At 30.6% G+C, this 45,129-nt stretch carries 50 protein-coding genes and 3 pseudogenes (1 of these 53 cut by a window edge); 36 read left to right on the top strand and 17 right to left on the bottom strand.

All coding sequences use genetic code 11. The annotated features are described in order from the left end of the window. Positions 1-302 precede the first annotated feature (302 nt). On the bottom strand, positions 303-1,379 hold the full coding sequence (locus IO99_RS13045; protein WP_035134104.1) for a DUF4179 domain-containing protein: 1,077 nt from the start codon (positions 1,377-1,379) through the stop codon (positions 303-305). After that, complete coding sequence (locus tag IO99_RS13040) at positions 1,379-1,936, bottom strand: sigma-70 family RNA polymerase sigma factor (protein ID WP_035134103.1); 558 nt, start codon at positions 1,934-1,936, stop codon at positions 1,379-1,381. The genes IO99_RS13045 and IO99_RS13040 overlap by 1 nt, the downstream gene beginning before the upstream one ends. A gap of 498 nt (positions 1,937-2,434) precedes the next feature. Here IO99_RS13040 and IO99_RS13035 point away from each other — a divergent pair, with 498 nt between their 5' ends. The 8 genes and pseudogenes from IO99_RS13035 (at position 2,435) to IO99_RS13010 (ending at position 6,457) form a co-directional block, all read left to right on the top strand. Then, complete coding sequence (locus IO99_RS13035) at positions 2,435-2,656, top strand: hypothetical protein (protein ID WP_035134102.1); 222 nt, start codon at positions 2,435-2,437, stop codon at positions 2,654-2,656. A gap of 22 nt (positions 2,657-2,678) precedes the next feature. Beyond that, a complete protein-coding gene (locus tag IO99_RS13030; protein ID WP_035134101.1) occupies positions 2,679-3,182 on the top strand; it encodes a hypothetical protein in 504 nt (167 codons plus the stop codon). Further along, positions 3,166-3,324: a hypothetical protein gene (locus IO99_RS19135; RefSeq protein WP_156964368.1), complete on the top strand. Its 159-nt coding sequence runs from the start codon at positions 3,166-3,168 to the stop codon at positions 3,322-3,324. The genes IO99_RS13030 and IO99_RS19135 overlap by 17 nt, the downstream gene beginning before the upstream one ends. Positions 3,325-3,369: 45 nt before the next feature. After that, a complete protein-coding gene (locus IO99_RS13025) occupies positions 3,370-3,855 on the top strand; it encodes a hypothetical protein (RefSeq protein ID WP_035134099.1) in 486 nt (161 codons plus the stop codon). 111 nt (positions 3,856-3,966) lie between these two features. Next, a pseudogene (locus IO99_RS19850) lies at positions 3,967-4,032 on the top strand (GNAT family N-acetyltransferase); the annotation flags it as partial. An 89-nt stretch (positions 4,033-4,121) separates the two neighbouring features. Beyond that, positions 4,122-4,442, top strand: a complete 321-nt coding sequence (locus tag IO99_RS13020; protein WP_051824108.1) for a hypothetical protein — start codon at positions 4,122-4,124, stop codon at positions 4,440-4,442. 7 nt (positions 4,443-4,449) lie between these two features. Continuing rightward, a complete protein-coding gene (locus IO99_RS13015) occupies positions 4,450-4,623 on the top strand; it encodes a hypothetical protein (protein WP_198028588.1) in 174 nt (57 codons plus the stop codon). Positions 4,624-4,768: 145 nt separating this feature from the next. Then, positions 4,769-6,457 (top strand): methyl-accepting chemotaxis protein, encoded by a 1,689-nt coding sequence (locus IO99_RS13010; RefSeq protein ID WP_035134095.1) that lies wholly within the window; start codon positions 4,769-4,771, stop codon positions 6,455-6,457. A 109-nt stretch (positions 6,458-6,566) separates the two neighbouring features. Here IO99_RS13010 and IO99_RS13005 read toward each other — a convergent pair whose 3' ends face one another. Continuing rightward, positions 6,567-8,657, bottom strand: coding sequence for a peptidoglycan-binding protein (locus IO99_RS13005; protein WP_035134093.1), 2,091 nt, complete (start codon positions 8,655-8,657; stop codon positions 6,567-6,569). Between the two features lie 50 nt (positions 8,658-8,707). On the opposite strand from IO99_RS13005, the gene IO99_RS19125 reads away from it, so the two are divergent. After that, positions 8,708-8,863, top strand: a complete 156-nt coding sequence (locus tag IO99_RS19125; RefSeq protein WP_156964367.1) for a hypothetical protein — start codon at positions 8,708-8,710, stop codon at positions 8,861-8,863. A 65-nt stretch (positions 8,864-8,928) separates the two neighbouring features. Here the strand turns inward: IO99_RS19125 and IO99_RS13000 are convergent, their stop codons facing one another. The 6 genes from IO99_RS13000 to IO99_RS12975 all read right to left on the bottom strand — a co-directional run bounded on the left by IO99_RS13000 (position 8,929) and on the right by IO99_RS12975 (position 14,590). Next, entirely contained in the window at positions 8,929-9,975 is a 1,047-nt protein-coding gene (locus tag IO99_RS13000) for an ATP-grasp domain-containing protein (protein WP_156964366.1), read from the bottom strand. 71 nt (positions 9,976-10,046) lie between these two features. After that, the gene (locus tag IO99_RS12995) at positions 10,047-10,928 is read right to left on the bottom strand and encodes a UDP-3-O-acyl-N-acetylglucosamine deacetylase (protein WP_156964365.1); all 882 of its coding nucleotides are present in this window, start codon (positions 10,926-10,928) and stop codon (positions 10,047-10,049) included. Beyond that, positions 10,915-11,889 (bottom strand): CgeB family protein, encoded by a 975-nt coding sequence (locus IO99_RS12990; protein ID WP_035134086.1) that lies wholly within the window; start codon positions 11,887-11,889, stop codon positions 10,915-10,917. The genes IO99_RS12995 and IO99_RS12990 overlap by 14 nt, the downstream gene beginning before the upstream one ends. A gap of 2 nt (positions 11,890-11,891) precedes the next feature. Then, the gene (locus IO99_RS12985; RefSeq protein ID WP_051824107.1) at positions 11,892-12,581 is read right to left on the bottom strand and encodes a WbqC family protein; all 690 of its coding nucleotides are present in this window, start codon (positions 12,579-12,581) and stop codon (positions 11,892-11,894) included. Positions 12,582-12,598: 17 nt separating this feature from the next. Beyond that, positions 12,599-13,582: a peptidoglycan bridge formation glycyltransferase FemA/FemB family protein gene (locus IO99_RS12980; RefSeq protein ID WP_035134084.1), complete on the bottom strand. Its 984-nt coding sequence runs from the start codon at positions 13,580-13,582 to the stop codon at positions 12,599-12,601. 45 nt (positions 13,583-13,627) lie between these two features. Beyond that, on the bottom strand, positions 13,628-14,590 hold the full coding sequence (locus IO99_RS12975) for a Gfo/Idh/MocA family protein (protein WP_035134082.1): 963 nt from the start codon (positions 14,588-14,590) through the stop codon (positions 13,628-13,630). 391 nt (positions 14,591-14,981) lie between these two features. Here IO99_RS12975 and IO99_RS12970 point away from each other — a divergent pair, with 391 nt between their 5' ends. From IO99_RS12970 to IO99_RS19350, 4 genes are all read left to right on the top strand, one after another. Beyond that, on the top strand, positions 14,982-16,262 hold the full coding sequence (locus IO99_RS12970) for a serine hydrolase domain-containing protein (protein WP_051824104.1): 1,281 nt from the start codon (positions 14,982-14,984) through the stop codon (positions 16,260-16,262). Between the two features lie 305 nt (positions 16,263-16,567). Then, positions 16,568-17,023 carry a LytTR family DNA-binding domain-containing protein gene (locus IO99_RS12965; protein WP_035134080.1) on the top strand — a complete coding sequence of 152 codons (456 nt, stop codon included), beginning with the start codon at positions 16,568-16,570 and terminating at the stop codon, positions 17,021-17,023. A 1-nt stretch (position 17,024) separates the two neighbouring features. Next, on the top strand, positions 17,025-17,723 hold the full coding sequence (locus IO99_RS12960) for a LiaF transmembrane domain-containing protein (RefSeq protein WP_035134078.1): 699 nt from the start codon (positions 17,025-17,027) through the stop codon (positions 17,721-17,723). A gap of 599 nt (positions 17,724-18,322) precedes the next feature. Further along, complete coding sequence (locus IO99_RS19350; RefSeq protein WP_198028587.1) at positions 18,323-19,504, top strand: GNAT family N-acetyltransferase; 1,182 nt, start codon at positions 18,323-18,325, stop codon at positions 19,502-19,504. A gap of 200 nt (positions 19,505-19,704) precedes the next feature. On the opposite strand, the gene IO99_RS12945 is transcribed toward IO99_RS19350, so the two are convergent. Continuing rightward, a complete protein-coding gene (locus IO99_RS12945) occupies positions 19,705-20,298 on the bottom strand; it encodes an ATP-dependent Clp protease proteolytic subunit (protein WP_035134076.1) in 594 nt (197 codons plus the stop codon). Positions 20,299-20,685: 387 nt separating this feature from the next. On the opposite strand from IO99_RS12945, the gene IO99_RS12940 reads away from it, so the two are divergent. Beyond that, positions 20,686-21,366, top strand: coding sequence for a DUF5680 domain-containing protein (locus IO99_RS12940; protein ID WP_035134074.1), 681 nt, complete (start codon positions 20,686-20,688; stop codon positions 21,364-21,366). A gap of 32 nt (positions 21,367-21,398) precedes the next feature. Then, positions 21,399-22,268 carry a methionyl aminopeptidase gene (locus IO99_RS12935; RefSeq protein WP_035134072.1) on the top strand — a complete coding sequence of 290 codons (870 nt, stop codon included), beginning with the start codon at positions 21,399-21,401 and terminating at the stop codon, positions 22,266-22,268. 138 nt (positions 22,269-22,406) lie between these two features. Here IO99_RS12935 and nfsB read toward each other — a convergent pair whose 3' ends face one another. Continuing rightward, positions 22,407-23,060: an oxygen-insensitive NAD(P)H nitroreductase gene (nfsB, locus tag IO99_RS12930; RefSeq protein ID WP_035134070.1), complete on the bottom strand. Its 654-nt coding sequence runs from the start codon at positions 23,058-23,060 to the stop codon at positions 22,407-22,409. Between the two features lie 177 nt (positions 23,061-23,237). On the opposite strand from nfsB, the gene IO99_RS12925 reads away from it, so the two are divergent. From IO99_RS12925 to IO99_RS18780, 4 genes and pseudogenes are all read left to right on the top strand, one after another. Then, on the top strand, positions 23,238-23,591 hold the full coding sequence (locus IO99_RS12925) for a winged helix-turn-helix transcriptional regulator (protein WP_035134068.1): 354 nt from the start codon (positions 23,238-23,240) through the stop codon (positions 23,589-23,591). 56 nt (positions 23,592-23,647) lie between these two features. After that, on the top strand, positions 23,648-24,127 hold the full coding sequence (locus IO99_RS12920; protein WP_035134066.1) for a DNA-deoxyinosine glycosylase: 480 nt from the start codon (positions 23,648-23,650) through the stop codon (positions 24,125-24,127). Then, a complete protein-coding gene (locus IO99_RS19685; protein WP_278245249.1) occupies positions 24,127-24,261 on the top strand; it encodes a hypothetical protein in 135 nt (44 codons plus the stop codon). The genes IO99_RS12920 and IO99_RS19685 overlap by 1 nt, the downstream gene beginning before the upstream one ends. After that, positions 24,248-24,355: pseudogene (locus IO99_RS18780) on the top strand (IS200/IS605 family transposase); the annotation flags it as partial. The gene IO99_RS19685 and the pseudogene IO99_RS18780, both read left to right, overlap by 14 nt. Before the next feature lie 562 nt (positions 24,356-24,917). Here the strand turns inward: IO99_RS18780 and IO99_RS12915 are convergent. Continuing rightward, positions 24,918-25,190 carry a DUF3795 domain-containing protein gene (locus IO99_RS12915; protein WP_035134065.1) on the bottom strand — a complete coding sequence of 91 codons (273 nt, stop codon included), beginning with the start codon at positions 25,188-25,190 and terminating at the stop codon, positions 24,918-24,920. A 363-nt stretch (positions 25,191-25,553) separates the two neighbouring features. On the opposite strand from IO99_RS12915, the gene IO99_RS12910 reads away from it, so the two are divergent. Continuing rightward, the gene (locus IO99_RS12910; RefSeq protein ID WP_035134063.1) at positions 25,554-26,441 is read left to right on the top strand and encodes a hypothetical protein; all 888 of its coding nucleotides are present in this window, start codon (positions 25,554-25,556) and stop codon (positions 26,439-26,441) included. 129 nt (positions 26,442-26,570) lie between these two features. On the opposite strand, the gene IO99_RS12905 is transcribed toward IO99_RS12910, so the two are convergent. From IO99_RS12905 to IO99_RS12890, 4 genes are all read right to left on the bottom strand, one after another. Continuing rightward, positions 26,571-27,044: a linear amide C-N hydrolase gene (locus IO99_RS12905; RefSeq protein ID WP_278245251.1), complete on the bottom strand. Its 474-nt coding sequence runs from the start codon at positions 27,042-27,044 to the stop codon at positions 26,571-26,573. After that, the gene (locus IO99_RS12900) at positions 27,041-27,481 is read right to left on the bottom strand and encodes a GyrI-like domain-containing protein (RefSeq protein ID WP_035134061.1); all 441 of its coding nucleotides are present in this window, start codon (positions 27,479-27,481) and stop codon (positions 27,041-27,043) included. Before IO99_RS12900 ends, IO99_RS12905 begins: the two co-directional genes overlap by 4 nt. 66 nt (positions 27,482-27,547) lie before the next feature. Continuing rightward, on the bottom strand, positions 27,548-28,444 hold the full coding sequence (locus IO99_RS12895) for a helix-turn-helix transcriptional regulator (protein WP_035134059.1): 897 nt from the start codon (positions 28,442-28,444) through the stop codon (positions 27,548-27,550). 92 nt (positions 28,445-28,536) lie between these two features. Then, entirely contained in the window at positions 28,537-29,448 is a 912-nt protein-coding gene (locus tag IO99_RS12890; protein WP_035134057.1) for an AraC family transcriptional regulator, read from the bottom strand. A gap of 249 nt (positions 29,449-29,697) precedes the next feature. Here IO99_RS12890 and IO99_RS12885 point away from each other — a divergent pair, with 249 nt between their 5' ends. From IO99_RS12885 to IO99_RS12830, 11 genes and pseudogenes are all read left to right on the top strand, one after another. Continuing rightward, positions 29,698-30,984: a Gfo/Idh/MocA family protein gene (locus IO99_RS12885; protein ID WP_035134055.1), complete on the top strand. Its 1,287-nt coding sequence runs from the start codon at positions 29,698-29,700 to the stop codon at positions 30,982-30,984. 73 nt (positions 30,985-31,057) lie between these two features. Continuing rightward, entirely contained in the window at positions 31,058-31,903 is an 846-nt protein-coding gene (locus IO99_RS19115; RefSeq protein WP_035134052.1) for a nucleotidyltransferase family protein, read from the top strand. Beyond that, the gene (locus IO99_RS19110; protein ID WP_035134050.1) at positions 31,893-32,966 is read left to right on the top strand and encodes a phosphotransferase enzyme family protein; all 1,074 of its coding nucleotides are present in this window, start codon (positions 31,893-31,895) and stop codon (positions 32,964-32,966) included. The genes IO99_RS19115 and IO99_RS19110 overlap by 11 nt, the downstream gene beginning before the upstream one ends. Before the next feature lie 172 nt (positions 32,967-33,138). Continuing rightward, positions 33,139-33,684, top strand: coding sequence for a GNAT family N-acetyltransferase (locus IO99_RS12870; RefSeq protein ID WP_242844129.1), 546 nt, complete (start codon positions 33,139-33,141; stop codon positions 33,682-33,684). Positions 33,685-34,069: 385 nt separating this feature from the next. Beyond that, positions 34,070-35,077, top strand: a complete 1,008-nt coding sequence (locus IO99_RS12865; RefSeq protein ID WP_035134048.1) for a D-cysteine desulfhydrase family protein — start codon at positions 34,070-34,072, stop codon at positions 35,075-35,077. Positions 35,078-35,348: 271 nt separating this feature from the next. Further along, positions 35,349-36,344: pseudogene (locus tag IO99_RS12855) on the top strand (Rpn family recombination-promoting nuclease/putative transposase). 407 nt (positions 36,345-36,751) lie between these two features. After that, positions 36,752-37,099: a TIGR04076 family protein gene (locus IO99_RS12850; RefSeq protein WP_035134043.1), complete on the top strand. Its 348-nt coding sequence runs from the start codon at positions 36,752-36,754 to the stop codon at positions 37,097-37,099. Positions 37,100-37,304: 205 nt separating this feature from the next. Beyond that, entirely contained in the window at positions 37,305-37,778 is a 474-nt protein-coding gene (locus IO99_RS12845) for a DUF6323 family protein (protein ID WP_423219428.1), read from the top strand. A gap of 8 nt (positions 37,779-37,786) precedes the next feature. Beyond that, positions 37,787-39,034, top strand: coding sequence for a DUF6179 domain-containing protein (locus IO99_RS12840; RefSeq protein WP_035134041.1), 1,248 nt, complete (start codon positions 37,787-37,789; stop codon positions 39,032-39,034). 89 nt (positions 39,035-39,123) lie between these two features. Beyond that, positions 39,124-39,747 carry a class I SAM-dependent methyltransferase gene (locus IO99_RS12835; RefSeq protein ID WP_035134039.1) on the top strand — a complete coding sequence of 208 codons (624 nt, stop codon included), beginning with the start codon at positions 39,124-39,126 and terminating at the stop codon, positions 39,745-39,747. 156 nt (positions 39,748-39,903) lie between these two features. Beyond that, the gene (locus tag IO99_RS12830; RefSeq protein WP_035134037.1) at positions 39,904-40,458 is read left to right on the top strand and encodes a Type 1 glutamine amidotransferase-like domain-containing protein; all 555 of its coding nucleotides are present in this window, start codon (positions 39,904-39,906) and stop codon (positions 40,456-40,458) included. Between the two features lie 692 nt (positions 40,459-41,150). Here IO99_RS12830 and IO99_RS12825 read toward each other — a convergent pair. Beyond that, positions 41,151-41,603 (bottom strand): VOC family protein, encoded by a 453-nt coding sequence (locus IO99_RS12825; RefSeq protein WP_035134035.1) that lies wholly within the window; start codon positions 41,601-41,603, stop codon positions 41,151-41,153. Between the two features lie 127 nt (positions 41,604-41,730). On the opposite strand from IO99_RS12825, the gene IO99_RS12820 reads away from it, so the two are divergent. The 5 genes from IO99_RS12820 to IO99_RS12800 form a co-directional block, all read left to right on the top strand. After that, positions 41,731-42,669, top strand: coding sequence for a helix-turn-helix transcriptional regulator (locus IO99_RS12820; RefSeq protein WP_035134032.1), 939 nt, complete (start codon positions 41,731-41,733; stop codon positions 42,667-42,669). A gap of 210 nt (positions 42,670-42,879) precedes the next feature. Continuing rightward, entirely contained in the window at positions 42,880-43,200 is a 321-nt protein-coding gene (locus tag IO99_RS12815; protein WP_156964363.1) for a PadR family transcriptional regulator, read from the top strand. A 15-nt stretch (positions 43,201-43,215) separates the two neighbouring features. Further along, complete coding sequence (locus IO99_RS12810) at positions 43,216-43,944, top strand: DUF2812 domain-containing protein (RefSeq protein ID WP_035134030.1); 729 nt, start codon at positions 43,216-43,218, stop codon at positions 43,942-43,944. A 237-nt stretch (positions 43,945-44,181) separates the two neighbouring features. Beyond that, entirely contained in the window at positions 44,182-44,661 is a 480-nt protein-coding gene (locus IO99_RS12805; protein WP_051824102.1) for a GNAT family N-acetyltransferase, read from the top strand. Between the two features lie 210 nt (positions 44,662-44,871). Further along, a protein-coding gene (locus tag IO99_RS12800; protein ID WP_035134028.1) for a GNAT family N-acetyltransferase crosses the window boundary here: on the top strand, positions 44,872-45,129 show its 5' portion. Its footprint extends 447 nt past the window's final position; 258 of the gene's 705 nt are visible here — the first part of the coding sequence; it begins with the start codon at positions 44,872-44,874; its stop codon lies off the right edge, out of view.

Raw genomic sequence — 45,129 nt, 5'->3', positions numbered from 1 at the left:
AAGTCTTTTAATGCATCTTGAATATCTTCTGCAGATTGAATGTCATATTCTCTAATTAAATCTGCTATGATATTCTTTTTTCCTTCGCTTAATCTTTCTTTTCTTTTCACCATAAAAACAGCCTCCCATGATATATTTATTTTATCATAGAAAGCTGCTATTATTTGTAATTTACAGACTTTTTTTCACAGGCTCAAATAAACTGCAATTAAATAATTAGAAGTTAAAAATCGCATAATTCAAGAAAGGAAATTATGCGATTTTTCATAATTGTATAATTTTCTATATATAAACTAGTAATTTTATTTCTTAATATTATCTAATTCTATGATAAATTCATCTCCAATTGGAGTAAAGTCTTCTGATGGCCATTTCGTAGCATATAGAGTCAGTGTAAGCTTTTTAGCATCTGTGCTGATTCCACCGTTATTACAGAACCAACCTTTACCATTTTCACCATGCAGTCTTTTTAAATTAAATTTTACTTCGTTTCCAAGATCATCGGTACCTCTTAGTTCCATAATATAATCGGTGTTATAGCTACCTAATACGTCTGAAACATTAAAAAATATTTTTTGACCTAGATCATTGCTAGTATACTCTGTTATTTGTACATCTTGTTCAGAGGATAATGAGAAGCTTTCATCCATTGGAAAATGATAAGTATCTTTAGATAGAGCTTTTCCGTCCGCAGTAAAATTGAATCTCCAATTTCCTTCTACAAAAGTTTCATTCGTGACTCCTGTAATTTCATTATAAGTTCCTGATGTTTGTATTTTATTATAAATAATCTCAATATTAAGTTTTGTATTGGTATCTATTTCTGCATTAAAATCTTCTGTATTATACAACTCGCATGTACTTATTAATTCCACAGTATAATTATCCAATCGATTAATTTCCTGACCTCCAATAAGATAAAAATGGTTTCCATTCACATACATATCTGCAGAAGGAAATAGAAAATTACCTGTAGGTTTGTCTGATTTAATTGTACTAGTTACTATCATTTCATTTTTATCAATAATAACCTTGTTTAGTGTTATAGTATATCCTTTATCTGATTTGGAAGTATTGATTACTGTTGTATAATCCAGTAATTCTTCATCAACTTTATTAATTCCTAGAAAATCACTAATCAGTGAAGTAATACTTTGGGCTGCAGCATTTATTTCACTACCAAAGATAGCATTTGTAAATAATAATATTGCAAATGTTACACATGCTACACTTATAATACGCTTATAGTTTAGTTTCTTTTTGAATTTATTGCGTACCATCCGTTTCATTTTTCTTTTTTCTATATCTGTTAAGTCCTCTTTTTTAAAAAAATCTATATCTGTTTCTACGTCATTTAGTAAAGAATATATTTCATTCATTAAAATTGCTCCTTTCTAAGTTGAGAATAACATTTTCTGATTTTCTTCTTTCCTCTAGAAACGCGATTATAAACCACCGCTTTTTCTATACCCATATCTATGGCTACAGATTCCACAGTATTCTCATCAACAAATAATCGTTTAAAGATCATCTTGTCTTTTTCGTTAAGATAGGATAACATTTTCTCTACTTCTTCAGAGATTTCTTGTTCCAAAACATTAATATTAATTTTAGAATCAGAAACTTCACCTACAGATTCTAAAGGCTCTTCTTTTAGATAACGAAGATATCTTCTTTTACAATCAATGGCTTTGAATCTAGTGATTCCAGCTATCCAATTTTTAAAGGTGCTTCTATTTCTGTCGTAACTTTCTATGTTTTCCCATATAGCAAGCAACACATCATTCATACATTCATCATGTAAGTTTGGCAGTTGATATAATTGCTTTTTTACAACTGTATTTAGAATCCATCCGTATTCAGATATAACAAATTCTAGAGCTTTTTCATTTCTATTTTTTAATTGGAAGATAAAGTTTTGTTCTGTAATTTTCATTTTCATGCTCCTTATTCATATACTAGCTAATGTAATTGGCCATTACACCTATTAATTCGTAAATATGTTACGTGTTTCTATCAATAATCAGAAATATAAATTTTTATATTTTTTATTCTTATATAAATGGTTAAATTTTCTTAGTGTAAGTAATTTTAAAATTAAAATTCTAAATTTATAATTTTAAATTATTGAATTAATCACCACGATTTTCCGTAGAGGCTAATAATATTTTGGCTGTAGCAGAAATTCAAATCAAAGTTTTACCTTGTAATGATTATTTTTCGTATTATAATATTATCTGGTATAATTGTAAAGTGTTGAGTAAAAATTCATAAAAGTACTATATGTGAGGGCCTGCAGGTTCTTTTATAGGTATGGGAATAGGACGTATATTAGAAGGTATTAGAAGTAACAAAATAAGTAGATACGAGTAAACATTATTGAAGAGAGTTAATATGATAGATTATAATGATAGATTTAAAGGAATATTTGTGTATGTATAATCTAACGAATCAAACAATAATAGATGTTAAAGGTGGAAGTATAACTAAAAAACATAATTATGATAAAGTAATTTTAGTAGGAACTTATTTATATAAAGATAGTGGCTATGTAGAGAATGTGAATATAGTAGTAAATGAACAAGATGGATCTGTTATAACTACAAAAATACCCTATAGTGGCTATGATTTAGAACTTTTTTTTAGGAGATTTTAATGGTGATGGAAAAGATGAAATAATGGTAAGAGGTGAATATGGAGGATCAGGAGGGTATGCTATAGCAGCAATTTATGATTACATAGATGGAGAGCTTGTAGAAATATTTAATCCAGATATGTTTTCAGAAAAGTATGTATTTACGGCAAAGTATTTAGATGAATATAAAGTTCTAGTAGAGTCAGTTACCTTAAAGGAAAAATTTACTTTTGATATTTCACAAAGCCCAACTATATATTTAAATATGATATATGACGAAAATAAGAAAGTTAAATCAAAAGAAGTACCTACCGTTTCAGCAATTAATGGGGCATTTCCAATTAAGCTTGTATCTGAAAAAAACTATTATTTATTTTTAAGACAAAGAGTGATTGGAGTTAATAATGCAGATACCATAGGTTATATAGAAAGCTTTGTAAACTTATTAAACAATGATATAAAAGTAGTAGATATGGGAGCTTATATGAAAGGTCAGAAAGAAATTTTAGATAGGTATACAAAGAATTTATATGAAAGATTTAGATAATGAGGGTAAAGATGAGTTGATTTTATGGATTCACTATACTGGAGAAGCTCATACTATTGATATCTATTCAATTAAAGATTATATCATAAAGAAGAGTAGTAAATATGATAAAAGTATATTATGGCTAGGAGGTATGTTATAATTATATAAAATAAAATTTTTGTAATATATACAAGGAGATGGAATTATGAAATTTAGAATTGTTTCATTACCACCGTTTAAAGCTGCTTCATCAGGGGTTGATAAAAATTTTGATTTTTCTGAAGAAGGAATATTGGGAAAGTTTGATGCATATTTTTCTGACATTAAGCCATTGCCACGAGATGACTTTATGCCACGAGATTTTTTATTTTTTGATCCTGTAGAACAAGGTATGGTTTGGTGGTGGGCACTAAATGAGGACATGGATAGTGGTAGTAACGATGTAGTTGACTTTGATGGCGGATATTATCTTACTTACACATATAGAGACGGCGATGAAGAAATGGGTAGTAAATTGTATAATGAGGCTATAGAATACGTTAATAAATCAGAATTATTTGAATTGGATGAACGCCATAATCATTATAGTATGGGGCATATTATTACTCCTCAGGATATCATCAAGGCACAGGGATGGGCACAGATGGAAACATTTATACCAATTAAGCTAAGAACTGAACATGATAGATAAGCATTATTTTATATAAAAAATAAAGAAAAGCAGTTAGTTGATGAACTGGCTGCTTTATGTATTTATATATAATTAAATTTTACATATGATACTTGATATCTTCAGTGGGCAGAAGTTGGATATTGGCTACTCAACCAGCATTGGGGTAAGGGTTATGGAAGCGAGATGATGAAGTAAGATTAATTTATGTCCGTTGGAATTTCATATTTGCCCCTTCATGAAGAAGTAAAGAAAATTGCTCAAAAAGTAGGAAAGGTAGATGTTTTATGGGTAAAACCCTCTGCCAAACAAATGTTGCAACAGAATATATTCAAATGCAGCTTGCTAGAGAAGCAGGGTATAGAGTAATTATTATATTGGGAGAACCTGGCTATTATCCTAAACATGGATTTAAAAACTGTAGTTGTTTTAATATTGCAACAGCAGATGGCAAGAACTTTGATGCCTTTACGGGAATTGAATTAATACCTGGTGGATTAAGTGGTGTACATGGAAAGTTCCATGAAGCTACTGTGTTTGAGAATTTACAAGCTGAGGAAGTTGAAGAATTTGATTTATATTTATTTTTCCCAATCAGAAGATTATAAAGATATAATGAAATGTAAGGATGAAGATATTTATCTATGGTACGGCAATAGTGCAAAGGCAATCTGTGGGATGTTACATATTTTATCAATGGTTGAAGGGAAGTTTCAGAATGTATATATAGAAGTAGTTAAATATGAAAGCATAAAAAGCAGTAGAATCTTAGCATTCTACTTTTTATAACATTTTAGTAAAATAAAACATAAATGTAAAATAAAATTAAAAAAGTGCAATTACTTAGTGAAATTTGCAAATTAGGGTGATATAATCAATATATTGGAATAAATATAGCAATATTTATCAATTGAATAGTTTGGGGGAGACGAATATGAAAATATCAACAAAACTTGGTGCAATGATTTTATTGATTATTATAAACACTGGAATATTAATGTTCTTTACACTATCATCATTAAACGACATATCTGCAAAAGTAGATGAACATCAAACAAAAAATACACCTTTAATGATTACTACATTATCGTTACAAAAAGACATAGTTCAAATCCAGCAATGGCTTACAGATATTTCTGCAACACGTGCAAAACCGGGATTTGATGATGGATTTGATGAAGCTGCTAAATTTTATGAAAGTGCAAAAAATAATATTAATAAATTAGAAGAATTAGGTGGAGATGGACAAACTCTAAGCTCAATTTCACAAAATTTAGATGATTACTACAAAATGGGTATAGACATGGCCAATGCATATATTAAGGATGGAACTGATGCTGGAAATCTATATATGGAAAAGTTTGATCCTTATGCAGTGGAAATGGAAGAAAGTGTTGATGGTTTTGTAGAATTAGCAGAGACTAATTTTAATGATGGAAGTATGAAGATTAAATCAAGTATTAAAGCTTTATATATAAGGTCATTACTTATATTTGGTATTGTGACTATAATAAGTATTATTATATTCTTTGTTATACAAAATCTTATAATTAAAAAAATACATATGTTTACAAAGGTTCTTAAAGATATTTCAGAAGGCAATGGAGATTTAACTAAACGAGTTGAAATTAAATCTAAAGATGAAATTGGAACTATGGCAAAATATTTTAATACCTTTGCTGCTACTGTTCATAGTATTGTAGTATCAGTAAAAGGGTTATCAAAGGATGTATCAACTTCATCAGAAGAATTAACAGTAAACTCACAGCAGTCTGCAACAACTGCTGAAGAGGTAGCGCAAGTCATAGATGAAATTGCAAAGACTGCTATGAATCAAGCTGCAATAACAACTGAAGGCTCAGAAAAGCTTATGGAACTTGGAAATCTTCTAGAAGAAGATTCAAGTAATATAGGAATACTGACAGAGGCATCAAAAAAAGTGAATGAGCTAATAAAAGAAGGGTTAGTTGTAATTGATAGATTGTCAATGATAACTAAGGAGGGGAATATTGCATCAAAAAGTGTCTATGATAATATCATGAAAACAAATGAGAACTCTAATAAAATTAGTGAGGCAAGTAATATTATTACTTCTATTTCAGAACAAACCAAATTATTGGCTTTAAATGCAGCAATTGAAGCAGCCAGAGCAGGTGAACATGGTAAGGGATTTGCCGTAGTAGCAGAGGAAATTCGAAAACTTTCTATACAATCTACAGAATCAACAAAGATAATTGATAGTATGGTTAAAACCTTACAAAAAAATTCAAACAATGCAGTAGAAACTATGTTAGAAGTAGAAAATATTTATAATGAACAAATTAAAAATGTTAACAATGCAGATAGTAAATATAAAGAAATTGCAGAGGCATTAAAAGAGTCAAATGATGCAGTTCTAATAATAAACGAAGCAGAAAAACAAATAGAATATATGAAAAATCAAGTGTTAGGTACTATGGAAACACTTTCATCAGTGGCAGAAGTAAACTCAGCAGGAAGTGAGGAAGCTTCAGCCTCAATAGAACAGCAAACTGCTTCCATTGAGGAAATAGCTAATTCAAGTAGAAACTTATCACAGATGTTCTTAGAACTTCAAGAATTAATTGAAAAATTTAAAGTTTAATTTAGATTAAGAGATAGTAGGTAAATTTGTGTAAACACAAATTTACCTACTATCTTTTTGTTGAAGTTAGCTGTTTTTCCATAGCTATATAAATTATTAAGAGTGGATCTTACCTTCTACCAGTGAAGAAGTCGTTATAGGTTGATGCGATTTTTTCCCAGGTTATTCTATCCACAACTCCAGTTCTCCTTAGGTCAAATACCTTTTGAAGACTCTTAACATTTCTTTCTGTTGCTAAGTCAAATATATTATCTATAGGTAGAATTCTTATGTTATATCCGTTTTTAGCTAAAACATTCATATACTCTTTAAGAACAGCAACATATCCATTGTTATCTCCAAGTTTTAGTTCAAATGGGAATGGGAAAAGAATATCTGATGTATTTATATCCCTACCAGAGTCTAATGCCAAATATACAAATACAATATTCCTCCAAGTATTAATATCCACCTCGCCATTTTGAACTAATCCAAAGGTTCTTTGAAATCTTAACACAGCATTTTGTGTTCTTCCATCAAAATCTCTATCAACATTAACTTCTGGTATCTCTTTATATAATGTAGATATCTTTTTAAGCATTGTTTTAAGTCTTCTTACATCTTTATTGTTAAAATTTTTCCTTAAAACATACCCTGGATATCTAGTTAAGTCCTCTACTGAGTAAATGTCTTCTAAATCTACATAGGCACAGTATATAGTATTCCAAAGCCTTCTATCAACTGATTTTAAAATAGGCAAATTAAATGCCTTTTGAAATTCCATTAAGGTTTCTAGAGTTTTATAATCAAAAATACCAGTTATAGCATTTTTCTTTAATCCATAAGCCTCTGCTAGGGTACTTAAATATACCTGTAGCTCCCTTACTTTTCCTCCTTTAGAACCATATTTTAATCCTCCTAATGGATAATCTCCATCAAAACTTGCATCTAATTCTTCAATAATCATATTTTCTTCTGCTTCTTGATCTAATTCAGCTAATCTTTTTACAGCAGTATAAATTGCTGATAATTTATACCAGGTTGCTCTTCCCACTATTCCATCTTGAACTAAATTAAATATTCTTTGAAATACTTTAACGGATGCTTCAGTGTTAGGTCCAAAGATTCCATCTACAGGAATTAACTTAGGAATAGCAGGATAATTTTGTGATATTCTATTTAACTGTTGTTGTATTATAGTTACATTGGAGTTTTTATCGTTTCTCCTTATTGCTGATCCAGGATATGACTCAACTAACCCAGCAATTATTGGAGTTCTTTTTAGTATTTTATCATTACCATAATAATACTGTAATATTTCAAAAGCATTTCTACCACCATTTGCTAAGTCTACAGTTCCCCACTGAGATAACCCATTACATTTAGCTGTTGTACCATTGCAATATTGTGTAAAATATGGTGCATTACTATTAACTATAGAAAAATATTCATTAAAAATAGAATCTACAATTTCGCTTACATTCTCAAATACATTTCCTCCATATACAAAATATTGATCATAGGCTGTAGAATTTGTTATTTGAAATGAATAACCTCTACTTACATACCATTCTGTATAAACTCTGTTAAGGGCAAAGGTTATTTGGGCATAAATGTTGGCTCTTAGGGATTCTTCAGGCCATGTTGGGTAAACTTCATGGGAAGCAACATTTTTAATATAATCTACAAACCTGACAGTGACATTTTGCGCCCATGCACTAGGAGCTCCAAGGTGTACTGTAATATACTCTGGTATATATACTTCTCTTAATACAAAAGGTTGAGATAACACTCCAGTTTTCTGATCTCTTTGAACATCCAATAATAATTGATGAGGAGGTATAACGATCCTATTTTCCGTTGTGTTGTAAAATGAAGCTACACCAATTTTAACTATCTCAGTTAATGATACATTTTGAATAGAAGTAGTTTCATCAAAAATACTAACACCTTCTATTAGTACATTATTATATCCTTCTGCGGTTACTAACACATCATATCTAGCATAAGGAATATATGTTTTATTCATTGGTTCTAATGACAAATTTTTATCGGGAGCATCTAACTCAATAATCTCACTTCTGCCACTTTCATCTACACCACTGTCTGTCTCAAAAATAACCTCTTTTGTTTTTTGATCTCTAATTTTTATCTTTGCACTTGTGATAGGTAAGGCTTCTTGTTCCTTTGAAAGTTGAACTATTATATATCCTTTTCCCATTTTACACCACTAAATATTGATCTAATATATTATATTGATGTAGTTTTGTTTTGATACTGGCACATTGTGTTATAAAAATAATTGTATTAAAGTCAGCGGATAAAAGCTTTGAAAGTACATTGAAGTTTCCGTTGTATGAAGGATTATGCAGATATATATTTGAGCCCTTTGCTGCAAAGGATACTGCAGCTCGATTCTATAAATAAAAAACATAAAAAACCACAACCTAATTAGTCGTGGTTTTCAACAACTTTTACGTAAATATTTATATCTAGTAAAGTCTGGTTGTAGAAAGGGAGTTAAGCTTATCTAGTGGGAAGTAATAATCGATGTATTGCCTCAATACAAGGCCAGTTGCTGCGCTGTCGGGTATTACCTCCTGGCAAAGTACTTCTGAGCGTATTAAGCTTTCTGGCTCATTTATTCCAAATAGTAACCGCATGGATGTAGAACTACTGAATCTGGGATTTATTTCGAAAATTACTGGCATGCAATCTTTAAGGCGCAATTGAATATTTATAGACCCATAGGCTCCCAGTGTACTTGCAACCATGGCACAATAATCTGCAATGTGGTGATAATCATCAGAAACTGCAGCAATAGAAACTCCTTCCAGCAAATACCTTCTTAAAGCGATTTTGGAAATGACCTTTCCCTTTTGATTTATGCAAATCCCTACGGTAAACTCTTGCTCCTCATCTGTAAGGTATTCCTGTATAAGTAGGCTTTTCTTACCCTTTATATTTTCAAGCAACTGCTGCTTATCTTTTACTAGAACAACACCTACTGAGCCACGTCCAAAACGCGGCTTGACTATCAAGGGAAACCCAGTACTTTCAATAAATGAGGAGAGCATACTAGCATCTTCAGGATACCTGATACTTGCAGGAATTTGAAAACGGTGGCGTGATAAATGGCACATGGTCAGCCACTTATCGGTGCAAAGCTCTATCACTGCAGGAGAATTTACAAACACCTTTGCTCCTGTAGATCTTTCAATGGATTCTCTATTTCTTGAATAAAAGGGAAGCTCTGCTGTAGAGCCGATAAATATGGCTTTAATCTGATGATTTATACAAAGATCTTTAATAAACATATAATAGCTTTCTTCATCTACTACCTGTGGTGCGATAAAGCTTTTGTGGGCAAAAAATAAACCTAGGGAATATGGGTTAGAGTCAATTGCTATTGTTTCAACAGGAAGCACCGATTCTTTCAGTGACCTGATAATACCCAGGCCGTATACGGAACCTGCACCTGTAACCAATACACCGATAGTACCATTGATTTCATTCATATTTTTGCAAACTGCTGACAATGTAATCAACCTCCTGTTCTGTTAGTCCTGGGTGAACAGGTATTGAAACTACCATTATACCAACCATAGGTTTAGCTAAAGCGATCATCATTACACTCCTCATAAATTTTTTTACATAGCTCTAGATTTAACCGGTGACCGGATCTGAAGCCTATCACATGTCCCAGTACCTTTTTCCCAAGCAAGCCAAGGTCTCCGAGAAGGTCAAGAACTTTATGCCGGGCAGGTTCATTGGGCCATTTCCACGACCTGTACTCAGCCCCAGATTTCACTACCAATACATTTGAGCTGACTTTCCCAGTTAGGTTTACAACATCTTCAATCTCTGACTCAATTATATAAGAACGGGCATCTGCCAGCTCTTTAGCAAAGGTTTCAGGAGTTATGTCCATTTCAGCTACTTGAGATAATTGGGGCAGATTGGGATAGTCAACCATATAGGTTAGTTTAAAGCCATCGTAGGGAAGAGCTATCAGGAACTTTTCATATTCCATATCCCCTAAGCTTTCACGTTTATATACAATAATGGGCTTAAGTATTTTTATTATTTCCTTCTTGGCATTTTGTTCCACTATCCCAGCTCCTGTGAGGGCTCTATTGAACTCTTTACTGCTGTAATCTTCTGTTACGGGCAGGCTGGCCTGTTCTAGCTCAATAAATACGTTGTCCACACCTAATCCTGATAAGGCTGCCAAGGCATGCTCGGTGTGTTCGATGCGAACATCTCCATCAACAAGAGAAGTCCATCTGTATTCAACCTTTGCTTTTTCAAATGAGCATTTTACTTTAGGGCAGCCTGGCAGGTCATTACGGATAAATATTATACCAGTACTCGGCGGAGCTGGATAAAAAGTTACCTTTGCATCAGTTTCGCCAGCAATGCTAGTACCCATTAAAGAAACCTTTTGTTTAATAGTTGTCTGATTATCCATTTCAATTTCAATTCCTTTCAAATAAACTACAGAAATCAAGAATTTGTCTGGCCCGTTCCTTATAACTATGTTTTAAATAAACCAACCGCTGACCATTGTGCGCTATTTCTTGCCTTGCTGCGGTATTTTTAAGAAAATAATTTACCAGGTCAACTGTATCTTCTGGGGAAGAAGCACATGACAGGTGAACATTATTTATAAATAGCTTGGTGACAGATTGTGTTGGTACCGTAAGCAAAAAACCGCCAGAACCTAGTACTTCAAAAGTCCGAGATGTTAACATGTCATGGTCATTTTGCAAACCTAATATAATTCTAGCTGAATTATATACTTTATTTGTTTCCTCATAAGGCAGTTCACCTTTAAGCATATGTGGTGGGATCTTAAAACCCATTAACTCCTCATTAAAACGGTCCCATCGCTTACCCCAAATAGCAATGTTATATCCTCTTTCCACCAAAGGCTTAAGTAATATCTGAACGCTATCCTTCCGATATGATTTCCACTCTCTTCCGCCATTTCCAATTAGAACTACATCATAATCGTATTTACTGCTTGGAGGTTCAGTCTTATTGAATTCCGGATTGCAGCCAAAATCCAGATGCCCGGCGGGAAGTCCAAACTCCCTGTATTTATTTACACTACCAGGATGTATGGTCATAATTGCATTAGGTTTATAGGTTTCGATACACCTGAAGGAACACTTTTCGGTCCATCTTGGATCTTCAGTTGCCCAATAGACATGTTTCACCTTATATTTAGAAGCTCTTTTCGTAAGCTCGTCTATATGCTCACGGCTATACCTGCGGTAAGCCCATCCAGTTGTTATCATAATATCAGGCCTAAAGTTGTCAACTGCGTCTATTATAGAACTTCTACTTAAATCCCTCAGGACAAAAACAGGGCAGTTAAGTTCCTTAAAACCCTGGGGAAGCCCAAGAGTATATTTAGAACTATGTGCAAAAAACAGTATTCTTTTCATCCTTACACCTCTTTCAACAAAAGCTTGCGTGTGCCAGTTGCACCACAATTAAATAACATATCAACTATAGATAAATTGGGTATAAAGTTGCCCCAAAGCTGTGGATATGCTATAGGCTCATAATCCAAATATTCCAATTTAATACCTTGTTTTTCAAAAATCTCTGGTTGATTATATGCCTTTCCTCCAATACCGGACAGGTAACTGTCAGCAGAAAAGTGGCGGCAGATTGCAGCTATAAGTTCGTTTTTTCGAAGCTCAGAAAATTGAGGTAAATCTGATAAAAACACAAGCTTTGTTTTAAGTCCCAGCAGGTCATATACCAGCTTGATGAAAGCTATGTTGGTATCTATAAGATATCCGGTATCTTGCAATACCTGCTCCATCATGGGGAAAACTTCTTTGAAATGAGGTGCTTTTGCGTAGTTTACTTTGAGTGCCATAAGATGATGCCTTTTCCAACCCGGTATAACAGCAACTTCATTAAAATGCTGCAAGCCCATGCCTTTGCGTTTCACCGGCACAGTTAGTAGCTGAGTCCCTTGGGAAGTTTTGATAAGATTCCTATTATCCAATGAACTGCCTGTTTGAAACTGAGCAGTATCTAAAATAAAAAAAATATCACACTGTGCCATCTTAACAAAATATCCGGGCCAGGGAATATAATTCGGTTGATGACCTGCTAATTTCATTACACCACTCCTTTATATTATTTGCTATTGTGTACTTCATACAAATAGCATTCTCGCAATACCCCATGCCCTCCATAGCCTTCTTTGAAACGGAACAGCCCTGTATTGACTCTACTTCCTTTTAACTCAGTGGAAATACCCCAATCTAAATATGAAAAGCCGTTTTTTAGTCCCCATTCCATCATATAACCAAAAATAAGGTTTAGGGGCCTCTTATGCTGGAAATCATCGTGGTGGGCAATATAAAAACAGTTTATAACTCTATTGTTTAGTAAAAATGCCAAAACACCCGCTACAGGAGTTACTCCTTCATATGCTGCAAAGAGTTTTATTCTGTCTGGATAAATGGTTTTTAGATGTTTGATTTCATCTGATGTATGTGCAGGCTTTGCATTATGATTATGTTTTAGTTTATCTTCCAGAATAGGCCAAAAATCATTTATATCAGCATCTTCCACCACTGATAACCCACTTTTCAATGCCTTCTTATAGTTTCGAAAAGCTGTGTCACTCATTACCCGCTTTACAAAAGATTCCTCACCTTTTTTTAGCTCAAGCACTGTGGCAAGCTCTGTATACTCAATGCTAAAACCAGAAAACCTTAAAGCAAAGTCAAGTTGGTCCGAAAGCTCCTTATGGTAAACCTTTGGAACCGGTTTTAGCCGTATATAGTCAAAACCAGCCATGGTACAATATTCAATAAGGGCACTTACTAATTCCAGGCATTTTTTAGTACTTAGACTGGACTTTATTATCAGTCCTCCATGGGAAGCGCCGGGGTGGGAAACCAGGATACGTTTATCCTCTTGTTGTACTACGGCAGCAGGAAGAACAGCAATGATTCTCTTATCCTCCATAAATATGAGGGAATGATCTGAAAATCTGCCTGAAGGATGATAACCAAGGAATTTTCTCTCCTGCATAAAAGTACCGTTAACTGAGGAACTCACAAATCCCTCCCATTCATTCTCAAGTTCTTTTGAATAGTTCTTTACAAACAATATAATTTCACCACACTTTCCTGATTATAATGCTTACCATTTCCATCAAAAGATGTTAATTTTCTCTCCTCCTTTTGCGAGAGATTCTGAAATGCAATCAGTTATTTTTGCCACAAATTCTATATTTTCTCTGCCGCTAATAGGTTCCTTGTGTTCTCTAATGCATTCCATAAAATGAAGACACTCCAGTGTCAGAGGTTCCAAATTGTCTTCCACTGCCAAAAAATGCTCCTGATCTCCGTTATGGAAGATTTGGATTTTTCTATCGGCAGTCTGTGCATCGTCAAATACCAATTTTGTTTTCGATGCAACCAGTGTCATTTTCCTTGTTTTTGACCTATGAATGAAGCTGGCAAATATAGAAGTTATTTTACCATTAGGGAAACCCATCAGTATATTGATAACATTGTTATAAGGACTTTGAATATATCTTTCACCATGGGCAATTACCCAGATAGGGTCCATCCCTATGAGGTGGCGGGAAAGATAAATATCATGAACTGCCAGATCATGAAGAACATCTACTTTGGGAGCCTGAGAGGTTGAACTGGTTCTGGACATGTTGAAGTAACATAGATCATCAAAAATATTTTTTTCTTCCAGAAGTCTCTTTATCTTTTTCACAGCAGGATGGTAAATCAATGTATGGCCGGCCATCAATACGGTGTTTTGAGCAGTAGCCAATTCAATTAGATCATGACTATCTTTCCTGTTAGTTGTCACGGGCTTTTCTACGAGAACAGCTTTGCCTTTGCTTATTGCTTCCTTCGCCAGTATGTAATGACTTTCAGGTGTTGTGGCTATAATAACCCCCTGTACCTCAATGTCATTTAATATATCTGCTTTATTTTCAGTGAACCTGGTCTGAGGGTAAACAGCAGCTGCCTGATTCAGCTTTTCATAGTCTAGGTCGCAGGCCCACTTCAATTTACAGCCCTCTATTTCATTTACAGTTTTCAGATAATTTTTTCCCCATTTTCCACAGCCTATTAAAGCAAGCTTCATCATTGCATTTACCTCTCAATTACATACTATATGCCGAAGCATCATAAATTAGTATATTCACCACTCATAGAAAATGTTACTTACATTGAGGATCCTCATGTAGTAAAGCGAAAAAAATAAAAGGGACTAGTAACTTAACGCAGATGGTTCAAGAGCAAGCATTATATAGGTATAAAAAATTAAAGATTTAGCCCGTAGAATTAATAAGCTGCTAGAAATCACTGTTCTGGAAGATAGAAAATTTTTAGGTTAAAGCTACTACTCTTATAATAGGTGGTAGCTTTATGTAAAAAATGATATAGAAATATTTTTTACCATTGTAATATAATTTTCTGAATTATAAGATTATATTAAATAGAACTAAAAATAAATCATGTAAATAAGGAGTGTAGTAATGAACAGTTTATTAGCAACAAAAATAAATGATTTTATGGAATTATACTGCAATACATGGGCATTTAGTGGTTCCATATTAGTAGCTGAAAAGGGTGAGACTATCATTAAAAAAGGCTATGGAAAGGCTTCTATAGAACATAGTATTCCCAATACATCACAAACAAAGTTTAGAATTTGTTCTATAACAAAACAATTTACCGCTATGGCAGTGATGATGTTACAAGAAAAAGGCTTATTAGATGTTAATGAAAGCATTACTAATTATTTTCCTGAATTTCATCAATTTGATAAAAGAATAACTATACATCATCTTTTAACTCATACTTCCGGTCTTCAATATTTATTTGGACCAAACTTTCCAATAATGTATAGTAAATCAAAGCATACACATGAAGATATGTTTAATATATTTAAAGATAAACCTCTTTTGTGTGAGCCAGGGGAAAGGTGGAATTACTCTAATTACGGATATTATTTACTTGCATGTATTATTGAAAATGTTTCAGGTATTACCTATGATGAGTTTTTAAGTAAGAACATTTTTCAGCCTTTAAATATGAAGAATACTGGTATTGAAAAAAATAAAGCAATTGTACCAGAGTTAGCTAATGGATATTATCTAAATGATAATGATTTAATCCATACTGATTATGTAAACATGGATGTAGCATTTGGATCAGGGGAAATCTATTCTACAGTTGAGGACATGCTAATATGGGATCAAGCTTTATATAATGGAGGCCTTGTTTCAGAGGAAACACTGAATACTATATTTTCACCATATGCAAATTCCGGAGAAAGAGGAACTGAGGATAATGATTATGGATATGGATGGTTTATAGATGAAATGTACGGACGCAAGAGGATAAGTCACGACGGTGGTGGATTGGGGTTCACAACTGGATTTGACAGATACATCAATGAACAAGTAAGTATTATTGTATTAAGTAATTATGGATTTACAGCAGTTTGGCGTATTACAAATATTCTTGCTGCTATAATGTTTCAAGAGGAATATCAATTTCCAAGTAGACCACTCGAATATGCTTTAGATTCCAAAATATATGAAGAATATATGGGTATATATAAAGGGGACGGCGAGAAACTCACTGTGGGAAGGGCCAAAGAAAAAATGTTTTTTGTTCTAGATGATGAATATATTATACCAATGTATCCAATATCAGAAACTGAATTTCATCATACTTGGATTGATGAGAGTTATACCTTTTATAAAAACAAGAATGGAGAAATGTACTTTTGGGAAGCTAGAAAACAATAATGATCCACTTCAAAGCTTAAAGAGAATTATTTCATAGAAAAATATAAATTGGTTGTTTAGAATTCAAAAAAGCAGTCTGAAAAAGGCTGCTTTTTTAAATTTAAAATGTTTTCTATTTACCTGGAACAAGTATTTTAGCAAGAGGGTAACTTATATATCAATACAGATAAACTTCTTATTCTATATATTTTAATGTAACATCTGTATAAAAATATACCACTTATAAAGAATAACTAACCACTTACTGTTGTTATATTTACAAAGGAAAAAATAGTTAATATAATAAAAATATGGGGAGTGAAAATATGAAAATAAGAATTGAGGTAGATAATAAAATAAGCGAAAATGAAGTTATTATTAGATGTAGTGAACTTAATGAAGACATTAAAAATATTCAAACTATGTTTCACGATATGCTATCATACAAGAAATGTATAACTTTTTATAGAGGAGATACCGAATATTATCTTTCTTTGGAAGAAATATTGTTTTTTGAAACTGAAGGAAATAGGGTTTGTGCACATACCATAGACAATATATATACCGTGAAATACAAGCTTTACGAACTTGAAGAGTTTTTGCCAGGATATTTTATGCGAGTTTCAAAATCAACAATTCTAAATACAAATCATATTTACTCCATAACACATAGTCTATCATCATCAAGTAAGGTTGAATTTCAAAATACTCACAAACAGGTGTATGTTTCAAGATATTATTATAAACCACTAAAAAATAAATTATTAGAAAAGAGGAAATGAGATGAAAAAAGAAAGAATTTTTTGGGGAGTTTTATTTATACTAATGGGTATTTTCTTGATTATAAGTAAGCTTGGATACTTTCCTAATGTTAATGTATTTAGTTTGCTGTTAACGGCTTTTTTAGTAGTAGTTATTGTGAAAAGTTTACTACGTCTTAAATTTGCTGGTGTTTTATTCCCTATTGCATTTATTTGTATAATATATGATAAGCAATTAGGGATTACAAATATTACACCGTGGACTGTATTGATTGTAGCACTACTTGGAAGTATTGGTCTTTCTATGATTTTTCATAAACCTACTAAATGGGTTAATATGGAATGCGATTGTGATGATTACAAATTTGAAAAAATTGATGTGGAGGATGAAAGCCATGTCAGATTTAAAAATTCATTTGGTGGTAGTATAAAATATATTAATACAGATAATTTTGAACAAGCAGATTTTAAGTGTTCTTTTGGAGCTCTGAAGGTGTATTTTGATAATGCAACCATGAGTAATAATAATGCTATAATTAGAATTAATGCTTCTTTTTCAGGGGTAGAACTATATATACCCAAAAATTGGAGGGTTGAGAATAAAACTAATGTTTTTTTAGCTTCTATTGATGAAAAGAATAGAAACAATGAAATAATAACAAATACTTTAACATTAGTTGGGGATATTAATTTTTCAGGAGTAGAAATAATTTATATCTAAATAAATAACTTTAATACCTATGCACTCTATGCATAGGTATTATATTTTAAATAGTATGTCTTATAACTGTTAGGGAGAAGCGTACTAAAAGTACTATAAAACTAGGTAATTAGGAACACAATATGTTTTGCTACCTTAAAAATTTACCAAATTTTCTTGACAACATAATTGTACATGTATATAGTTTACATATAATACATTATAAGGGGCAGAGTTAATGGATTTATTGTTACAGGTACACTATAAAGAAAAAATAATCCTGATGTGAAAACATCAAGGTTTATTAATATTTTACTAAATACTTTAACGAAGAAAGAATATACGAAATTGAGAATTTAATTTTATATATTAAGTTTAATTAGCATAATAGCATTGATATATTTTATGTGGATTATGAATAATATTATAATTTCTATGTATGTCGTATGTGTTCTAGGATTTATAGTAATTTTTCTCCCAAAACTAAACTTAGCAGTACTATTAATGTACATATTAATTATATGCTATACAGCGATTGTTGAATTAATTAGAAGAATTGGACTTAAAAAAACATAGAAAATAAATATAATTGAAAGTATGAAAAGTTGGGGGTAAATACTATGGAATATGAAATTATACATTTAGCAAAGGATAAATGGAAGGAAACTATAATCCCAATAGGTTATACTACAGATAAATATTATGATGTCGTAGTAAATAAAACGGATAAAGGCTTTACTATTGATATAGAAAAGAAAGACTTTAGCGAGCCAGTAACCCATACACCAGAAGAGTATGATTTTCCAGATAAGTTATATGAAGACCACTGGGAGAATGCTTGTGCTTGGGGAGTGTTAGTTAAAGATAAATTAATTGCTACAATTGAAACAGATCAAGAACTATGGTCTAATCGTCTAAGAATTACAGAACTTTGGGTAGCAGAAGAATATCAAAAGAAGGGAATAGGTCATGCATTAATTCAGGTTGTAAAGGAACAAGCAAGAAGAGAACGTCGTAGAGCTATTATACTAGAAACACAGTCTTGCAATGTTAATGCAGTGGATTTTTATCAGCATGAAGGATTTACTTTGATTGGTATGGATGCTTGCTGCTATAGGAATAATGATTTACAAAGAAAAGAAGTTAGATTAGAATTTGGATGGTTTCCAGAAGAAAAGAAAAAGTTAAATGGTGAAGAGGTAGAAATTAGAATGGAAACAGAGGATGATTGGTACAATGTGGAGCTGATGACACAGCATGCTTTTTGGAACAAACATCATCTTGGCTGTGACGAACATTACCTAGTGCATAAATTACGTAAGCATAAAGACTATCTTCCAGAGCTCAGCAGAATAGCAGTAAAGGATGGTAAAGTAATAGGATGTATAATGTATTCAAAGGCAAAGATTGTTGATGGTGTAGATACCCATGAAATTATAACCTTTGGTCCTCTTTGTGTAGAGCCTAAATGGCAAGGAAGTGGAGTTGGTGAGCTGTTATTAAGGGAAACAATGAAGCTAGCTACAAATAAAGGGTATAAAGGTATTGTAATTTTTGGAGAACCAGATTATTATCCTCGAATAGGATTTAAAACCTGTGATAATTTTAATATTACGACTGCTGATGGTAAAAACTTTGATGCATTTATGGGAATTGAATTAGCAGAAGAGAGTATGAAAGGTATAAAAGGAAAATTCTACGAATCGGAAGTTTTTGAAAATCTACCTAAGGTAGAAGTTGAAGAATATAATAAAAAATTCCCAAAACTACAAAAATTAAGATTCCCAGGTCAATGGGATTGATTAAATGTTAAAGGATAAGGCGAAATAATATTAATACAAAAGGTAGATTGGCAGAAATGAATAAAGGAATTAAGTTAGTTCAATATGTTGATAAGAATAATGGGATATAAAGCAAAAACCTCAGAAATAACTGAGGTTTTTATAATTTTTAAATTAAACTTTTAAAGGATCTACGGAGCCTGTGAAAAAAACTCTGTAAATTACTTCAAATCAGAATGATTTGATATTATTTTATTGACTATACCATATGTTATAGCATCATCAGAACTTAACCAATAGTTTCTATCAGTGTCTTTTTCAACTCTTTCTAGTGGTTGACCAGTAGCTTCACTTATAATTTTATTAATTCTTTTACGAACTCTTAATATTTCTTCAGCTTCAATACCGATGTCTGTAGCTGGACCATTAAATCCTCCTAATGGTTGATGAATCATATATCTTGTATTAGGAAGAGAATATCTATTTTCTTTATTAGCTGCAAGATAAATTGTTATACCAGCACTTGCTACCCAACCTGTACCTATCATTATAACTTTTGGGGTAATGAACTTTATCATATCATGTATTGTATCTCCAGCTTCAACATGCCCTCCTTGACTATTTATAAATATTTTAATAGGGTCATTTCCCATTTCTTCAAGGATTAAAAGTTGAGTAACTACTTTTTCTGCTAAAGATTGATTAATCTCACCAGAAATAACTATAGTTCTTGATTTCAATAATTTTTCCATGACTATATTGGGTGTGTCTTTTGAAATTTCCTCTTTTTCGCTCTCTTTACTATAAAAAATCATATTATTTTCCTCCTCTAATCTTAAATATATTTAAGTTATAAATATATAGCCGTATATTTCTATAACCTAGTAGTTGGATTTAAATTGATTAATACGAAAAAATTGCGACTACATTAAGAATCTGTTTTTATAATTTACTATATTTACTATATTTGTTTTAGTAATAACTATACTAACACTAATTTAATTTTTTTACAATATAGTTTAAAACAATTGGTAAATTATAGAAAATAAATATATATTATAAAAGTAATAAGAAAGATATGATTTAACAGTATTAAAATTACTTTTTTATTTAAAGCAACTTTAGGTTGTCAAATTTGTTATACTTAATTGGTAGAAAGATGATAATATTATCAGTATACTTATACAAGAGGTGATTAAACAATGAGTTTTCAAGAACAATTGCAAACACTTAGAAAAGCAAAGGGTCTATCACAAGAAAAGTTAGCTGAAGTTTTAGGGATATCAAGGCAAGCAGTTGCAAAATGGGAAGTAGGGCAATCTTATCCTGATATAGCCAGACTAATTGCATTAAGTGATTATTTTAAAGTAAGTATTGATAAATTAGTGAATGATTATGAAGAAAATTGCCGTTTATATATAGAAGAGAATAAAGATAATAATATAAATGAAGGCATAATTGATTTCTTATGTAGGGCTAAAAAAGCTACATATGCTGGAGAGGGGACAGAGAGTGAATATTCAAGACCAAATTCTCATGACTTAGAATATACAGAAGGAACTTTAAAATATATAGATACATATATAGGTGGAGAGAAGTTTGCAGGAGAGGAAGCAATATGGCAAGATGATATTCCATTTTGGTCAATGAATTATATTGGGAGAGTTTTAGATGAAAGATTTTCAGGGAGTTTTTTGAAGGAAGTTTTGAGTTTAGTAACTAAGGAGAATCCATATAGAGGTCCTATTATTTATCAAAATGGCCAGTATAAATATCATTGTATAATAAATGGAGAATTTAAGTGGTTTCAAGGGCATGAGGAAATATATTTTGACCATATTAAGGTTTATGAATGTTATTTCCATGGAGGATCAGTTAAATAATTAAAATGAATATATGAGCGAGGAATAAGATTATGAAATTGAATAGAAATGATTTATGTTGGTGCAAAAGTGGATTGAAATATAAAAACTGTCATTTAGAATTTGATGAAAAGTTAAGTGATTTAAAAAGAAAAGGTCATATAGTACCAACTAGAAACCTCATAAAAACAAGGGCACAAATTGAAGGAATAAGAAAGAGTGCTGAGATTAATAATGGTCTTTTAGACTTAATTAGTGAAAACATTAAGGAAGGCATGACAACAGAAGAAATAAATAAATTAGCACATGAATATACAGTATCCAATGGAGGAATTCCAGCTACTCTTAATTATGATGGATTTCCTAAAAGTATTTGTGTATCAATAAATAATGTGGTGTGCCATGGAATACCTAGTAAAAATGTAATTCTTAAGAATGGTGATATAGTAAATGTTGATGCAACAACTATCCTTAATGGATATTATTCAGATGCATCAAGGATGTTTATGATTGGTGAAGTAGATGAAGAAGCTAAGAAATTGGTTGAAGTAACTAAAGAATGTTTGAATAAAGGCGTAGAAGCAGTTAAACCTTGGGGATTCTTAGGAGACATTGGAGCTGCAATTCAAGAATACGCAGAAAGTAATGGTTATTCAGTAGTTAGAGAATTCGGTGGACATGGAGTAGGCTTAGATATTCATGAAGAACCATTTGTTTCTCATTTGGGAAAAAGAGGAACAGGTATGGTTTTAGTACCTGGTATGGTATTTACCATTGAACCAATGATAAATGCTGGAAGTAATGAAATATTTATAGATGAAGATGACGGGTGGACCGTTTTTACCGATGACGATTCTCTTTCAGCACAATGGGAGCACACAATTCTTGTAACTGAAGATGGAATAGAAATAATTGCTAGATAGATCATGTGATAAAAGCCTGTAGGAAAAGAAACGTAAAATGGAATCTCTTATAAAAGAAAGCTAATAAAAGAATGGGGAATCTTTTGTATTAGCTTTCTTTAAATCTAGAGTAAGTTATATTAATGAGGGGATAATTAATTAAATTGTAGTAAATACTTCTTCTTCAGAAAGTCTTGATTTAGGTAATTGTGCATTGAAATCATCATTAGCTTTGTATCCTAAAGGAACTAATGCTACAGCGGTGAATCCTTTTTCAGTTAATCCTAATTCTTCATTTAAAACTTTAACATCAAATCCTTCCATAGGTACTGCATCTATTCCAAGAGCAGCAGAACCAAGTAATAAGCTACCCATATTTAAGTAAACTTGTTTATCCATCCAATATTGTAAGTCATTGTAGTCATTTTTATGGAAGTTAACAAATGTACTACGTCCTCCATGCATACCATTTTTGATTTCTTCGTTAGCAAAACGTCCATCTTGATCTTCTTTTTCTAAGATATGTTGTAAGTAATCTTCATCCATTGAAGTTCTTGCACAAAGTACAACTATATCTGATGCAGTAAGTACTTTTTCATCATTAAAAGCGTAGAATCCTTGAGTACTTTTGCTTATTTGTTTTTTACCTTCCTCACTTGAAGCTATTATAAAATGCCATGGTTGAGTATTAACGCTTGAAGCACTAAGTCTTAAAAGTTCTTTAATTTGTTTCATATCTTCTGCTGAAATTTTTCTTGTATTATCAAATTTTTTAGTTGAGTAACGTCTTTCCATTATTTCTATTAAGTTCATATTATATATCTCCTTTTAATTCAAAAATAGTTTATATTAATTTTATAAATTTTCAAAGGCTTACTTGTTTGCCGCCCTTGTATGCTATAATAATATCAACATACTGTTATATGAACAAGTATGCACTTAAAAGTAAGTACTATATAAAAGGATAGTGATATCAAAAAGGAGAGTTGTATGAATAATAAAGAAATAGAAATAAAAAATTGTAGTGAACTGTGCCCTATGGAATTTGCAATGACTCAGATATCAGGGAAATGGAAACTAGTTATTTTATGGCATATTTATGATAGTGAAGTTATGAGATATGGTGAATTAAAAAGAGCTGTAAGTGGAATTACAGATAAAATGTTAAGTAATCAGTTGAAAGAGTTAGTTAGTGATAACATAATACATAAGGAAGTTTATGAAGAGATTCCGCCAAAGGTAGAATATACTTTAACTGAATATGGAAAATCATTAATACCTATAATGGAAATGTTATTTAAGTGGGGAAAAGAACAATTAATAAGATTAAATAATGATAAATAGCTTTTAAGTAAAATTGATAATAATAATTTTAAAAGTTAATTATAAAGGAGAGAGTTATGAAGCATGTAGAGCATACTTTTAAAGCTGTATTTGATAAAAATTCAAAAATTCTTATTTTAGGAACATTGCCATCTGTTAAATCAAGAGAGTCGGATTTTTATTATGGTCATCCACAAAATAGATTTTGGAAAGTTATTGGAGCAATAACTCGATGCTCTGAATATAGAACTATTGAGGAAAAAAAGAAAATGTTATTAGAAAATAATATTGCAATATGGGATACAATAGCTTCTTGTGATATCATAGGTTCAAGTGATTCTAGTATTAAAAATGTAGTGCCATCAGATTTAACTAGTATTTTAGATAATAGCAATATTAAAAAGATATATGTTAATGGTGGCAAGGCATATCAACTTTATAATAAATATTCATTAAAAAAAACAGGAATAGAAGCTATTAAACTTCCATCAGCTAGTCCTGCAAATGCAAGATATAGTCTTGATAAGTTAATAGAAGAATGGCAAGTGATTGTTTAATGAATACCACTGGTTATACTGGTGGTTCAAAAAAGCTTTTAGCTATAAGTAGAAAAAAAGGAACCCTCTTTGTTAAAATAGAAGTAGGTTTGCCAACCACATCTGAAATCAAGGAGGGATATCCATACGGATAATAATAGTCTAGCACATAGTAAATGGAATTGTAAATATCACATAGTATTTGCACCAAAGCACAGAAGACAAATAATATATGGGATACTTAAAAGGTAAGAGTTCATATATTTGAGAGATGAACAAGAAAATAGGTAGATTTAACTATAAAATACATAATAAATATCTTTGACTACTATATAATTATATTATATGTATTATACTGTATATAAATTGTGTTAATAAGCCTCTTATTCATCAAGATTGATAATAGATAATTTGAATTTCATGTGAACAAAACTAGATAATAAGGAATATGTAGAAGCAGTAGAATTTTAGAATTCTGCTGTTTTTTATGATATACTCTTATTTTAATTTGAGCCATAATAAATATTTTTAAAATAAGAGTAAGTGTTTGTGTTAATAATTTAAATAGTAATAGATTTAGGAGGAATTTAAGCATGAACAAATTATTAAGCCTTAAAAATGATGTTGTATTTTAAAAAATATTTGGAGTAAAAGAGAATGAAAAATTATTAATAAGTTACTTAAATTCTATACTTAAACCCATGGGAAATGGAAAATAAATATTGATAGCTCCATACTAAACTTTAGTATTTGTTTTGTAAATGTAGGAGAAGAATGAGTTTGAAAAAATATATAAGTTAACGCATTATGCCTATTTTTTAGTAATTCTCTTTGTTGCTTTCCATTGCAACCATCTTGTATCTAAAACAGTTGCTTTATCTCTTGTCATTATTTCATTGCATGGAAATTTATTGCAAGTTCCACAAAACTCTATTTTATGTATATCCACACAATCAAAAGTATAGCAATCTCCTTTTTGATGTGCTGTACGGCAACCAGTACAATCGCCTTGAATATAATCTGGACAACTACCACAATAAAAACCACATTTTCCTATCAGACTCATAACTTGTTTATTATTCATTGAAACTTAACCCCCTGTATGTTTTATACACAATAGTATCTAACTGTAATATAATAAATCATAGATTATTTACATACAAATTATATCATTAATTGTAAAAAAACAATATAATTACATAAATATGATGATTTTTTTATATAGTCATAGGATAAATAAAGGAAATATTTCTTGATATGGTATAGATTTATTGAGCAGTGGAGAGTGAGGTGATACAATAAAGATGTTATTGATTAAATTTAAATAATAAGGATAAGGTAAAGCAATATCAAGACAAAAGGTACATTGTTATAAATAGAATAATAAAATTGAAAAAGATGAAGGAGTAATATTATAAATATCAATTATAATAAAGGAGGAGCTTAAATGAAAATTGTTAAATTAATAGAATATATAGCTATAGTTATTATTTGTTCTATACTTGATATGACACTTCATGGAATAACTTCGGAGATTAGTCCTTTTCCTAAAATTGCAAACTTCAGTTTTCTTGTTAAAACTATTGGAGCTGTTGGAGCAGCTACGGTATGGATTCTGGTTGCTTTTTCCAGTGTAGCCTATGTGTTTTATAGATATGAAGATAAAATTCTAGGAATAAAGAGTGGAAAAGGGCTGCGATATGGTAGTGCAATAGGCTTATTGTGGTTATGGGGTATGATGGAAGGTGTTTCTTTATCGGGTAATACTTTAACACATGAAATTGTAATGGGAATTTGTGATGCTGGACCGATAGTATTGATGGGATTATTATTAGGTAAATTTACAAGTGATTCCAGTCATATTAAACAAAAGAAGAGGCCTTTTAATAGCGGTAACATATTTTTATCTATTTTCATTTTTTCTATAATCTTTTTATTTGGACGTTACTTTTTCTATTTTACAAAAATTATAGATTCAGGTTATGAGAAAAGACCTTATTTTACTTTTATTTGGACTTTATTAATGGGTACATGTATAGGTATCTCATATTTATTATTAGGTAATACTACTAAATCACAATCAAAGCCTTTAAGTGCAATAAAATTTGGGATTACAATATTCGGGATTAATTGGTTTGCCTTTCTTATTTTTGTCCCAATTATATTTTCGGGGGCGTTTATTGATACACTTCTAAGACTTGGTATTGATATATTGTTAGTTAGTTTAAGCTGTTATTTATCTGAAACTTTAATAAAAACTAACTGTTATAAAAGGAAAGTTCATAGTAGTTTACACAATTTGGAATTGTATGGTGGTGCAGATGAAAGGGAATAGTAAGAGCGCTATTAATTAGAAAAGGAAAGAGGCCTAAACTTACCCCATTAATGGGATAGGTTTAGAACTTTCAAGTTTAGGTAGAATCTGTTCTACCAAAGGTATTAGGTAGGGCAAAAAAAACAAATTCTAAAGCTTTTCAAAGGTAACAGGACGTTTTAAATTACCTAGGAAAATAGGATGTGTACAATTCTTATAATCACTAATTAGTCTTGTAGTCGCTATTTGACTGTTATCATAGGTTTTAAAGTAATATTCACAGGTGTTTATGTTTATAAATGCAGTATATTTAGTGTAATCAAAAGTACCTTTATCTGTAAGAACAATTCCCCTTGGAATTGAAACACTCTCCACAATGTGGAAACAAGTCATTATTGCATCTACTCTATCTTTAGGTACTTGACTATGGGTTTTTAGAAAGGCTGTTCTAACAAATCGTTCTGGAGAGGTGTAGCCACCAGGTAATAACATTGTTCCACCAGCCTGACCAAAGGGTGTTAACTCAACATTTTCCCAACAGGTTTTCTTTTCTTGGATTGTAGATAATTCCATATAATTTCTTAGATTAGTCATATGCCACATAAAATCTTCAGTATCAGTTATTTTAATGCGATATAAATATCAATATCTGCATTTTCAAAGTCACTGTTTAGGTATTCCTCAAAGTCACCTGTAAAGCTTCTGTCTAAGTCCATTTTCCAAATTTCGCCCCAAGCCTTTGCTACTGCTGTTTCCATGTGTCCATGGACAGAGAATTTTGCATATTTCCCAGCAGGAATGATCTTTGTTGTAAACTCACTGTTTTCTGATTTTGATACTTCGTTGCCTGCGGTAACAAGATAACTGTCTTCTTTATAATCGGAATAAAGTCCAATTGCATATTCATTTACTTTATTCTTGATTTTTGCATTGACGCCACCTTGATATAAATCAACCCAAAGCTTGCCGATTTTCTCACCCATTTTAGGATCTTCGTTGCTTGTTGTCACACTTACACCAACAATAATTTTTTCTTCAAGATTTACAATTTCATAGTTCATTTTAACTACCTCCATATATTTGATATATTTATAATAAATCAAATAATATGTCAACAGTATGTCATATTATAAATAATTGTTCAGCATTTTTTGTATTTCTTCTTTTATGGAGTTTCTTATATCAAAAGGTTCTAATACCTCGCAATGGCTACCAAAAGAAGCTATATAAGGAAATAGCCATTCACCCATAGGATAAATTGTTTCAGTTATAAAACTGCCGTCAACTTCTTTAGTATATTTATCAAACTCGTCATAAACTCGAAAAGCCATATGGGGAGACAGTTTTAATTTCAAAGTGATATATTGCTCATTAAACATGTTATCAGCTTTAAATATAGGCCCCATAACTTTTCGATGAAAATGTTTATCTGTAACCACAATATCCTTTATACGACTTAGTTTGAAAAATCGAAAATCCTGCCTTAAAGTACAATAGGCATATAAATAACGTGCCATACCTTTAAAACAAAGCTTTAAAGGTTCTACCTCTCGTGTAGTTCTTTCGCCTTTTCCGCTTGAATAAGTAAAACTCATTATTTTATTAGATAAGATTGCTGATTTAATATCATTAAAGGATTTAGATTCTTTCTCCGAATTGTACCAAGATGAAAAATCCACTTCAATCCAATCGGAGTTATTCTCTCCAAATAGGCTGCCTAATTTTTGTAATGCAGAATCTGTTTCATTGAAATTGATTGCACCAACTGCTTGTAGTGAGGATAAAATATCAGATTTTTCTTCTTCGGTTAGTACGGCTTTGTTCAGCACAAATTCATCTAAAATAGATATTCCGCCACCTTTGCCTTTGGTCATATAAACAGGAATACCTGCTGATGATAATGTTTCAATATCACGATAAATGGTTCTACTAGAAACTTCAAACTTCTCAGCAAGTTCTCTTGCTGTAACGTTTTTTTTATCAAGAAGTATGTATATTATTTCAAACATTCGGTTGATTTGCATATCTTCACCTCTATCATATTATAACACATGAATATGACATCCATATGTCGTATTTATATACTGCAAAATAAAGAATGGCAGCCACGTTATGGCTACCACTTATAAGTTTGAGAAATCCCCTTTACAGATGAGATGTATTCCGTTGGTGACATTCCAGTTAACTTTTTAAACTGTTTGGAAAAATGCTGCAAAGAATTATAAGAAAGAAAATATGCGATTTCAGTGATATTCATATTCCCATCACGAATAATTTCCTTTGCACGCTCAATCTTCATATATATGAAATAATCAATTACTCCACAGTTTTTATTTTTGTGGAAGAGTGAATGTAAGGTGGAACGGCTGATAGAAAATTCATTGCAAATATCTGAAATTTTAATTTGCTCACAAATGTGTAGCTGCAAATAATGCAAAATTTGTTCAAATACATAGGATTCATTAGAGCTATCCCAAGACTGTTTTGTAAAAGAAGGTAGGTTATTAACTCTTTCATCATCACAATGATGCCTCTTTATATGAATTAGAAATTGTTCCAGATACAACAAAATCAATTGTTGTGAGCCAAAAGGTGCACTGGAAGAGAGTTTTACTTGTTCAATGGAAGGGATATGGAGTGGAGTTGAAAATGCAGTGCGCGCTTCTGAAATAATTTGTGCAATTAAAGTTTTTTCTATAGAAGACAGTGTGGTAACTTTACCAGTAAAAAAATCCATTGAAGGGGAATTGCACAAAAATGAAATTGCCACTAAATTAGGCGATTTCCTTCCTATTGCCTTCACAGCGTGAAATTCATTTGGTCTGTGAAAAATGATATCTCCAGCATGGAGTTGATAATGCTCAGAGGCTGCTTGTACCATAACTGTTCCTTTGTCTACATATAGGAATTCCCAAAAATCATGAGACTCACCATGGAAAACAAAATCTTTCAAGTACTCAAAATAGTGAATGGTGATGATTTCAGTGATTTCAATTTCTTTTTTTAATCTAGTACTGATATAAGCCATACAACCAACTCCTTACTTATGCATTATTATCAATTTATTTTAGCAAATATAACAAAAGAATACAATTTAACATATAGATATTTTGGATGATATAACAATTATACTGGATGATTGTATAAGCTAGATTTTAAAAAAACATATACAATATATGTAACAGTATGGAAGTTATAGATAAGGTCTTCTCTATGCACATAGAAATACCTTTTAAAATATGAATGGAGAAAATAGACGTAAATAGGAGGAAATAAAATGAGTAAAAAATTAAAGGTAGCATTAGCTGGACTAGGTAGTAGAGGAAAAGACACCTATGCATTAACTGCTAAATTATTTCCAGAGAAAATTGAAATTGTAGCAATTGCAGACATTGATCCTGCAAAGGTAGAAGATGTGGCAAGGGAGTATAACATCCCACAAAAGGCATGCTTCTGCAGTGCAGAAGAACTAATTGCTCAGGATAAGCTGGCAGATGTTATGTTTATTACTACTCAGGACAAGGAACATGTAAGACAAGCAATCCCGGCCCTTAGAAAAGGCTATCACCTGTTATTGGAAAAGCCAATTTCACCAGACCTAGATGAGTGTAGGGAAATTGTAAAAGTAGCAAATGATTGTGACAGAAAAGTGGTTGTATGTCACGTGTTGCGTTATACACCATTCTATACAAAATTAAAAGAAGTAATTGACAGCGGTATAATTGGAGATGTAGTTTCTGTTATGGCAATTGAAAATGTGGGATACTGGCATCAAGCACACAGTTTTGTACGTGGAAACTGGAGAAACTCCAATACTACTAGTCCTATGATATTACAGAAATGTTGTCATGATATGGACTTGTTATTATGGCTCACAGGTAAAACTTGTAAGTCTGTATCTTCCTTTGGAAGCACCTATTTATTCAAGAAAGAAAATGCACCAGAAGGAGCAACAAAGCGTTGTATGGACGGATGCAAAGCAAAAGCAAATTGTTCCTTTGATGCAGAAAAGATTTATATAACAAATGAAAAAACTGGTGTGGCAAAGGGGAATACAAAGTGGCCTGTTGATGTATTGACTCTTCATCCCACTGTAGAAAGTATTACAGAAGCAATTCAAAGTGGACCTTATGGAAGATGTGTATATTACTGTGATAATAACGTAGTAGATCATCAGGTTGTAAACCTAAATATGACAGATGGTGCCACCATTTCATTGACAATGTGTGCATTCACTGCTACAGGTTCACGTTATCAGAAGATTATGGGTACAAAAGGAGAAATTGTTGCAGATTTGACTGAAAAAACTATTAAAGTCACACCATTTGGAAAAGAAACTGAAGTAATTGATATATCTAAGCTATCAATGGATTTTTCTGGTCATGCAGGGGGAGACAATCGTATGGTGGAGGAATTCATTGATATGATTGCAGAGGATGGAGAACCCACTAATGCCATTACATCAGTAGATAAATCCGTAGAAAGTCATTATTGTGCAATGGCAGCAGAACAATCTAGGCTGACAGATGGAGTGGTGGTTGATTTGGATACTCTAAGAAAATAAAATGGCATGTAGTAATTAAGTAATGTAATTAATCTAGTGAATATAAAGAAAGTATTTAAATATAGGTGGTAATATGAATGAAACAACATTAGTAGTAATGGCGGCTGGTATGGGAAGTCGTTTTGGTAATCTTAAACAGCTGGAGCCTGTGGGTCCAAATGGGGAAATAATACTTGATTTTTCTATATATGATGCAGTAAAAGCAGGCTTTTCAAAGGTAGTTTTTATTATAAAAAAAGAAATGGAAAAGGATTTTAGACATGTTATCGGCAAAAGAATTGAAAAGATAATAGATGTAGATTATGCTTTTCAGACACTAGACAAAATTCCTCAGGGGTGTTTTATCCCTAATAATAGATCGAAGCCATGGGGGACAGGGCATGCTGTGATTTGTGCTAAAAGTGCAGTTTCAACTCCCTTTATGGTAATAAACGCAGATGATTACTATGGGAGCCATTCCTACAAAATAGTTGGGGATTATTTATCCCAAAATAAAGGGATGTGCATGGCTGGGTTTAGACTAAAAAATACACTAACTGAAAATGGCACAGTAAGTCGAGGATTATGCGAAATAGAAAAAGGGTATTTAAAAAGTGTGGTGGAACATACATCTATTGATAAGAATAGTGGAATACCTCTTGATTCTATGGTATCTATGAACATGTGGGGGTTTGACATTGATATATTTAATGTCCTTGAACAGGAATTTACTGTATTTTTAAAGAATTTAAAAAATCCATTAAAGGATGAATTTTATCTTCCTTCAGTAGTTGATAATATGATTAAAACACAAAGTGCAAAGGTGAAAGTCCTTGAGACATTAGATAAGTGGTATGGAGTTACATACAAAGAAGACTTGCCTACAGTTAAAAATGCTATAAACCAAATGATTAGAGAGGGATTATACCATGGAATATAAACTGCATCAGGTTTTAAAACAATTTAATATTAATGCTGAAATGAGCTCTTATGGGAACGGATATATAAATGATACATATATTGCAAAACCATATATATTGCAAAGAATCAATAGTAATGTGTTTAAAAATCCTGAGGGTTTAATGGAGAATATTTCAGCTATAACAGAGCATCTTAGAAAAAAAATCCTTCTTAGTGGAGGAAATCCTGACAGAGAAACACTAACAATAATAAAAACTAAGGATGGTGAAAAATACTTTAAAACCAATGAAAATGATTATTTCAGGGTATATAAATTTATAGATAATGCAGTGACCTACGATGAGGTTGAAGATCCTATGCAATTTTATTATGGTGCCAAGGCCTTTGGTAAGTTTCAAAATATGTTATCTGATTTTCCTGCTGATAAATTATATGACACAATACCTAATTTTCATAATACAGCCACCAGGTTTGAGGATCTGTTAAAAGCAATTGAAGATAATAAATGTGGCAGATTAGAAGAAGTGGGAAAAGAAATTGAATTTGTAAAAAAACGCAGAAGAGATGTAAGCATTATATTAGATGCAATGAAGGATGGAAGCATTCCTCTAAGAGTAACCCATAATGACACTAAGCTGAATAATGTTATGATAGATATAGACACAGGTGAAGGTGTATGTGTAATTGATTTGGATACAGTAATGCCAGGGTCACTTCTCTATGACTACGGCGATGCACTGAGATATGGAGCTTCTAGCGGAAGTGAAGATGAAACAGATTTATCAAAAATATGGTTTGATATGAATCTGTTTAAGTATTTTACAAAGGGATATTTTCATGAAGTATTACCTATACTTGTGCCAAAAGAGATTGAACTTATGGCGTTTTCTGTGAAACTTATGACCTTTGAATGTGGTATAAGATTTTTAACGGATTATTTAAATGGAGATACCTATTTTAAAATTCACAAGGAGAAACACAATCTTCATAGAGCAAGAACACAGTTTAAGCTAGTTAGTGATATTGAATGGAAAATGGATATTATGAATAAAACAATAGGGGAACTTATAGAGGGTAATTAGAATTGATCAATCCTCTGAGCTTATAAGGGAGCTCTATACAAAGGTTTCTGTTGTATGGCTTGAACATGGCTACTTTAGCCACCATACATTTGTACCTCTAGGAAATCAGGTGTACTATGAAGCCTTCCAAAGATTAAGTTTTTTTATTGATCATGTATATGGAATAATGAATATGGAGGATTACAAGGTTTTTGAAAATTTATCTGATGCAGAGATTAGATTTGCTAACGAAAATGATAGTGAAATAATGGGTAATATGTCCAGTATAATCTTATCATGCCTCAATTCAGCACCTACCTTTTTACCTGTAAAACCTGAACTTGTAATGAATATAAATGCTAGGTATAAGAGTCTAGTAGAGGATAATGATTCGACGATTCTTATTGCAGAAAAAGATATGAAAGAATTAGGATTTCAAGTATATGAGCCTATTACTCTAGATTTGATGGCACCTGATAATGGTGTAGAGCTACATATTGCGGGCACTCACCTTTCCCAAAGAGGAAGAGGTGTTGGTAAAAAGTTAATGAATGAAGGCTATAGGATTATGAAGGAAAAGGGATATAGTAGCATAATAACAGATTGGAAAATAACAAACCTTAGTGGTTCAAATTTTTGGCCTAAGTGTGGATTTAAGCCAATAGCTTACAGAATGATTAGAAATATTGACAATAATATAGCATGGGCAAACTTTAACAACTCAGGTATTATACTGTAGTATCTTAGAGCCATTAGAAAAGTTAAAGCAGTATCTTTAATTAAGGTAATATCTTCTATAAAATTAGTAAATTAAAAACACATAGAAGCAGTAGAATTTCAGGATTCTACTGCTTTTTATGTATTATCATTGAATGGGTCAAACAATATTATTATAAATATGTAAAACATTTAATATTGTTGTTCGGTTTGGAAATAAAGTATATAATTTAAAGTATCAATGTAGAGGTCAGATTGTAGCAGAAGGAAGACCAGAAGATATTATAATGTGTGATAAATCCTATACAGGAAAATATCTGAGAAAATATATGGAATGAAATATTATACACTGAGTTTATGTATAATTACGTTTCAATCTTATAATTACTAAAGGAGATGAGCAAAATATGAATAATGTTTTAAACAAAATTCAAATTCCAGAAAGAATAAAACTTGCAAATATGCCAACTAAAATTGAAAAACTTGAGAGGTTTTCTAAAATGTTAGGTGGACCCAATATTTATATAAAAAGAGATGATCAAACTGGACTTGAAGTATCAGGAAACAAAATTAGAAAATTAGAATTTACAGCAAAAGATGCTATTAATAAAGGGGCTAATGTGCTTATAACTTGCGGTGGAATCCAATCAAACCATTGTAGAGCAACGGCAGCAGTAGCAGCGAGGCTTGGGATAAAATCAGTACTTGTTTTAAGAGGAAGCAGTAATATTGAATCTGATGGAAATTTATTTATAGATAAGCTTCTAGGGGCAGATATTCGTTTTATAACAGCAGAAGAATATAAAAATTCAAGATCAGAAATTATGGAACAGATTAAGAAGGAATATGATAAAAAAGGTTATACATCCTATATTATTCCAGAAGGTGCTTCAAATGTAATAGGCACATTTGGATATTATAATGCAATGAAAGAAATTATTGAGCAGGAACAGGAATTAGGTGTTCATTTTGACAAAGTTATACTCCCTGTGGGATCTGGAGGTACTTATGCAGGAACTTTTTTAGCAAATAAAATATTAGAAAACAAGTGTGATATTTTAGGTGTTAATGTTTGTGATGACAGTGAATATTTTAAAAATCGTATCTACGAAATAGTACAAGATACCATGAAATATATTAATATAGATTTGGAATTGTCTAAAGATGAAATAAGAATTATAGATGGATATGTAGGAAAAGGATATGCTTTAAGCAGAGAAGAAGAGATAAATTTCATTAAGGAATTTGCAAAATTAGAAGGAATAATTTTAGATCCTGTTTATACAGGTAAAGCCATGTATGGATTAAGTGAAGAAATAAAAAATGGAAACTTTAAAAACGATGAAAATATTTTATTTATCCATACTGGTGGGGCTTTTGGAATATTTCCTCAAAAGGAGCTATTTAAATACTAACATATTGAAAAGTTATGGTGGAGTTGAACACTGAATGAAATATGTTAAAACTATAGAAACTAATAGTTAAAGAAGAATTTTTAATTAAGGCCATATCTTGTATAAAACTAGTTAATTAAGAACGCATAGAAACAGTAGAATTTCAGGATTCTACTGTTTTTTATATATTCTAATTTTAAGTTAAATCATATAAAATATTTTCCGAACGAGAATAAGAACAAATGTTTGTGTCGATAATTTAAATAGTAATAAACTAAGGAGGAATTGAGACATGAACAAATTATTAAATCCTAAAAATGATGTTGTATTTCAAAAAATATTTGGAGTAAAAGAAAACGAAAAGCTATTAATAAGCTTCTTAAATTCTATACTTGAACCCATGGGAAATGGAAAAATAAAAAGTATTACTTTAGAGGAGAAAGCACTAAATGTATCTTTAATTGCCAGTGAAAAGCTAAGTATTTTAGATATTAATGTAACAACAGAAAATAGTACTCATATCAATGTAGAAATACAGCTGATAAATCAGTATAATATAAGTGACACTCCAAATTTTATATTTGGTTAAGTGGAACTTACTCATTGGAATATATATGACAATGAGTTTCTTTTAAAAAGGACAATATTTTACTTATCTAAAATGATATTAAAACAGTTAGTTAAAGGAGATAATTATAATCAACTTAATAAAACTATAACTATAAATATCTTAGATTTTGATTATATTAATGATGAGAAGTTTCATAGTAGTTATCATCTATATGAAGATATGACAAAGAAATTACTAAGTGATATTGTTGAAATTCATTTTATAGAACTTAAGAAGTTCGAAAAATCAAAGAAAGACTATAATAATAAATTGCATAGATGGTTAAGCTTTTTAATAAATCCAGAGGGAAAGGAGATAGATATAATGAAAAAGGAAGATACTGAAATCAAGGAAGCAATGGATGTTCTATACAACATAAGTGGAGATAAAGAGTTAATACAACTAGCTGAGATGAGAGATAAAGCTATAAGAGATGAGAAAAGTAGACTTCAGGGTGCTAGGGATGAAGGAAGAGAAGAAGGCAAAAAAGAAGGAATAAAGCAAGGAGCAAGAGATGCTTTAGCTAAAAGTACTATAAAACTTTTAAGGAAAAAGTTTAAGGATATTCCAGAGAATATAATAGAGTCAATACTTAAATTATCATTAGAAAAGATAGAAAAAATTAATGAAGATTTGTTTGATATAGAGTCCATTGAGGAATTAAAGAAGTATATTTAATTAAAGACATATCTTCCATAAAATTAGTTAATTAAGAACACACAGAAGCAGTAGAATTTTAGGATTCTGCTGTTTTTTTTATGTAGCTATAGGTTAAATAAAGAAAATAAATGCTTTAAATGGTATGAGTTTATTGAGCAGTGGAAAGTGAGGTGGTACAATAAGGAAGATTTTGTGAATAGTGAGTTTAATTAAGTATACTTTCTGTTATATGTATTTGGATATCTATTAAGTTTTTTAGGTGGGAGTAATTTAAAACTGATAAAGAAATAGTAATTGTTATAAAGATGGAAAATCAACTATTTAAATTAAGCCAACGATATTAAAAGTATCATTGGCTTGTGTTATAATTACGTTATTAAGTTATTGGAAAATTATATATATAAACAAGAATTTGGAGGTTAATTATGAAAAAATGGTATGATGAGGAGTACGAATTTGAAATTGAGGTAACTGGTTTTCTTCGCAGTGACCATACAGAGCGGTATTGCAGAAACGGCGAAGAAGTAGGGGATAAGTATACCTGTACCTATGGCTGTCCCACAAATTCGGATGGACAGGGTATCTGTTCCAAGGTTATGATGATTATGTTTCCAATCATGGAGTCGGTGAGAAGTGGCGGAGATTTAGAGAACATTGGTGGCAATAGCAAATATAGCAAGGATATTGTATGCCCAGATGGCTGCGTCATGTTCAGGCTTATGGCAAAGAAACTTGACAATGAGAATTTTTATAAGGGAAAGTTTTTTGATTAGTTTTGATTTTTATTGTGATCAGTTTGAAGATAAGCCGAAATATATATCATTAATATAAGAAAAATCTATAATAATATAAGAAATACTTCCCAGATTGATTTTCAAACTGGGAAGTATTTTCTAATTTTATATTACCACAAAATTACTAAAATTTCAAGTCTTGCATTGGGTCAGACTTAGGAGTACTGTGTATCTAGAGGTGATTATGGTGGATAAAAATATGACTTTAGCATTTCAAGATTTCCAGAAAAAACAAGCTGCAATTGAGTTAAAAGGGTGTAATGAATTAACAATAAAATATGGGTTAGCTTTATGTGATGTAGAAATTAATGAGCTGGTGGAGAATCGTTTTAAGTCATTAAAAGATACAGGAAGAATTGAGTTTTCTGAAGGGATTTTAAAAAAGATAGTGGAAGTTTTTTGTGATTCTCCTTATATAATGCAACAGAATTATAAAGAGACATTAATGGAGATTCAAGAGTCTTTCTATTTTTTTAAAAATGAAGCCATGGATCAGATAGCTGATGATGAACTTATTGAGTTTATGAAAAGACATTTTGATGGAAAATGTCAAGGTTCTTTGGAGTATTTAAGAGGAACTACTTTAGAAGAGCTTTGTAGAAATACAAGATACGGATATGAAGTGGATGATACAGATATATATGGGCATGAATTTTAGGAGGTATTATGGAAGAAAACAATAAGAGTTTAATGGCGTTTTCAGATAATATTCAAATAGATAAAAATATAAGTGAAGAAGATAAAATGCTTATTGAGTTTAAAATATGGAATTTACTTGGCAAGCACACTGAGCGATATACAATGGGTGATAGCACATCAGTTCCAATAGAAATAGCGGAAGAGTTACTTAATTCAATTTGTTTTTCATTAGGATTAGAATTAAGAGAGTTAATGAACGCAAAGGAAGTATTGATGGAAGAAGATATAAGTGACTTGTTAAAGACTTCTTGGAGTAAAATAGCCTCTTTGATGGAGAGAGGAAAGAAATTATTAGAAGCAGTTAGAAAAAGCTCACCTAATATAGAAAACATATCATATAAGGATACATTAAATGAAATAGATAGATTTTTTAATAAGTATGACTATAGATTTTTTGCTCATAAGATAGACTGTAGCATAGATTATCAACTTTCTAATGCCATATCAGAAAAGTTGCAGGGAATTGAATATATAAATGAATACTTAAAAGCGCTACTTATAGAAAATGAGTTTTGCATATGTTTTGATAAGGATAATATTATTTATATTCTAAATAGCTATTGCTCTGATTATAAAGAGCTATTAATTAATATTTTTGAACCAATACTAACAAATGCAATAGGGCTTGATATTTTAGGAAGAGATATATTAACATTAGAGATTTCAGCATTGCAAAGAGAAACATTATTAGGGATTTTTAGAAACTTGTCCGAAGCTGAAATTTTAGTAAAATTAAAGAGCTCAGCAAAGAGCATCTGTGATATTTTAGGGATAGTTGATAATGAAAAGATAGAATATATCCAAAAAACAGCTGCAAATATTTATCCTAGAATTGAAGTAGGATTATCCATAGGAAATATTGATAATATATTTTTATCCTTTAAGTATGAAGAGGATTTAAAAGAAAGTGAATTTATAGATAATGATACTATGGATAATGAAAGGTTACGCAATTTAATCAATGAAATAAATGATTGTAGATTTATTTCAGATAAGATTGCAATGGTAAAAGAAGAGGTTAATAGCTTAAGTGACCTAGTGGAAGTGTTAAACCTGTGTTTTTGGGAAGATGAAGCTTTAGAATTATTTAAAACACTTTCAAAGGAAGAGATTTATATTATTAAACACTATTTAGATAATAAATATGAAGCATATAGTTCAGATTCACAATGGGAAATTAAATTTATGCATTATATAAGAGGTCTAAGTGAATAGTAATAAAAACTTTAACATTACTTATCCATTTGCTTTAGGGGTTATTATTGTTACAGATTCAAAAAATATATTTTAAGGAGAGCGAAAATATGACGGAGTTTTGGGAAAAAAGTTTTATAGAAAAACAAACAATGTGGGGATTTAAACCATCAGAATCAGCCATTATTGCCAAGGATTGTTTTATTGAAAATAATATAAAAGATATATTAATACCGGGTATTGGTTATGGTAGAAATGCAAAGGTATTTATTGATAATAATATAAATGTTACAGGAATCGAAATTTCAAAAACAGCTATTGATTTAGCAAGGCAATATGGGATTGATATTAATATTTATCATGGTTCAGTAGGAGATATGCCTTTTGAAAATAAACTCTATGAAGGGATATTTAGCTATGCACTTATTCATTTATTAAATGAAAGTGAGAGGGAAAAATTTATTAGTGATTGTTATAATCAATTAAAACAAGACGGATATATGATTTTTACAGCTGTTTCAAAGAAAGCTCCTATGTTTGGAAAAGGAAAAAAACTTAATGAAAGTTATTATGAAACTAAAGACGGAGTAAAAATCTTTTTTTATGATTCTGAATCAATAAAAAAAGATTTTCAAAAATATGGACTTGTAGAATTTTCTGAGATTGATGAAATAGATAGTGATAATAAAGATAAACCTCCAATGAAATTTTTATTGATAAAATGTAAAAAATAAGTATAATCATTACATTTATATAACTTATCTAAGGCTGTTTTAAGCAGAAAATATCTACTATAAGTAATGTTATATTTACAAAATATGTTACACTTAAATAAGTAAGAAATTTTTTAGTGACAGGCAAATAGTATTTTGTAGAGGAGATTTTTAATTATGCAAAATTTGATATTAACATCTACTGGATTTACTAATAGAAATATTAAAGAAAAGTTTTTAGAATTAGTAAATATGCCTAAGGACAAAATTAGAGCTATTTTTATTCCAACTGCTGCAATAACAGAAGACGCAAAGGTATGGATTCCAGAGTGTAAAAACGACCTTTTAGATGCTGGTATTTTAGAAGATAACATAGTTACATATGATTTAGATAGAATTATGAGTTGTGATGAAATTTGTAATTTTAATGTTATATACGTTTGCGGTGGAACTACACAACATTTATTGAACAAAATGAACGAAACTAATTTTAATATTCCATTGAAAAAATTTTTACATAACGGAGGGATATATGTAGGAGTAAGTGCAGGGAGTGTTGTTTTATCACAAAATTTACCTAATAATTTAGGTTATATCAATTGTACGCTCAATGTTCACGCAGAAGAAGGTACAGAATGTGGATATTTAAATACAAGTGATTGTCCTAATGTTAAATTAATGGACAATCAAGCCATAATAATTACAGATAATGATATTGCTATAATAGAGTAAAAAATCAAAAGTTCGTATTATTAATATGTTATACACATAAAATAGTATATATTACAAGTAATAATATAGAATATAGAGAGATAGAAATTTGTGGGGAGGATTTCAAATGAACATTGCTCCTTGGATTGCGATAGGTACTGCTATTTAGGCGGTATTGTTACTATTAGTATTAGTAACAATAATAAAAAGGAGAAAAATAACAAGAAATAAACTACAATTTGTTTATTTAGTTAAAAAGGTTTATATAGAAAATATTATTTATGTTTATCTTTCATATAAATTTGATATAAAATAGATAGGAAACTCACTCAGTCGAGCTGAGGAGTACAGAATTCTTAGAAAAAGTGCTAATCTTTACGGGATGTAGCACTTTTTCTGTACTTTTAACTTCTATATCAAGACCAAAAAATTTAATCATAATTTTTAAGTGGTGCTCTAAATCTTTGATTTAGTTAGCAGAACTTACTCAGTGAGCGAATGTGAGTCGAGTTTTATTTTTGAAATAGTTAACCAATAGCCCAGGAGGACAAAACGTTCAAAATCGACCTAGCCATCCTACTACGAATTTTCAATATTGTACTTTAGAATTAAACTATATCTATGTAGAACATATACACAAGAATAAAATGGAAAAATCTCATTTGTAATAGTTACGGAGAACTATGTCATATTATTTATTACAAGAGTAATTTTTACTTTAATCTTTCATCGAAAGATAATTGAATTTTAATACCAAATGGATCTTCAATGATTCCATATGCTTTACTAAATATATTACTAGCCAATGGTACAATTATTCTAACTCTTTTATCTGCGATTAAGCTATCATAGAATTGATGGATTTCCTCCAAATCAGCACTTTGAACACATAGAGAGGTATTATTACCAACTTTGTACTCTTCATTGGCATCCATTGTATCTTCAGCAATCATTACCTTAGTATTGCCAATTTTTAAAACAGAGTGAGAAATATAATCTTTATTTTCATCATTAATTTCTCGTGATTTATCCCCCATCTTTAACATATCTGCATATGTTACAACCATTAACTGTTCTGCGTTAAAGTGTTTCTTATAAAAATTAATAGCATCTTGTGCTTTTCCATTCATTGAAAGGAAAATAGCTGTTTCTAAGGTTTTACTCATAATATTAATCTCCTTTTTGTAGTAAATTTTATATCAATGATTATATTATTGATATAAATATATTATAATATTTAAAGGTGTCAAAATGTGAAACCTTTACTTAAGATAATTTAAAAACGGAGGATATATGAAAAAATCAGAAAGATTAAACCATATGATAATGTACCTAAATGACCTGGATTGCTTCAATTTAAGTGACTTAATGAATAAATATAACATTTCAAAAAGTACAGCTTTGCGTGATATTAGTTCATTAGAAGAATTGGGAATGCCTATTTATACAGAGCAAGGTAGATACGGTAAATATGTTATATTGAAAAATAGATTATTGTCACCTATTATATTTACCATAGACGAAGTATACGCGCTGTATTTTGCAATGCTTACACTAAATGCCTACGAGTCTACACCCTTTCATTTAAGTGTAAATAAACTAAATGAAAAATTTGAAAACTGTCTATCGGAAGAACAAATAGAAAAAATTAATAAGATGAAAAAGTCCTTACAATTTGAAGCCTCTAAACATAATAATGTCAGTAAATTCTTAGATAGGATTTTAGAAAGTATTATTAATGAAGTTAGTTGTACGATTAAGTATTTGAAAAATGATAAAACTATAAATTACCATATACAGTTTTTAAAAATTTCATCTAAATTTGGACAGTGGTACGCTAGTGGAATGGAGATTAATAGCAATAAATACAAAGTTTTTAGATGTGATAAAATAACCTCATTAGATTTTAGTAGTGAGAAGCTAGAATTTCTAATTGATGATGTTATAAACTCTCCCATAGAGTTTTACCAATCTGATAAAAGTATTCATTTTGAAGTAGAGATTTTAGATGGTGCATCGGATATTTTCTACAAGGAACATTATCCTTCTATGAAAATAGAAACAGGAACAAAGACAATTATAAAGGGATTTTGTAATGTAGGTGAAGAAGATTTTATATCTGATTATTTTCTTAGATATGGCACTTGTATTAAATCAGTAAAACCGCAATGGTTAAAATCTATTATTTATGAAAAGATCAAAAAAATTCTAAATCATTATGAAGAAATCTAAAATTCATCTACACTAAAATATTAATTCAATCATATCCTTTAGTTTATGGGATAAAACTTTTTGCCAGTGTATTTATATATTTTAATAAAAATATATAAATATCAAAAGCAATAAAGAAAAACTTGACAAGTATATCATTTATGGATATATTATATTTAATGATATATTATTAAATGATATATCATTAAATATAATATGAAGGAGAATTTTATGCCAAGAAAAGATTCTATTGATATAGGGGAATTAACAGATTCTGCTTTTTATATTTTATCTAGTGTTGTTGATGAAAAGCATGGATACCTAATTATGAAAACTATTGAGAAGTTTACTAATAATGAAGTTACTATTGGTCCTGCATCACTTTATACAACATTGAAAAAGCTTTTAGCAGCAGATTTAGTGGAGTTAAATTGTGACACAGATGAAAATAAAAAAATATATAAAATAACCAATAAAGGACGAGAAATGCTTATAAAAGAGATTGAACGTAAAAAGCAGATGATTAAATTCGCTGAAAATTTTTTGGGTTAGAAAAGAGGGATATTTTTGAAAAGTAAATATGTAATGATTAATGGGTTTGCATTTAGTGAAGAAAGTGATATGGAAAAATTAAAAGAATATGCAAGGCAAGGTTGGATATTAGAAGATATAGAAGGAGGGTTTTTCTATAAACTAAGAAAAGATAAATCTCAAGATATAATATATAACTTAGATTACCAAACAGAAGCAAATGAAGAATATTTCACTATATTTAAAGAAGCAGGATGGAATCGTATTGTTTCTGTAGAAAATTATATGCACATTTTTTCAGCACAAGCTGGAACTAAACCTATTTATAGTGATTGTGATTCAGAAATAGATAAATATACAAGTATAAGAAATCTAACAAGAAAAGGGACTTTATATTCTTTAATACTAGCTATAGCTCTAATTGGGTTGCTAGTTGTTTCTTTAGTTGCCATTAAACCTATATTTTTGATTATTGTTGGATTGTTGATAATTGATATATTTGTATTTGTCTTTAATTTTATGCCTTATTTAGCATATAGCTCTAGAATTAAGCAAATAAAAAAAGATGGTACGTGTAATTGTAAAGCAATAGATAATAAAAGTTCATGGATATTATATGCAATTTCAGGGGTTCTATGGTTGGCTATAGGAATATGGCATTTAACCGGGAAACTATATTTTTCTGCAGTGTTTTTTATAATTTTTGGTGCCTTTTTTATTTTTTCAAGTTTAGCCTACTTTAAGAAATATAAAAAGTCTTTATAAATTATATACAGTATGGATAAGAGTATTTTTTAGAAACAGTAGAATTTCAGAATTCTACTGTTTTTTATGTAGTTACAAGTTAAACAAAGGAAATATATGCTTTATATGGCATGAATTTATTGAGCAGTGGAAAGTGAGATGGTATAATAAGGATATTGTTAATTCAGTTTAAATAATAAGGAACAGGTAAAATAATATTCAATTTAGGAATAGTATTAAAGGTGAGTGAGATAGGAAATGAGTATAAGAAAGTATGAACCATCAGATTGTAAAGATTTAGCGGAACTGTTTTATAATACAGTACATTCCATTAATGCAAAAGACTATACAGAAGAACAGTTGAATGTATGGGCAACAGGTAGTGTAGATTTAGAGAAATGGAATAAATACTTATTAGAAAATTTTACAGTTATTGCTATTGAAAATAATATTATAGTTGGTTTTGGAGATATAGATAAGAGTGGATATTTAGATAGATTATATGTTCATAAGGACTACCAAAATAAAGGGATTGCTACTGCGATTTGTGATGTGCTAGAAAAGGCATTTGATGTAGATAAGATTAGTACACAGGCATCAATTACTGCAAAGTATTTCTTTGAAAAACGAGGATATAAGATTGTAAAAGAACAGAAAGTAGAAAGGAAAGGTGTTTTACTGACAAACTATGTTATGGAGAGGTATTGCAATTCTAGTTTACTTAATGAAAATATATAAAAACCCCACTTTAAGTAGATATGGAGAACTGTACCACAAGAAAATGCAATTTATACCCCAGGGAATTTATATGGCTTGGCTAAGGCTATTTTTAAAGCTGGAAATACCATACTAAAAATAATGTTATATTTACAAAATATGTTACAATTAAATAAGTAAGGAATTTTTTAGTGACAGGCAAATAGTATTTTGTAGAGGAGATTTTAAATTATGGATAATATTCAGAAAGTAATTAATTATTATATTACAAATTATAATCTGGAATATAATATATTTGATGATGGAAAAAATGTATTCATGGAAAGTGATGTAGAAATTTTTCGTATGATTTCATTTGGAAAATCAATGCTTTTTATTGGAAGAAGAGATTTAATTAATTGGGCAAAAGAAAATCTTATAGATACTTTAGCAGAAGATATTATTGATGGTAAAAATCTTCATAGGATTGAATGTAAACTAAGGGAAAAT

It is taken from the genome of Clostridium sulfidigenes (assembly GCF_000732635.1).
Taxonomy (GTDB): domain Bacteria; phylum Bacillota; class Clostridia; order Clostridiales; family Clostridiaceae; genus Clostridium_J; species Clostridium_J sulfidigenes.
This window is presented reverse-complemented; position numbering and strand designations above follow the sequence as displayed.

Bases quoted from the DNA above. Each gene is read 5' to 3' on its own strand.
- IO99_RS12835 (WP_035134039.1), top strand. From the start codon at position 39,124: ATGACGGAGTTTTGGGAAAAAAGTTTTATAGAAAAACAAACAATGTGG.
- IO99_RS13035 (WP_035134102.1), top strand. From the start codon at position 2,435: ATGTATAATCTAACGAATCAAACAATAATAGATGTTAAAGGTGGAAGT.
- IO99_RS12820 (WP_035134032.1), top strand. From the start codon at position 41,731: ATGAAAAAATCAGAAAGATTAAACCATATGATAATGTACCTAAATGAC.
- IO99_RS12985 (WP_051824107.1), bottom strand. From the start codon at position 12,581: ATGAAATTAGCAGGTCATCAACCGAATTATATTCCCTGGCCCGGATAT.
- IO99_RS13020 (WP_051824108.1), top strand. From the start codon at position 4,122: ATGGGTAAAACCCTCTGCCAAACAAATGTTGCAACAGAATATATTCAA.
- IO99_RS12965 (WP_035134080.1), top strand. From the start codon at position 16,568: ATGAAAATAAGAATTGAGGTAGATAATAAAATAAGCGAAAATGAAGTT.
- IO99_RS12890 (WP_035134057.1), bottom strand. From the start codon at position 29,448: ATGGCTTATATCAGTACTAGATTAAAAAAAGAAATTGAAATCACTGAA.
- IO99_RS12895 (WP_035134059.1), bottom strand. From the start codon at position 28,444: ATGCAAATCAACCGAATGTTTGAAATAATATACATACTTCTTGATAAA.
- IO99_RS12925 (WP_035134068.1), top strand. From the start codon at position 23,238: ATGAATAATAAAGAAATAGAAATAAAAAATTGTAGTGAACTGTGCCCT.
- IO99_RS19685 (WP_278245249.1), top strand. From the start codon at position 24,127: ATGAATACCACTGGTTATACTGGTGGTTCAAAAAAGCTTTTAGCTATA.
- IO99_RS13005 (WP_035134093.1), bottom strand. From the start codon at position 8,657: ATGGGAAAAGGATATATAATAGTTCAACTTTCAAAGGAACAAGAAGCC.
- IO99_RS13030 (WP_035134101.1), top strand. From the start codon at position 2,679: ATGGTAAGAGGTGAATATGGAGGATCAGGAGGGTATGCTATAGCAGCA.
- IO99_RS12865 (WP_035134048.1), top strand. From the start codon at position 34,070: ATGAATAATGTTTTAAACAAAATTCAAATTCCAGAAAGAATAAAACTT.
- IO99_RS12870 (WP_242844129.1), top strand. From the start codon at position 33,139: ATGGAGGATTACAAGGTTTTTGAAAATTTATCTGATGCAGAGATTAGA.
- IO99_RS13015 (WP_198028588.1), top strand. From the start codon at position 4,450: ATGAAATGTAAGGATGAAGATATTTATCTATGGTACGGCAATAGTGCA.
- IO99_RS12840 (WP_035134041.1), top strand. From the start codon at position 37,787: ATGGAAGAAAACAATAAGAGTTTAATGGCGTTTTCAGATAATATTCAA.
- IO99_RS12825 (WP_035134035.1), bottom strand. From the start codon at position 41,603: ATGAGTAAAACCTTAGAAACAGCTATTTTCCTTTCAATGAATGGAAAA.
- IO99_RS12910 (WP_035134063.1), top strand. From the start codon at position 25,554: ATGAAAATTGTTAAATTAATAGAATATATAGCTATAGTTATTATTTGT.
- IO99_RS13040 (WP_035134103.1), bottom strand. From the start codon at position 1,936: ATGAAAATTACAGAACAAAACTTTATCTTCCAATTAAAAAATAGAAAT.
- IO99_RS12920 (WP_035134066.1), top strand. From the start codon at position 23,648: ATGAAGCATGTAGAGCATACTTTTAAAGCTGTATTTGATAAAAATTCA.
- IO99_RS19115 (WP_035134052.1), top strand. From the start codon at position 31,058: ATGAATGAAACAACATTAGTAGTAATGGCGGCTGGTATGGGAAGTCGT.
- IO99_RS12830 (WP_035134037.1), top strand. From the start codon at position 39,904: ATGCAAAATTTGATATTAACATCTACTGGATTTACTAATAGAAATATT.
- IO99_RS19350 (WP_198028587.1), top strand. From the start codon at position 18,323: ATGGAATATGAAATTATACATTTAGCAAAGGATAAATGGAAGGAAACT.
- IO99_RS12945 (WP_035134076.1), bottom strand. From the start codon at position 20,298: ATGATTTTTTATAGTAAAGAGAGCGAAAAAGAGGAAATTTCAAAAGAC.
- IO99_RS12885 (WP_035134055.1), top strand. From the start codon at position 29,698: ATGAGTAAAAAATTAAAGGTAGCATTAGCTGGACTAGGTAGTAGAGGA.
- IO99_RS13045 (WP_035134104.1), bottom strand. From the start codon at position 1,379: ATGAATGAAATATATTCTTTACTAAATGACGTAGAAACAGATATAGAT.
- IO99_RS12940 (WP_035134074.1), top strand. From the start codon at position 20,686: ATGAGTTTTCAAGAACAATTGCAAACACTTAGAAAAGCAAAGGGTCTA.
- IO99_RS12845 (WP_423219428.1), top strand. From the start codon at position 37,305: ATGGTGGATAAAAATATGACTTTAGCATTTCAAGATTTCCAGAAAAAA.
- IO99_RS12815 (WP_156964363.1), top strand. From the start codon at position 42,880: ATGCCAAGAAAAGATTCTATTGATATAGGGGAATTAACAGATTCTGCT.
- IO99_RS12960 (WP_035134078.1), top strand. From the start codon at position 17,025: ATGAAAAAAGAAAGAATTTTTTGGGGAGTTTTATTTATACTAATGGGT.
- IO99_RS12935 (WP_035134072.1), top strand. From the start codon at position 21,399: ATGAAATTGAATAGAAATGATTTATGTTGGTGCAAAAGTGGATTGAAA.
- IO99_RS12975 (WP_035134082.1), bottom strand. From the start codon at position 14,590: ATGATGAAGCTTGCTTTAATAGGCTGTGGAAAATGGGGAAAAAATTAT.
- IO99_RS19110 (WP_035134050.1), top strand. From the start codon at position 31,893: ATGGAATATAAACTGCATCAGGTTTTAAAACAATTTAATATTAATGCT.
- IO99_RS12900 (WP_035134061.1), bottom strand. From the start codon at position 27,481: ATGAACTATGAAATTGTAAATCTTGAAGAAAAAATTATTGTTGGTGTA.
- IO99_RS19135 (WP_156964368.1), top strand. From the start codon at position 3,166: ATGAAAGATTTAGATAATGAGGGTAAAGATGAGTTGATTTTATGGATT.
- IO99_RS13010 (WP_035134095.1), top strand. From the start codon at position 4,769: ATGAAAATATCAACAAAACTTGGTGCAATGATTTTATTGATTATTATA.
- IO99_RS12850 (WP_035134043.1), top strand. From the start codon at position 36,752: ATGAAAAAATGGTATGATGAGGAGTACGAATTTGAAATTGAGGTAACT.
- IO99_RS12990 (WP_035134086.1), bottom strand. From the start codon at position 11,889: ATGAAAAGAATACTGTTTTTTGCACATAGTTCTAAATATACTCTTGGG.
- nfsB (WP_035134070.1), bottom strand. From the start codon at position 23,060: ATGAACTTAATAGAAATAATGGAAAGACGTTACTCAACTAAAAAATTT.
- IO99_RS12915 (WP_035134065.1), bottom strand. From the start codon at position 25,190: ATGAATAATAAACAAGTTATGAGTCTGATAGGAAAATGTGGTTTTTAT.
- IO99_RS12805 (WP_051824102.1), top strand. From the start codon at position 44,182: ATGAGTATAAGAAAGTATGAACCATCAGATTGTAAAGATTTAGCGGAA.
- IO99_RS12970 (WP_051824104.1), top strand. From the start codon at position 14,982: ATGAACAGTTTATTAGCAACAAAAATAAATGATTTTATGGAATTATAC.
- IO99_RS13025 (WP_035134099.1), top strand. From the start codon at position 3,370: ATGAAATTTAGAATTGTTTCATTACCACCGTTTAAAGCTGCTTCATCA.